This is a genomic window from Camelimonas fluminis, assembly GCF_014656355.1.
Taxonomy (GTDB): Bacteria; Pseudomonadota; Alphaproteobacteria; order Rhizobiales; family Beijerinckiaceae; genus Camelimonas; species Camelimonas fluminis.
Window position 1 is genome coordinate 420,933 of sequence record NZ_BNCG01000001.1, and the last position, 57,671, is coordinate 478,603.

The following is a 57,671-nucleotide window of genomic DNA, read 5'->3' on the forward strand; positions in this document are numbered from 1 at the left end:
TCTGGGGCGTGACAGGCAGCTCCCGCGCCAGCGCCAATTTGCAAATTGGCATTGCATGGAACCTTGCCTCCATGCCGCGCAACGCATCGTCCCTGGTGGTGGAAATGGCCATTGGCGGCATGAGCCGCAATGCGGCGCTGGTCCGGCCAGACGTGGCGATCATCACCAACATCGCGCCGGCGCATCTGGAATATCACGACAATGTCGATGAAATCGCCCGACGCAAGGCGCTGATTTTCGGCGGCATGGAGCAGGGCGGCGTGGCGGTTATTTTCACCGACATGCCGCAGTATGATATTTTCGCCAACGCGGCGCGGGCGGCGGGACTGCGTATTGTCGGTTACGGTCGCCACCCGGGCGCCGATATCCGCCTGCTCAACTATATCCCCACGGAGAAGCTGGTTGAACTGTCGGTGAGAGGGCGGCCGCTGCTGTTCAGAAATGGCGCGCCAGGCGAACATATGGCTCTCAACGCCGCTGGATGCATCGCGGTGCTGGACGCCCTTGGCGCGTCGGCCGAAGCAGCGGGGCCATTCTTCTCCCTGTTCAGACCGATGCGCGGACGCGGCGAAGTCACTGACGTGCCAGCGGGCGATGGCCTGGTCCGCGTGATAGACGAAGCCTACAACGCCAATCCCGCCTCCATGGCCGCCGCCCTGCAACTTGTGCGGGAAATCAGCCCGCCGGTCGCGGGCGGGCGGCGCGTGCTCGCCCTTGGCGACATGCTGGAGCTTGGGCCTGACAGCGCCGCCCTTCATGCGCGTCTGAAGCCGTACGTGGAGGCCTGCTCCGCCGATTTGATCATGTTATGCGGCGAGCAGATGGCCGCTCTGCGCGATGTCCTGGAAAACAAGGCGGAGATCGTCTGGGCGCCGACCGCACCTGAACTGCTGACAAGGGCTGGGGAGTTGCTTCGGAGCGGCGATGTGCTGCTGGTGAAGAGTTCGGCGGGCACAAAGCTCAGTGAGCTGGTGCGGGCGCTCAGGGAGCGTCGGATTTCCATCGGCGCGTGAGCGCCAGGGCGTCATCGGGATTGGCGACCATGCAGGAACGGAGGCGTTGGCATGGCCTGGCGCTGGAATGGCAGGCGCTGTTTCATCGCGCTTGTGGTCACATCGGCGGTCGCCGCGTCTGGCTCCATGTCCCTTGGGCGCGAAGCGACGCCCTCTTATCGGACCAGTGTGGAAGCGGGCTGCAGGGAGTTGCTCCCGGCGCGCTACGCCCTGCTGGATCGGGAACTGGTTCGCGGTGATCTGCGGATACGCTGGGCTTCGGCTGGCGTTCATGCGCTGGCCGACCAGCGAGATGGGGCGCGCAATGGCGTTCCCGATGTGATCGACGATCTGATGACGCAACTTGTCGCGGCGCGCGCGGTTTATGGGCGCGGGCTGGGACTGGCCGATCCCCTGGCGCAGAAGCGCTACCAGGCCGCGCGCGCGATCACGTTTTTCGTGATGGATCTGCCTCGCGGCAATGGTCTGGCGTTCGACGAGATAACGCGGCTGCCCGATGATAAAGGCGACGGCGCGCCATGCTCACTGGCGGCGGTTGTCAGCAACCGCCTCGATTTTTCTCACAATGTCACGGGAGCCCATGAACTGTTCCACCTGTTCCAGTACGGCTACGCCATGTTCAAGGCGCCCTGGCTGCTGGAGGGGATGGCGCGGTGGAGCGAAGGTTTTTTTGCAGGGGCGGCGCCACCCCGACTGGCTGGCGCCGCCCCGGCGAACTGCCAGGAAGCAACGCGATTGCGCTATGGCGCCAGCGCGTTCTGGACGGTGCGCTGGGAAACCGCGGGCGTAACCGCTTCCGTGCCTGAGGCGGCTGGCGGAGCCAGATACCGGAACGGTTTCAGGGTCATGGCCGTCAATGGCGATCGGGGCGGGGACAGGGTGCGCGCCGACCTGGAGACATTGGCGCGTCTCAGCCGCCGGACGGCGGCGGACATGGGGCTTCCCGAGCATGACTGGCCCGAAGCCTTACAGAAGTCGGACAGGTTCAATGGCGCAATCTGCGCCGCCTTGTGGTGAGTTGCAGCGGGAGGCGTCGCCGGGGCTCAGCGAAGCCATGCCAGGTCAGAAGTGGGCGCTGGATCAGCGGGAAGAGCGCTTCTGTCTCAATGGGGAAGGAGGGCCTTCCCCCTGTCACCGCTCCCGCATCGCTTCACGCGCCCGGTTAAGTGGTCGCAACAGATACTGCAGCACGGTCTTTTCTCCCGTGTGGATGTCGGCGGTGGCGATCATGCCGGGGAAGATGGGGAAACGCTTGCCGGCGCTATTGGTCAGGGCGTCGGTCTTGGTTTTGATGAACACCCGGTAGTAAAACTGGTCCGCGCGCACCTCGTCGCGGATGGTGTCCGGCGAGATGCTCGAAACCGCGCCCTCAAGGCCGCCATAAATGGCGTAGTCGTAGGCGGTGATCTTCACCACGGCGCGCTGCCCTTCGTGAATGAAGGCGATGTCGCGCGGCGAGATGCGCGCCTCGATCAGCAACTGGTCGTCCAGCGGCACGATCTCCATCAGCTTGCCATTGGGCGGGATGACGCCGCCGAGCGTCGTGACCTCGATGTTCTTGACCACGCCGCGCACCGGAGAACGGAAAACCAGCCGTGAAAGACTGTCCGTGCGCCCACGGATTTGCGATTGCAGCGCTTCAACGTCGGCATTGGCCCTGGCCAGCTCCTCGCGTGCGCGAACAATGTACTGGGACTGGAGGTCGGCGAGCTTCAGCTCCATGTCCACCATCTGGCGATTGAGCCGGATGACGTCGATGTGGCTGGCGGCGCCGACCTTCTGGAGATTCTCGCTGATCGCCAGTTCCTTGCGCACCAGGTTCATCGCGTGGCGGAGCCAGCGCGAGGACTCGTCCAGCGCCTTGCGACGGGCGTTGTAGAGCCGGGTTTCGGACTGAACCAGTTCTGGCCAGGCGTTCAGCTCCGCCGGGAAACCGAGATCGGTCAGGTTGACTTCGGCGGTGAGCCGGGCGGCGCTGGCCTGGGCCGCCCGCAGACGCGCGGCCGCTTCGCCGACATTGGCCTCGGTGCGGGTCGGGTCGAGTTGGGCGAGAATTTGCCCGGGCTTGACGACGTCATCCTGCCGTACGTTCAACGAGGCCAGAATGCCGCCTTCCAGCGACTGGATCACCTGTTCGCGCGATGACGGAGCCACCTTGCCCTGGCCAGACGCGACTTCATCCAGAACCGCCACGGACGCCCAGGCAAGGAACGCCGCCAGCAGACCCAAAACCACCCGGACTACCCGCGTGGCGCGCGTCAGCCTGAGGTCCGTCGCGTCATGTTCAGCATCAAGGCCGCCGACCACGGCCGTGGAATGGCTCGCTAGCCCGAGCGCACGGGTGATCATGCGTCTGCTCCCGCTTCAGCGCCGGCTGGCTGGCGCGCCGTGGCCGGCGTTTTCGGCGCCACGGGCTTCACGCCCGTGAGCCGCCGCAGCGCCGCTTCCTTGCCCTCGTCCAGGACGACGCGTCCGCTGTCGATGACAATGACCCGGTTGACCAGGTCCAGCGCGCGCATGCGGTGGGTTGCGATAATGACGGTGCGCCCTTCTGACCATGCGCCGAATTGCGCGATGAAGGCGCGTTCGGCAGTTTCGTCCAGGCTGGCTGTTGGCTCATCGAGAATGATGATCTGCGGGTTGCGCAGCAGGTTACGGCTGAGCAGCAACAACTGGCGCTGTCCCTGGGAAAAGCCGGCGCCGCCTTCTCCAACGGGATGATCGAGCCCCCTGGGCAGGCGTCGCACGAACGCGAGGGAGCCGGTCAGCTCCAGCACGCGCACCAGTTCGCTGTCGCTGGCCTCTGGCGCGCCCATCATCAGGTTTTCCCGCAGGGAGCCATGGAACAGGCGCGCGTCCTGCCCGACGTAGCTGACATCGCGCCTGACGTCGGCCGGATCGATATGCGACAGCGAAATGCCGTCGAGCGTGACTTCGCCGGCGGCCGCTTCGAGCTGACCGGCGAGGGCCTTGAGCAGGGTTGATTTGCCGGCGCCGTTCTTGCCAAGCACCGCGATGCGATCACCGGAGGCAATGGACAGCTTGCTGACGGACAGCGCGATGGGCGTTGTCTCGTCGCCATGGCGGAAGGCGACCTCACGCATGTCATAGGCGCCGGCGATGGCCGGCAGATGCACGCGTGCTTCTTCCGGAGCATGATCCACTGGCAGGCGCATGATCGCCTCAAGGCTGCCGGCGGCGACGCGCGCTTGCTGCAGGCGCGCCAGCACCTGGCTGAGGTGGGCCATCGGCGAAATCATGCGCGAGCCGAGCAGGGAGGCGGCGACCAGGCCGCCGGTGGTGATCTCACCAGCGATCACCATGGGCGCGCCCAGCACCACGACGCCAGCGTAGACCAGCATCTGCACCGTATGCACCCATGACGACATGCCGTTGGTCAGCGCCCGCAGCTTCAGCTGCGCCTCGGCGGTGACGGCGTTGTAGTGGTTCCACAGCCGCAGAAAGCGAGGTTCCGCCTGCAATGACTTGATGTCCTCGATGCCTTGCACGGCCTCAACCAGCATGGCGTTGCGCAGGGAGGCCTCGCGCATGGAGGTTTGCGCCAGCTTGCGCAAGCGTCCCTGCAGCAGCAGCCCTGGCGTCAGCATCAGCGCCAGTCCGATCAGCGGCGCCAGCGCCAGTTTGCCGCCGATGAAGCACATGACCGCCAGGAACATGAAGAAGAACGGCAGGTCGGCGATGGCCGACACGGTCGTCGACGTCATCAGCTCACGCACGTGCTCAAGATCGCGCAACTGGGCGATGAAGCTGCCGGTGGAGCGCGGCCGGGCCTGGTTGCGCACGTGCAGGGCGTGGCCGAACACCACGTCTGACAGGCGTCGGTCGGCGTCCTTGCCAAGCAGGTCGATGATCTCATGGCGGATGCGCCGCATGATGAAATCGAACAGCAGCGCCAGCACCACGCCGGAGAACAGCACGAACAGGGTCGACATCGACTCGGCCGGGATGACCCGGTCGTAAACCTGGCCGGAAAAGACGATGCCGGTCAGGCCCAGGGTGTTGGCGACGAGCGAGGCGATGAGCACATAACCATATGGCCGCCAGTCGCGAATCACCAGGCGGCGCAACCAGTGCGCCTCAAAGGGCCGGATGTAATCGTCAACCCGGGCGTCGCGAACGCGACGGGCCGGCCGCGCCATGGCGGCGCGCGCCGTCAGGGGCGCCAGTTCCCGGGCGGGGGTGAGAACCGGCAGGGAATCTTCGCCAGAAAAAATCACCTCTGCGACGCCGTCTGCGCCAATGCCGCTGATGACCCCGACACGGCCGTCGGTCAGCTCGATGATGAGCGGCAGGCGTTGGCTGTCAAAGATCTGCCGGCGCTCCGGCAGGACTTTCAGGCGCAGGCCCATGCTCCGCGCCAGGTTGGCGATGGCTTCGTCCTGGCTGGCGGCGCCCCGCCAGCGCGCCTCCAGCCGCGCCCGTTGCAGAGACGGCTCCAGGCCATAGTCGCGACAGACGCGGGCGAGCGCTTCGATCCATGCGTCGAGCAACGCCGTGGCGGGCGGCGGCGGGGCCGCATCTGGCTGGATGGCTTTGGTCATGGTTCAGCCTGCGAACCGAGGGCGAAGGCAGTGCGCGTCATGCCAGTGCTATAAAGGCATTCCACCTGCAACCGGCGCAGATCGTGCGTGATGTTCACGGCCTGGAAGCGGGCCGTGTACAGTTCCTGTTCGGCATTGAGCAGATCCAGCAGTGTCCGTGTGCCCAGATCGACGTATTGTTGCCGGTAAAGATCGCGTGTCTTGATCATCGCCGCGTCGCGCAGTTTCGCGGCCTTGTGCTGGGCGCCCAGGGCGCCGATGCGGCTGCGGGCCTGCGCCAGCCCCTGTCGCACCTGCAGGCGCACCGCCGCTCCGGCCGCCATCGCCGCGGTGAGGGCGTAGTCGGCGGCCCGGCGCCGCGCTTCGGTGGCGCCGCCTTCGTAAAGATTGCCGGAAACGCGCACGCCGGCGGTATAGTTGAAGCGGCGGGTGTTGGTGTTGTTGTTGTAGGACCAGGCTGGCTCGCGCTCGTAAAACGGGTCGTAATCGGCGCTGCCCGAGAGTGCGATCGTCGGAAACAGCTGGGCCTTGCTGTTATCGAGCTGGGCGATGGCCTGGCGCCGTTTCTCCTCGGCCTGGACGGCGGCGGGTATCCGGCCCCAGTCCAGTTCGCCGCTGGCGCAGGATTTGCCCAGCCATGCCGGAGCGCTGGCGGCGACCGAGCTGACAGACAGACTGGAGAGGAAAGAGACATTGCTCAGCCAGCGGCTGCGCTCGCCTTCCACTTCATAGCGGGTCGCTTCCGTCGCCAGGATGCGCGCTTCCGCCTGCTCCTTGTCCGACAGGGAACTGGCGCCCTCCTGGCTGCGCCGGCCGACCAGATCGCCGATAGCGCGCACGCCCGCCACCTGCTCCACGGCCACCGCGAACAGGGCCTGATAACGCTGGGCCTCTACGAAGGCGAGGGCGGCGTCGCGGGCGATGTTGTCGGTGGTCAGAGCGACCTGGGCGACGCTGGCCCGCGCACCGGCCGACGCGGCCTTCACCTCGGACGACACCTTGCCGAAATCATAGAGCATCTGTGAGGCTGAGATATTCAGCGCCGGGCGCCAGTTCTGGTTTCCGGTCGCGCTGGCGCCGCTGCCGGCGCCAGCCGAAATTTTGGGAAAATACCCGGACCGCGCCACGGCGATCTGCTCCTGCTGCTGACGCATCACGCCAGTCGCTTCGGCGATGGCGGGGTGATGTTTTGCCGCGCTGCGAACAACGGTTTCCATATCGGCGGCGCCTGCTGGCCGGGCGCGGGCTTTCTTCATCGCGGCTTCAGCCGGCAAGGGCGGGCCCAGCGCCAGGCAGGCGCTGGCGCCCAGGAGCGTCTGAAACAGCAGGGCCTGGCAAAGCGGAATTCCGCGCCGGGCAACCCGGCGCCGGGTGAAACGGAACGTCCGGCCGCCGACGACGCGTACAGCCAATTTCATTCAGGACTCCACATGGTCGACGGATCGCCATCGCCAGCGATGGTCAATCCGGAACGCGGCTCGATCTGCCGATGATCGCCAGGCGGCCAGGCCGCAGGTCGCACGACGCGGCGACGCTGGCGCATCCGCGGCCCGCAATGCCCAGACCGGCGTGACGCATGGCCTTTCTGGACATGCCTTGCGCCGCCCGGGCTCAACCGGAACCCGATGAGGCGGCGGCGCCGGGGGCGGATGACTGCGGCGCCGTCGCCCGCGAGGGGGCGGCGGCGCCATGCTTTGGTTGGGACAGGCTGAACAGTCTGGTCCGGCGATCGGGCGACACGCGCCGCCCGATCCTGGTTGGCAACGGGAGACGACCGCTCCCGGGACCCGCGCTACACGACCGGATGGTGGATCTGGTCGTCGTCCGGCGTTTCGGCGAGGTAGACCAACGGTTCCTCGACATCGACGCCGTCTTCGGCGTCTGTCGCGCCATCCGGCGTTTCGGCGAAATAGACCAGCGGCTCCGCGACATCGACGCTGCCTTCAGCCTCGGCCACGCCGTCCGGAGACTGCTCCGCAGCCGTCTCGCTCGCCGGCGCCTCGGGAATGTGGCGGAGGCCATCAAGCCCGATATCCCCGCCAGCCTCCGCCAGCGTCAGGTCCGGCATGTTGTCGTGACAGCCATTGGCGGCGTCCGCCTGGTGGTTTCCGTCTCCCAGTTCGACGGGAACCGTGTCAGGGGCGGCCGCAACCTGTGTGGCTGACGCATCAGACGCCTGGTCGCCGCCATCGTGAACGGGCTCCGGCTCCGCTGGGTTGGCTGAAGTTCCGGTCGCTTCCGGTTCAGCGCTTCTGGCCGTCCTTGCTCCGGCGGTCTCCTCCTGAGCTGGCGCGGCCATGCCAGCCGTTCGCCCGTCAAGCCCATGAACGTGCTCCCCGCCGTCGGCTGGCGCCTCGAAGCTGGCGATGGCGAGCGGCGTGTCTCCACCGCCATTGATCTTGACGGTGAGATGGGCTGCTGACTCCGCGCCGTCCGGCATGACGATCCTGTACTGGAACACGTCCGTGTAGCCGGCGGCCGTCTGCGGCAGGTTGGCGAGCGGCTGGTAGTGGTAGCCGCCATTGCTGTAGACGGTGAGGCTGCCGTAGGCGCCGGCAATGACCACGCCCGCGCTGGCGACGTCGACGAAGCCGCCGTGGTTATCTACCTGCAACTTCGCGGTGAGCGGCAGATCGCCGTCATTTTTGAACAGGTTGCCGTCAGCCGCCCTGGCAGAAGCCACCTCCCACTGGTTGGTGTGAGCGACATTGACGTCCGTGGCGATGGTTACGACGCCTGCCAGACCTGTGAGGCTGGTGTGCACGCGGTAGTTGCCAGGGCCCAGATCAAGGTCTGCGATGTTGATCGTTTTCACAGGACCAAGCAGGCCGACAACCATGTTGAAGCTGCCGTTGGAACTGACAGGCTGCCAGTTGCCGGGCGACATCTCCTTTTCAATCGTCACCGAGCCGTTTGCGGCGGCCGCCACCGTTACGGACACCACCACGGTTCCGGAGGCCGCCATGTCGCTGGTCAGGGTGAAGACGCCGCTGTTGACTGTTCGCGGCACACCCAGCAGGGCGGCGAGTGGGTCGCGATCAACGAAAAAGTCGTCGTTGACCGGATGTCGCCACGTAACCGCTGCGTCGCCCCTGTCATCGCTGGCCATGAAATCACGTACGGCTGGTTGTGACCAGTCGTTGTCATTCCACACCAGACCCTGTCCCTCACTGTTGATGCGGACATACAGATCGGCCGTGCTGTCCGTGTTCGCTGCAGCGTTGTGGAGCGTGTAGGTGAACGCGTCCACCTTGCCGACGCCGGCCGTGCTGGCGTTGGGCCTGTAAACGTACGAGCCATCCTGATGGATAACGAGCGTTCCGTATTGCCCGGCAATCTCCGTGCCCGCTGGCCCGCTTTGCACGTCCTGCGCGGCCCCTCCGTTCGCGCTGACCCTGGTCACCAGTTGACCGGGGAAGGCAGCGGATCCGTCATTCTCCATGACGTTTCCGTTGACCGGCGGCGCGTTGATGGCGCTGATCTCCCTGTAGTTCAGATCGACGCCGTCGACCGACAGCTTTCCGAGGAGGCTGATGCCCGCGACGTCCTTAACCGCCACAAAGGCGCGATATACGCCCTCTCCCAGCGACGCGCTGGCTTCTGCGCGATTGCCGAGCAGATTGAGGTTCAGGAATGTGCCGTCGCTCCCGCCATCAACAGAAGCCCATGAGCCGTCGGCCTGCTGTTTCTGGACGACGATGCTGGTCGAGCCCAGCACATCAAGGCCTATGACCTGCGAATAGACCAGCGACAGGTTCTGCTCATGCCCCTGGTCAATTGAGAAGTTGACGGCATTGACATTGAGAAGCCGCAAATCGATGCCGATCAGGCTGACAAGAGCGAGGTACGAAGCATCGCCATGATCGACGGCGGATGACGTTGGGACGAGCTCCACGTTCGCGGTCGCGTGGTCTTCGACAGCATCAGCGTCAGCATCTGCATCCGCGTCTGCGTCAGCATCTGCGTCTGCGTCAGCATCTGCGTCCGCATCTGCGTCAGCGTCCGCATCTGCATCGGCGTCGGCATCCGCATCTGCATCGGCGTCGGCATCCGCGTCAGCATCTGCGTCCGCATCTGCGTCAGCGTCAGCGTCAGCATCCGCGTCGGCATCTGCGTCAGCGTCCGCATCAGCATCAGCGTCTGCGTCAGCATCCGCGTCCGCATCTGCGTCTGCGTCCGCATCGGCGTCTGCGTCAGCATCAGCATCAGCGTCTGCGTCAGCATCCGCGTCAGCATCTGCGTCAGCGTCCGCATCGGCGTCGGCATCCGCGTCAGCATCTGCATCCGCGTCTGCGTCAGCATCAGCATCAGCATCTGCGTCCGCATCGGCGTCAGCGTCAGCGTCTGCGTCCGCATCAGCATCTGCGTCGGCATCTGCATCCGCGTCCGCGTCAGCATCTGCGTCGGCATCCGCATCCGCATCCGCGTCCGCGTCGGCATCCGCGTCAGCATCCGCGTCTGCGTCTGCGTCTGCATCAGCATCTGCGTCAGCGTCCGCATCTGCATCTGCATCTGCGTCGGCATCCGCGTCAGCATCTGCATCCGCGTCTGCGTCAGCGTCCGTATCGCCTATCGGTGTGGGTTGTGGCGATGGGCTGGGGACAAAACCGGCGCTGCCTGAGCCGCCGCCGCCGCCAGCGGCAAGAGCCAAGGCTCCGCCCGCTGCGGCAAGGCCGCCAAAAAGGGCGAGAGGGGATATGTTGTTGCTGTCGTTGTCGGCGGCTGCGTTTGCCGCGCCAACGCCGATGAGGCCAGCCGGAAGAACCGCGGCTGTTATCGCGCCAGTCTCATCGACAAAATACAGGTTGCTGCTGGCGTTTCCGTCCTTGTCAAAGAAATTCCGGATGCGAATGACAGCACCCGTCTTGAACCTGATAATGATATCGGCCCCCTCCCTGCTGTAGGAGGCGACATTGGCTGCGCTTGTGGGAACTGTAACAATACTTGCTTCTGTGAGCGTCGTGGACTCACTGTGCACGGATTGCGTAGCGCCGGTAGCTTTTGATTTGACAAAAAATTGCATAAAATACTCCAGGCGAACAAATTTTTGCTCGTCTGGGGGGAAGCCGGCGCGCGATCAAAAATGAATTTATTATTGTTTATCGGACGCAATCCTGCCCCAGGATGTCCCGCTAAACTGGATGCATGCGTCTCGTTTGCGCAACGGTCATGGCCATCACTTTTTTTTGAAACTTCCCAGTTGAATGAAACCGCATCGCGCGTTTTTTGCTAATTTTGTTGAAAAATAAGGCTTTTTAGTCGGTTAGTTGGACCAGATTTGCTCAAGACCGGGCTGTATTGGCAACCGCACAGGGCATTCACAGGTTTTGTCGTTACGCTATCGTGAGATGCAAATTGGTCCAACTTCGGGATAATTGACCGAGAAATCGCAGACATCATATGTTTGCAGGTTCATTTTGATGTAAAGTATAACTATTTTCAATAATAATTGCTTATGTCGACCAATGGGTCCCGGCGTGGGTTTCCTTGGAAATTGCGGACACATTGCGTCCGGATGAAGGGTGGCGGCCAATTGAAGCCAAGTAATGTCCGGCTGCTGTTCGCGCGTTTGCGGCGCCAGGTCGAGGAACGCGTTGGCGCTGCCGAAGGGGAAGTTCCGGCGTTTGTATTGTTCGCATCGTTGACGGACGGGGCGGCGCGCGCGCGGACTGTCACGGTGTCCGGCGCCGAGTTTGGGGCGTGCTGGCGCGACCTTGTGCAGGCAGCGGAGCGGGTGATGGGCGACGCCAGGATCAAGCCGGCGTGGTTGCGGGTAGACTGGGTCGAACGCGTGGAAAAAATGACCTGGAGTGCGCTGGAGACGCGTTTGCGCAAGGTCAAGCGCAATTATTACAGGTTCGGCATTTCTTTGGACAGCGCTTTTCATCATGCGTTTCTGGAGACCGAACTTAACGCCAACGCCATGCTGTATGGCGGGCCGGGCGCGCGCACGGCCGTGGTCAATGACAAGAACTTCCGGCGGTATGCGCGCATACGCCATGGGCTGGCGAATCTGGATCGCCGCCCTGAGGGCGAGGTGTGGCAGTTTTCGACGCGCGGCGTATTCCTTGCCCTCAACTCGCCGGCTGTCCATGAACTGCATGGAGCCGGCCGCGACGCCGGGCGTCGCGTCATCGCGCGTCTGGAAGCGTCGGATGTTCGCGCGCTCGTGGCGGCCGGGTCGGGTTATCTTGCCAGCCAGGTGGGGGAAACCGGGCGTTTTACCTACGGCTGGCACCCGTGTTTTGATCGCGAAATTCCGGCCTACAACGGCTTGCGCCATGCCAGCAGCCTGTACGCCATGATCGAAGCCTGGGGCGTGACGCGCGACGCCACGCTCGGCGCGGCCATTGAGCGGGCGCTGGCGTATCTGATGGCGGAACTGATCCGCGCCGATGGCGAGGGAGAGGGGGCGCGAGCGTTCCTTGTAGAAGAAAACGGCGAGATCAAGCTGGGCGGCAATGCGGTCGCCATTCTCGCGCTATGCAAATATTGTCAGGTCACCGGGCGCCAGGATCACCTGGAGCTGGCGCGGCGGCTGGCCGAGGGCGTGCTGTTCATGCAGGACGCCGCGACCGGACGGTTCCGCCACGTGTTCGCCTGGCCGGACATGCAACTGAAGGACGCCTTCCGCATCATTTATTACGATGGCGAGGCGGCTTTCGCACTGATGCGCATCTATGAATTGACGCGCGATGAACGGTTGCTGGACGCGGTGGAAAGCGCGTTTCGTTATTTCATCGAAGCCGGATACTGGAACACGCACGACCACTGGCTGGCGTATGCCGCGGATGCGCTGGCGCTGCACAGGCCGCGCCCGGAGTACTACGCGTTCGGCGTGCGCAATGTCGCCGGCTATCTTGATTTCGTCATCGACCGCATCACCACGTACCCCACCCTATTGGAACTGATGATGGCGGCCGAGCGCATGGTCAGCCGGATGCAGGCTGATCCGGCGCTGCGCGGCGGCCTGGCGGGGCTGGATCTGGACAAGTTCTATCATGCGCTGGAGGTCCGCGCCCACTACCTGCTCAACGGGCATTTCTGGCCCGAACTGGCGATGTTCTTCGCCAATCCACGGCGTATTTGTGGAAGTTTCTTCATCCGTCATCACGCTTTTCGCGTGCGGATCGATGATGTGGAGCACTATCTGTCGGGGCTTGTTGCATATCTTGCCTGGCGCGAGCGCCAGGCAGACGGGGAGAGACGCGATGCCTCCGTCGCCCTCGCCATGTGAAACGTCTGGGGGGTACAGGGCGGGGGCCGGCGCGACAGCGCGCTGGGGGCGGGCGTCAGCCGTTCCGGCGCAGCAACGTTCCTGCTGAATGGGCGCGTTGCTCCGGCTTGCTGGTTTGATGGGCCCGTTTTCGCAAGCCTGCTTTCATCTGGTGCAAAAGGGGCGCCCACCGGACAGCGCTAGCCAGAAATATCCAGCCGGTAGAAAGCCATGGCGGCGCCAGCGTAGAGGGCCTGCTTTTCTGTGGCGGACGCGCCCGCCGTAATGCGCTTGAAGGCGTTCCAGAGGGTGGGGTAACTGGCGCCCCAGCGGTCGACCGGGAAATTGCTTTCGAACATGCAGCGTTGCGGGCCGAAGGCCTCGATGCAGGTTTCGATCCACGGCCGCCATAACCCGGCAAGCTGTTGCGAGGACGGTTGCTTCCCCGGCCCCAGGTCCGCGAAGCCGGGGAAAGGCATGGCCAGACCGCCAAGCTTGACGTGAACATTGGGCAATGCGGCGATCTGGCGGATGCTGTCGCGCCAGATGGGGAAACGCTCGTCCCGTTTGCCAGCATGGTTGCCGACGCCCAATGGCGTGCCGGCATGGTTGAGCACGATGGCCGCGCCGGGGCAGGCCCGCGCCAGGTCCGCGATCTCTGGCAGTTGCGGCTCCAGAACCCAGGCGTCGAGCGACAGGCCGCGGGCGCCGAGACGGCGCACGGCGGCGCGCACGGCGCTGTCGCCGGCAAGACCGGCCGGCATGGCGGCGAGCGGGCCAAGCACGGTGGGATCTTCATCGTGGGCCATCATATGCCGGACGCCGCGAAAACGGCCGCCGCCGGCGGCGATGTGGGCGTCGAGGACGGCGTCCACGCCATCTCCGAGGCGCAGGTCAGCGAACCCGACCATCCCGGCGCAGGCGCGGACCGGTCCATAAAGACCGCTGGCCGACATGGCGGCGACGCCATTGATGAACTCGGTTTCGCCAACAGGGCGCAATGCTTCCGGCCCGCTGGCGCGGTAAAAGGCGCCGCACTGGACATGCACCGTGGCGATGATGTTATGGCCGGTGTTCAGGTCTGCCAGCAACTGGTCGAGCAGATACAGCGGCGTGAGCTGGATGGTTTTTTCAAAAGCGTGCAGGGGCGCGCGCATCTCTGCCACCCGCTGGCGGCGGTCCCACAGATGATGGTGGGGGTCGATGATTGGCAGGTCGGGTTCGAGGATGGGCCCGTTCATTCTGGCGTTTCTCCCATGCGACGACGCCATCCGGCATGCTCCGGCGACGCGACGCTGACGTCCAGCATAGGGTTTTCCATCTCCATCGGAAAACCATGCGCCCGGCGTCGGGGGGCTTCGCTTTCGTTCTCGACTGCCAGGCGCTTTACCCCGATTGGGTCGCAGCGCCGATGCCTCAATCTGGGCGCGCGCGCACGCAATCCGGCATTGCCGTTGGCCATGCCCCCGGCGTGCCCACCGTTTGTCCGGCGATGCATTGCTTCTCAATCTGGCGATCGGCCCTGGCCTGCCGGCGGCGCCGATCCGGCCCGACTCCGCTTCCGGCTCAGCTTTCCATGGCCAGCGCCCGGGCGTAGTGGCGCGGGGCAAGGCGGATGGTGAGCGCCGCGACGATGATGGCGCTCGCCGCATGCATCAGCCAGCCGGCGGCGTATCCGCCGGTAAGGTCATGCAGATTGGCGATGATCCACGGCGGCAGGGCCGCCAGCAGGAAGCCGCCGCCCTGCATCAGCGCCGACAGGGCGCCGGCCTGGAGCGGGTCCGGCAAATGATCAAGCGCCGTCACCATGGCCAGCGCAAACCAGCCGCCCAGACCCATGCCGACGATGATCGCCCATGCGGCGGGAGCCGCGGTTGGCCACAGGGCGAGGCCGGTGAACCCCGCGACCTGCAGGGCCAGCGTCAGCCAGAGCCAGGGGCGACGGTCGTCATGACCGCTGGCGAGAACGGGGAGCAGCAGGGCCGCCAGCGCCTGGCTGGCGGCCATCAGCGCCAGCAGGCCGCCGCTCGCGGCGCTGCCCCAGCCAAGTTCCTGCCAGGATGGCGACAGCCACGCCACCACCGACGAATAGCCGCCGTTGACCAGGCCAAAGCACGCCATCAGCAGCCAGACGCGCGGGCGTTTGATCAGACGCCAGGCCGGATTGGCTCGCGCTGACGGGCCTGTCCTGTCCGCCGGCAGGGTCGCCGCCGCCAAGGCCACAGCCGCCAAAGCCGGCAGGGCGAGGAAGGCGAGACCGGCGCGCCAGCTTCCTGTGAGCGACGCCGCCAGGGGTGAAAGTTGTGCGCCGAGCGCGCCGCCGCACATCAGCATGGATGAATAGAGGCCGGTGACGGCGCCAACCCGATCCGGAAACTGCTGTTTGATGACGCCGGGAAACACCGCCTGGACGACAGCGACGCCAAGCCCGATCAGCGCGGCGGTGGCGATCAGCAGCCAGCCTGGCCCGGGGACCAGACGCAGCAGGGAGCCAGCGCCAATGACCGCGAGAGAGACAATGACAGCCCGGCGGGCGCCGACGCCCGCCTGCAATCCTGGCCCCGCGAAGGCGACGAGGCCCATCAGCAGCATTGGCGCCAGGGTGAGCAGGGACATGCCTTGCAGGCTGAGGCCCGTGTCAGCCTGAATGGCCGGCGCCAGCGGGCCGACGCCGGTGATGAACGGACGCAGATTGAGCCCGACAATTGCCACGGCCGCGACCAGCAGCGCCCGGCTGGCGCCGGATTTTGCCCGGGAAAGGGGAGGCGTCGCGCCGTCGCCAGTATTCTCGCCCTGGAGCCGGGCGACTGTTTCAGTTGGGCGCGCGCTGGCCGTCGCGGGGTGTTTCACGCGTCAGATCCGGCGGCGGGAGGCTGGCGTTTTTTCCACGCCGCGTAAGGCTCCGGCTCCGAGCCTGGCGCCAACATCGGCTGGTGGCGGATGATCATGGACTGTTCGGCGTGCGGCAGGGACAACTCCGCCTGTAGCGCCGCCGTTGACAGGCCAAAGGAGGCGCCGTCGTCGTTGGAGAAGGCGTAGACCACTTCCCTCACGCCGGCGAGGCGCATCGCCGCCATGCACATGGGGCAAGGCTGGCCGCTGGCGTAGACCGCGCAGCCGGACAGGTCTGGCGAACCCAGTTTTTGGCTGGCCGCCCGCACGGCGAGTAATTCCGCGTGGGCGGTTGGATCGTGGCTTCGGGCGATCTCGTTGACGCCGGTGGCAAGGACGGCGCCGTCGCGCACGAGCACCGCGCCGAACGGACGTCCGCCGTTCGCGACGTTGGCGCGCGCCAGTTCAATGGCTTCGCACAGGAAGCGGCGGTCCCGCAGGTCCTTGTCGTCATTGATCATGGTTCTGTCCTGAATTATCTGGCGCCAGCCGCCGTGAGAATTTGCGCGATGGCGCGATAACCGCGCTGCCGGGCGTGGGCGAGGGGCGTGACCCCATCGTGATCGGCCAGATTGACATTGGCCCCCGCGTCCAGCAGCAAGCGGACGATCTGCTGATGCGCTGGCCCGCCGTCACTGAGGATGATGGCCTCCAGCAAGGCGGTCCAGCCCAGCCGGTTGATGTGGTCAACAGCAACGCCGGCCTCTGTCAGCAGGCGCACTGTCTCGACATGGCCGCGCTCCGCCGCCGGGATCAGGGCCGTGCCGCCGAAGCGGTTGACGCTCTTCAGGTCCGCGCCGTGCGCCAGGGCCAGCTTCAGGATCTCAAGCCGCCCCCGGGCTCCGGCATAGAGGTAGGGGCTGTCCTGGATGCTGTCCTTCGCGTTCACGTCGGCGCCAGCCGCGATGAGCGCTTCGGCGGCGGCGATGCTGTTGGCGTGCGTCGCGACCAGCAGGGACGTGGCGCCGGCCAGGTTGCGCCCGTCAACAGGCGCGCCGGCGGCCAGAAGTCTCCGGACAGCGGCGACATCGTTGTTTGCCGCGGCGTCGTGCAGGTCACTGACCATCCTGGCTACTCCCGGAGTCGTTGCTGGCGCGGCGCGGGGCGTGGTCGCGCCGGTGATCGCAACCAGCGCCAGACTGGCGCAGGCGATCGTCAGGGGCAGTTTCGACATGGAGCTCTCCCACGGCGCATCCTGGGCAATTCCCGATCTACGTGGATCGGGTATTGCGCCTGTTTCCCCTGTTTTGAGCGAATTCTGATCAACCAGACGATTCCGTCGGGTCGGAAAGCGCTTTGGCGATGGCCGCGCCGCCACGGATAGTGCCCGGAATATATGATATTTAAAAATTAAATGATTTAATCGATATTATTATATATTTGAATGATGAGCATGAGGATCGCCGCCATGCCCGATCCGCGCCTGCTGCGTGCGTTCGTCGCGATTGTTGACGCCGGGGGATTCACCCAGGCGGCCGCGCGCCTCAATGTCACCCAGTCCACCATCAGCCAGCAACTGGCCCGGCTGGAGGAGGCTGTCGGCCAGTCGTTGATTGATCGGGCGGCGCGGCCGGTCATGCCCAGTCCGGCCGGCGAGCGCCTGCTGGGACACGCGCGGCGCATCCTGGCCCTGCAGGAGGAAGCGCGAAGGCTTCTCGCCGATCCCGCAGGCGTCACCGCGATCCGCATCGGCATGGCCGAGGACATCGTCACGGCGCCGATGATGGCGCTGTTCGCGCGCTTCGCCGCCCGGCGTCGCGAAGTTCGCCTCGACGTCGCCTCTGGCCTGAGCCGGGATCTGGCCCGTCGCTATCGTGACGGTGAGTTCGATATCGTGGTGCTGAAGGAAGCGGAGCCGGGGCCCGGCAGTCGCGCCAGTTTTCCGGAGCCGCTGGCCTGGTTCGAAAGCGTCGATAGCGTCGGGGACTGGCCCGATCCGCTGCCGCTGGTGACATTTCCGGCCGGCGGACTGTATCGCGACGCCATGTTCGCGCGCGCCGAGCGGGAGGGGCTCGGCTGGTACGTCGCCTTCTCCGGCAGCAGTCTGCACAACGTGCTGGTGGCGGTGGAAGCGGGGCTTGGCGTCTCGCTCCTGCCCGTCAACGCGGCGCGGGGGCGGCGGTTGCGCCGCCATGCCGGCCTGGGGAGCGAGCCCGCCATGGTCACCACCGTCTACGTCGCGGAGCCGGTTGGTCCGGTTTCCGGGCTGGCGGACGGCATGATCGCCGTGCTGTCGGCGCGGGCGCATGCCGGAGGCGGCGACGGACCGCAGGACGGCCCGCCAGCCTGAAGGCCCGGCGCCGCGCGCGTCAGGGGTCAGTGCGTTGAAATCGGCTTGCCGATGGCGCGCCACACGGTCCCGTCGAACTCCTGCAACTGCATCTTGTTGTACATGCTGTAATTGTCAGGCGTGATGGTGAGGCTGACGTCGGGCAGCATCATCGGCGGGCGGTAGTCGCGCACCTGTTTGGCGGTGGCCATCAGGCGCTCCTGGGTGACGTCCTTGCCAGTTTTCTCGACGATGTTGCGGATCAGGTCGCCGATGACGTAGCCGAAGACGTTGCTGCCGTTGGTCTGGTCGCCGCGCGGATAGTATTTGTCCATCCAGGCCTTCCACGCCAGGGTTTCCGGATCATCTTTCCAGCGCGCGTCGGTCGGGTCCTTCAGCACCGCCGCCGTCACCACGCCCCTGGCGTTTTCCAGGCCAGCGTTCTTGAAGGTGGGGTTCACCGAGGCGGCGATGTAGCTGAGATAAATCTTCGGCTTCCAGCCCATGGCGCCCATCTTCTGCAGGGCCTGGCTGGTCTGCTTGGAGTAGGAGCCCATGATCAGCGTGTCGGCGCCGGAGGCCTTCAGCGCCAGGATCTTGGAGTCGACCGTCGGGTCAGTCAGTTCGTAGCTTTCCTTCGCCACGATCATTTTGTCGGCCTTGTCGCCAAGGCCGATCTGCACGCCCCGCAGATAATCCTTGCCGAAGTCGTCGTTCTGGTAGAACACGCCGATCCTGGCGTCCGGATTGGCCTGCAGGATCGCCTTCGCGTACAGCCTGGCCTCGCCGTAATAGGTGGGCAGGCCCGGCATGCTCAGCGGCGCGCTCTTCGGCTCCTGGAAGACATGCGAGCCGGACATGACGAACAGTTGCGGAATACCCTTCACGTGCAGGTATTTCTGGATGGCCATGCCGGTCGGGGTGCCGCTCTGGCCGAACAGGGCGAAGATATCGTCCTGCTCCACCAGCTTGCGGGTCTGTTCCACGGCTTTGGGCGGGCTGAGGGCGTCGTCGCGCAGCAACACCCTGATCTTGCGACCGTTCACGCCGCCTTCGTCGTTCACCTTGGCGAAATAGGCCTCGAAGGCATAGCCGAGAACGCCATAGGCTGAAGCCGGGCCGCTCAGGGGCTGCAGGGTTCCCAAACGGATTTCCGTATCCGAAACGCCCGGAACGCTGGCGGCGACGGCCGCGCCGCCGACGCCAATCGCCACCGACAGACCAATGACGCCCGCACAAAACCTGCGCGTGATTTTCATCGTGTTTCCTCACCTCGCGCCGGCTGCGATATGCGGTGTGCGCCGGCTTGCCCGGACGTTAGGCGCAGGCGCCGCCGGCCGTCAATTTGGGGATGCGTCGCAGCTGTGGGCGGTTTGAAAGGTCCGGGCGGCTGGGGGCTCTCCGGGCTGGCGAACCTGACGTTTGCGTGAATTTTCGGAACAAAATCCCCTGACGGCTGTTCCCCAGAAGTCATTCCCGAAGTCATTCCGGTATTTTTCCAACCTATTCTGCACTCTTGTGCAGTTTGGCGCCCGCATGCGCCGTTTTTCAGTCGGATGCGGGGAAATTCTCCGGAGTGAACGCACAACCATGGAGGCATATCGATGGGTAGGGGGATTTTGCTATGGCTGCTTGGCGTGCCGATCCCGATTATTCTGCTGCTCTGGTTGATTGGACGCTGACAATGTCAGTCAGGCGAAGCAGATGTGACGTCCTCCGGAGCAAGGCGCGCGGATCGCGCGTCAGATGCTTCGGGAATTGGGCGATTTTACTGAAACCTGGTTCAGCAGGGGCCGTCGCGGCCGCCACGGTGCATCCCGTTGCGGAGCGGCGCGTCCAGGGAGGCCGCCATGTCCCGTATCGATGAAATGTCCCGCGCCGATGACATTCTGATCGCAGCCGGCGCCGGGGCTCCGGAGCGGCCGATGAACTGGGCGGCGGCCTTTGCCGGCGCCGCCGTGGCCATCGCTGTCGCCATCATCCTGATGATGATCGCGGCGGGGCTTGGTCTTTCCGTCATCTCTCCGTGGAGCGGCGAAGGCGTTTCAGTCAAAAGCGCGCTGGTCACCGGCGGCATCGCGCTGATCGTGATCCAGTGGATCGCGTCCGCCGCCGGCGGTTACATCGCCGGCCGCATGCGCGCTGGCTGGGCGGGGCTGCGCAGCGATGAAACTTTCTTCCGCGATACCGTGCACGGTCTCGTCGCCTGGACGGTGGCGGCGCTGATCATGATGGGCGTCGCCGCTTCGTCTGCTTTTTCGGTCGCCGGAACCGGCGTCAGGGCTGCGGCTTCGGTTGCCGGAGCGGCGGTCACGACGGCCGGCGGCGTCGCCGACAGCGGCCTCGACTATTACGTCGACGGCATGCTGCGTCCAGGCCAGGCGGCCAATGTCCAGCCGATGCGCCCGGAAACGGTGAAGGAAGTCTCGCGGATCGTTGCCCGGGCCGCGGCGACCGGAAGCCTGCCGCAGGGCGACAGGACCTATATGGCCGGCGTGATCGCCAACGCCACAGGCGTGTCGCAGGCCGATGCGGAGGCGCGGATCAACAGCGCCATCCAGGGGCTGGAAAGCCTGAAGCAGGAGGCGAAGCAGCAAGCGGACGCGGCGCGCAAGGCAAGCGCCGCCACAGCCCTGGCCGCCGCTCTGGCCCTGTGCATCGGCGCATTCGTCGCCTGCGTGGCGGCGGTTCTGGGCGGCCGCGCCCGGGATGAATTCGCTTATGAGACGTAACGGCGGCTCATGTTCATCACGTCGCCACAACATAGCCGGCGCGCCCCTCGGGCGCGCCGCGTCGCCGGCGGCGCGCCTGGTAAGGTTCTGGTCGGGGAAGCGCCATATCTCGTTAATTTGAAACGGTTTCTCTGGAAAAATGGACGCTGCCTTTCCCCGGAACACTCTGGCCGGAACCATTCGGGCAGCCGTCTCATTGCTCCCCAGAAGCCGGATGCGCAACCTGGGGGCCCGCATGAGCGATGCGCTTGCCGCGGCGTTGACCGCGGATCTTGAAATTGTCCTGCGCCTGTTTTGCGGCATGCTCGCCGGCATCGTGGTGGGGTGGGAGCGCACCCTCAAACAGAGCTACGCCGGCATCCGTACGTTTGGGCTGGTCGGTCTCGGCACGGCGACAGCGGCAGCCATTTTCTCCGCCGCCACCGAAGGTGATGAGGCCAGTCGCGTGGTGCAGGGCATCCTGACCGGAGTCGGTTTTCTGGGCGCCGGGGTCATCACCATTGCCCGCACCACTGCGGAAATCAAAGCCGGGGAGAATGGCGGACCTGAGAAAAAAGACAGGGAAATGCACGCCAGGGGGCCGTCTGGCCTGACCACCGCGGCGGCTATCTGGGTGACGGCCGCCCTGGGCTGCGCGGCCGGGCTGGGTGACTTTCATCTTGCGATTATCGGCGCCGGCCTGGCGCTGGTGCTGCTCGTCGTCGATCATTCCATTGAGCGCCTGGCCGGGCGGCGGCGAAACTGAGGCCACTGGAACACGGGAATGGTCCGGCAGGCGGATTTGTCATCAGTTCCAGATGAACAAAACCGGGCTTCGCGGCGTTGTCCAATGTAGATACCCCAAAAGATGGAGCATATCCTATGGACTGGAATCGCGTTGAAGGAAACTGGAAGCAGGTCAAAGGCCAGATCAAGGAGCAGTGGGGAAAACTTACTGACGATGATCTGGATGTGATTGCCGGAAAGCGGGATCAGCTCGAAGGAAAGCTTCAGGAGCGTTATGGTTTGGCGAAAGACAAGGCGAAGGCCGATATCGACAGCTGGTATGATCGTCAGACCTGGTCGTGATCCGGGCGTCGCGCAGACAACCAGAAACCCGCCGCTATTCGCGGCGGGTTTCTGGTTTGTGAATGCGGGCGTGGCGGCCGCGCAAGCATTTCCGGTGAAACCTGTTTACAGAAAACGCTCAATGTCTTTGATCTGGCGCATTTTTTCCCGAAAAGTGGGCGTAAATTTGCCAGAAAGCGCTATTGTTGACGAATTTAATCTTTGTATCCACCGTCACATCATGCGTTGGGCAAAGGTAAAATTTATAAATTCCATCACAAAATCAACAAGTTGCTGATGTTTTTGTTTTCGGCCTGCGCTCCGCCGCCCGGCTTCGCGGGACGCGCATGTCACCGCTAGCGGCTGGCGGGCGCGACGCTTTGCTTTGCGCCGTCGCCATGCTTCCCGTCGTCGTTCTTGACAGCGTCGTTCTTGCCGGCGCCGCTCTTGCCAGCGTCGTTCTTGCTGACGTCGTTTTTGTCGTCCTGATTGATGTACACCGTCGCGGTCATGCCAGCGACGAGATTGACCCCTTCCGGCGCCGGGTCGAGCTTGATGCGCACCGGAATGCGCTGGGCGAGGCGCACCCAGCTGAAGGTGGGATTGATGTTGGCCAGCAGGCCCGACCCGATGGTGCGTTCGCGATCCTCGATGCCGGCGGCGATGCTCTCCACGCGACCATGCAGCGGCGCTGGCTGGCCCATCAGCCAGATCGTGACGCTGTCGCCGACGTGGACGCGATTGAGCTTGGTTTCCTCCAGGTAGGCTTCCACCCGCAGTGAATCCGTGTCGATCAGGGCGACCTTCGCCACGCCGGCGGCGAGATAGTCGCCGGGTCGGACTGTGAAGTTGGTGATTGTCCCGGTGACAGGCGCCCGCACTTCCGAGCGCTCCAGATTGAGCCGGGCGAGATCCCGGGCGGCGGTTGCCTGCTGCAGCGCCGCCGAGGCGCTGTCCAGCGCCAGCTGCGCCTGTTCGGTCTTTTGCTGGGACACCACGTCGCCCAACTTCTCGTAGCGTTTCAGCTCGCGCCCGGCCTGCTCCAGCGTCGCCTTGCTGCCGGCGAGGGCGGCCTCGGATTGCCGAAGGGCGATGGTGAAGCGGGCGGGATCGATGCGAAACAGCACGTCGCCGGCCTTCACCGGCTGGTTGTCCTGCACGAGCACCTCGCTCACCAGTCCGGAGACATCGGGAGCGACGCCGACGATGTCGGCGCGCACCTTGGCGTCGCGGGTCCAGGGATCGCTCATGTAATGGCCCCAGAGCGCCCGTCCGGCGAAAAAAGCCGCGACGCACATGAGCAGGGTGACGAGAATGCGCGCCAGGCCGCGCAAGGAGAAAGTCATGACAGCCACCACCGTGACAGATTGAAGACGCCCAGAAGCAGGACGACGTAAAGCGCGATGTCGAACAGGCCCCGGTGCCAGACCAGGGCGTAAAAGCCGGCCCAGGCCAGCGCCCGGCGAACGATCAGGCTGACAGCCAGCGTCGCCAGCATCAGCGCCAGCAGCGTCGGCACATAGACGCCGTAAATATCGATTTCCCCAGTCATGCGACGTCCACTTTCCGAGACGGTTCATTGTTCTGGCGCACATCGGCCGCCGCGGCGGAAATCGCGACGCCTCCCGCAACGGTCAGCGGCGGCGGCGGCGCCTCCGGGCACAGGATGCGGCGCAGGCCGACCAGCGCGTCGAGGGCGCGGCGCGACCCGGCGTCCTGATCGGTAAGGGCCCTGGCCATGGCCGCGTCGATGGCCGTGGCCAGACTTTCGGGCGCGGCGACCAGCCGGTCCTCAGCCTGGCGGGCGCGATACAACGCCGCCACTCCCTGCAGCACCGCGTCATAGGCGGCGATCCTGGCCGGGGATTGCTGGCGACGGGCCTTCTGCAGCTCGATGATGTTGAAGCCAACGCGCACCTCAGAGTAGCCGTCGACCCGGGCCAGTTCGCGGTCGCCCAGCGTCGCCAGGCGCGGCACCAGCTGGCCAAGCCGGTCGAGCATGCGGCCGGCGAGCCGTTGCGGATCGTCGCGCCGGTAGCCGGCGGCGGCGTCGGCGATATCGCGCCAGCCGGCCCGCACCAGCCGCCAGGCGGCGATCTCGGAGCCAAATGGCCGGGTGGCCACATACCAGACATAGGCGAACAGCAGACCGGCGACGGCGGCGACGCCCCCATTGATGAAGCTGGCGAAGTCGGCGTCATAGCGGTTTTGCATGGCGACGAACGAAGCCGTGTTGGTCGCCAGCATCAGCCCGAGCATGGTGTATTGCGGCCGCGACATCATCAGGCCAATCATCAGGAACGGCGGGGCGAACACCAGCGCCAGCATTTCGAAATCGTGGATCGCCGGCAGAATGGCGAACAGATAAACGGCGGCGACAAGCACGCTCACAGCCGTCCAGATGGTCATGAACCTGGCCTGGGGGGCAGGCTGGTCGAGCGCGCCGAAAAAGCAGCAGGAGACCGCTGTCATCATGACCGCGCCGCCGCCGGCGGACCAGCCGGTGGCGATCCAGAAAGCGCTGGCGAGCAGGGTGGCGACGACGCAGGTCGCAGCCGAAAACAGCATCATGCCGTAGTCATAGTGACGCACCGTGCGCACCACCTGGCGGTGACGGAAGCGCGGACGCCAGGGAGCCGCCGGGCCTTCGCTGGCGATATCCCGCATTAGGTCGAGGCAATCGCCCCACAGGGCGACGATTTCGCCCAGCCGGTCGAGGGCGCTGCCCTGGATCAGATCGCGCCAGTCTTGCGGCGCTTCGCGGCGCAGCGCGTGGATGTCGGCGAGAATGTCGTCGGCCATCGCCGGATCGCCGTTGCGGCCGCTGGCGAACCACGCTGTCGCCCGCGCCAGCAGCGCTGACAACTCCGCCGGCAGTCCGGACGTGGCTTTGGCTATGGCCGGGGCCGCCGTATCCGCTGGGGCGGGCGGATCGCCGGTCCGCAGGGCGTGCATGCGGTCGGCGAGCGACGACAGCAACGGCAGCATCATCATCAGCCGGCCGCGCAGTTCGCGGGCGCGGGGCGCAAGATCGCGGGCGGTGGGATCGAAGGCAAGCTGGGTGATCAGCATATCCAGCCCGCCGATGTCGGCCGCCAGCTTCTGCCGGCGCAGCGGCGTCATGGGCAGGGCGCCTTCGCCGCGCAGGATTTCGGTCGCCCATGAGGCGGCGTCGTCGATCCAGCTGGTGACCGAGCTGGCGAGCGTTCCGCGCATGCTGGTGGGAAACACCACCGCGCCAACGATGGTGGCGCAGGTGATGCCGAGGATGATCTCCTCGCTGCGCGCCACGGCCACGTCAAAGATGGTTTCCGGCGCGCTGACGGCGGGCAGGGCGATGATTGGCAGGCTGTAGCCGGCGAGCATGAAGATGTAGCTGCGCGGCGTCCGGATCATCAGCGAAATGTAGAGCAGCGTACCGGTCCACAGGGCGACGACCAGACTCAGCAGTTCCGGCGAGTCGATCAGCAGCGGCACGAAGAATACCGAGGCGCTGGCGCCGATCAGGGTGCCCAGCGCCCGGTAAAGCCCCTTCGAGGCCGTGGCGCCCGAAAGCGGGTTCGAGACAATATAAACCGCCGCCATCGCCCAGTAGGGACGCGACAGGTCAAACGCCAGCGCGATATACAGCGCCAGCATGGCCGCGAGAAAGGCCTTGCCGGAGAACAGCCACTCGCGAAGGGTGGGCAGGTCAGCCGTCACGGGCGGCTCCGCTCTGGCTGGCGGCCGCGGCTTCGATGGCCTTGAGCACGCGCATGGTCGCCTCCAGATCGCTGGCCGGCATGCCGTCCAGCGTGGCGGCGCGGGCGCCATTGAGCGCCTTTTCAATCTTGCCGACAAGTTGCTCGCCATCCGCCGTCAGCCAGATGGCGTTGGCGCGGCGGTCCTCCGGGTGGGCGCGACGTTCAATGAGGCCGGCGTCGGCAAGCTGGTCAAGCAGACGAACCAGCGAGGCGCCTTCGATGCCGATGCGCGCGGCGAGGGTGATCTGGCGGACGCCGCCGCCAAGCCGGCTGACCCAGATCAGCGGCATGGCCAGGGCTTCCGACAGGCCCAGCGACTTCAGTTCCGCTTCGGCAATGCGCCGCCATTGCCGCCCGCTCTGGAGCAGTTGCGATGTCAGCGCCCGTCGCAGGGTGTCGTCACGGTTCATGCCAATCAGTTAGTAGGCAAATTATCAGCAGGCAAACCAATACAGCCATGCGAATAATGCATACATATGACAGTTGTGTGTAGCGCGCCATGCGCACGACGTGACAGTTGGTTGGTCAGAACAGGCAAGCCCTGGGGCAGTTGGTGGCCGGTCCTGCGGTCATGAGCCGGCGAGAGCCCCCGGGCGCGGATGATGCAGCGCTGCCCTGGCATTCGCTGGATGGCTCACGGCGGCCATGCCTGACCAGCGTACAAACAACGTTGTTACAAAACAGGTCGGGCGCCGCTCGCCGCAGGAGAAGCGTGAATGCCCGCGACTGGCGCGGGCATGAGGTTTGCAGGACGGCGTAGGGGAAACGTGGTCGGGATCGTGGGCCTGCGCGGCGGTCGTCCATGACGTTGGTGGGGCGCGCCTTTATTCCGGCGCGCCTGGGGCAATCTTCGCCAGCGACACCAGCAGGCGCTCGCGCAGATCGCGCAACTCGGCGTAGCGCTCGAAATGCGGGGTATTGTCGAGCAGGGCGCGGGTCACATCGCCAGGATCGTTGTTGAACTGCACCAGGATGGCGCGGTTGTTGGCCCGGATTTTCTCCTGGACCTCAATGGTCTCCTGGTCGATGTCCCTGAGTTCCGCCCGGAGCGCCTCTTCATCGATCATGATCTGCCTCCCTGCCGCCGCCGTCATCCTGCTGGCCATGCGCGGCGGCGACGCATGCTTCAGCGAAGGGAAACATTCCCCCTCCGGTCCGGCCTCAGAGCGGCGGGCGCCGCTTGTGCCAGTTCGTGTGACTCTGGAACGCATGCCCCGCGTTGACCAGCCGGGCTTCATCAAAATGTCGGCCAACCAGCTGGAAACCGATGCATCCGCCATTGGCTGCGGCGCCAGCGGGCAGGGTAATGGTTGGGCTGCCGGTCATGTCGAACGGGCAGTTGAAGCGCAGGACCCCCTGAAGAACGGAGGGATCGCTGGTGATGCTGGCCATTTTCGCCAACGTCGGCGCGGCGAAACCGAGCGCCGGCATGGCGATCAGGTCGACATCCTGGAACAGGGCGCGGACCTGTCCGCGAAACGCCTCCCGCCGCAGCACGATTTTCTGGTAATCCATGGCGGAGAGCTTCTGCCCCAGCTCGATAAAGCTGGCGAGGCCCGGGCCGTAAGCCTCCTTGTGAGCCGGATACAACTTTTCATGGGCGACGGCTGTTTCGACGCCGCACAGGGGCGTCCAGTCGTCAATCACCTGCGTGGGATCAGGAAAGTTGATTTCCCGGATCTCCGCTCCAAGCCGGGCCAGCGTCCGCAGCGCTTCATCAAAGGCCGCGCCGGTTTCTTCATCGACGCCCTTGCTGACAAGGCGGCTGTCGACGCCGATGATCACGCCGCGCACATCGTCGCGCAGATCCGCGAGATAATCCGGCACGGGCTCGGGCGCGGCGGTCGGATCTTTCGGGTCCGCGCCCGCGATAGCCCCGAGCATGGCCCCGCAGTCGACGGCGCTGCGCGCCATCGGGCCGATGTGATCAAGCGTCGCCGCCAGTTCGAAGGCGCCGTAGCGACTGACGCGGCCCCAGGTCGGCTTGAGCCCGGTGACGCCGTTGCAGGTGGAGGGCAGCCGGATGGAGCCGCCCGTATCGGTGCCGATGGAGCCGTAGCAGAGGCCGGCGGCGGTCGCCACGCCGGAGCCGCTGGAGGAAACGCCGGTCCAGAGATCTGGATTCCATGGGTTCACCGGCGGATCGATATCGGGATGATGCAGGCCGAGCGCGCCTTCGGTCTGCTGCAGCTTGCCCAGGATCACCGCGCCGGCGGCGCGCAGACGCGCCACGACCGCGCCGTCCTCCGCCGGCCGGTTCTCCCGCAGCAACGGCATGCCGTGGGCGGTTGGCGTGTCCTTCATCCAGCACAGGTCCTTCACCGCCACCGGAACGCCGTGCAGCGGGCCGCGCGACCTGCCTTCCGCAAGCTCCTGTTCGGCAACCTGCGCCTCGGCCAGCGCCGTCTCCGCCGTGATCGTGGAAAAACTCTTCAACGCGCCGTCAAGGCGGTTGATGCGATCCAGCGCCGCCCTGGCGACTTCCACCGGCGAAAGTCGCCGGGCCCGGATGCTTTCGCCAAGCTCGACCAGCCCCAGATATTGCGGATCGTCGCCAGCCATCGTCTCTCCCCGTCAGTCGGACTCAATTTTCAGGACGCGAGCCTGACATACCGCCGCGATGCGAACAAACCCGGGATGTTCACAGAGACGCGGTCAGGGCCGGGGCTTTCCCTGAACAGGGGCGTGCGGCAAAAGAAGAGACGTCAATCACAATGAAAACCGATGGGTGGAGACACGGTCATGGCAGGACAATTTGGGGCGCAATCCACAACAGATGAGGTGCTTGCGGGCGTTGATCTGACGGGAAAACGCTTCCTCGTCACTGGCGTATCAGCCGGTTTAGGCGTGGAAACCGCCCGGGCGCTGGCGGCGCGCGGCGCCGACGTGGTGGGGGCGGCGCGCGATCTGGCCAAAGCGGAGCGCGCGACCGCGGAGGTGCGCGCGGCTGCCGCGGCGGGGGGCGGCGGCCTGGAGCTGACCGAACTGGATCTGGCTTCGCTGGCCAGCGTTCGCGCCTGCGCCGACCGGCTGCTGGCGGATGGCCGGCCGTTTGATGTGGTGATCGCCAACGCCGGCGTGATGACCACGCCCTTCGGCCACACCGCGGACGGTTTCGAAACCCAGTTCGGCACCAACCATCTGGGCCATTTCGTGTTCGTCAATCGCATCGCCCCGCTGATCCGCGATGGCGGGCGCTTCGTCAGCCTCTCGTCATCGGCGCACCGCCTGTCGGACGTTGATCTGGACGACCCCAACTTTGCCCGGACCACGTATGACCGTTGGGGCGCCTATGGCCGCTCGAAAACCGCCAACGCCCTGTTCGCGGTGGAGTTCGATCGTCGCCACCGTGATCGCGGCGTCCGCGCCTGCTCGCTGATGCCTGGCATGATCCAGACCGAGCTGGGCCGGCATATGCGGGACGAGGACCGCGAGGCCCTGAGGGCGCGGGCCAGCGCCGCCAGCGAGGCGGGCGGTCCGCCGCCGGTCTACAAGACGGTTCCGCAAGGGGCGGCGACCTCTGTCTGGGCGGCTGTTGTCGCCAGCGCGGACCAGGTTGGCGGGCGCTACTGCGAAAATTGCCAGGTGGCCGATGTCGTTGACGACAGCCGCCGCCGGGATGGCGCCCGCTCCTGGGCGCTGGATCCCGAAAGCGCCAGGCGGTTGTGGGTCAAAAGCGAGGAAATGACCGGCGAACGTTTCTGAGGTCAGGCGCCTCCTGTCGGATGGCGGCGACAGGCCGTCGGCGGCCAGTCTGAAATGGACGCCGACGGTATCCGGGCGGTCGAGGTCTGGCTGACGCCATGCGCCCGCCCCGGCAGACAGGGGCGGGCGCACTTCCGGGCGCGATGCGATCGGACGCAACTCCGCGGGAACCGTGAAGGAGTGGCCTGCGTGTTCGCGATGGAATGCTGGTTTGGGCTCTGGCGAACGTGATCGTCCGGAAACCCGCCGTCGCTGTCACGGTGACCGGTGGGGCAGGCGACGGGGCGGTCCAACTCGTCAGGCGCCCCAATCGGCCAGAGCCGGGTCGGAAACATTTCCCGCCGGGCGACTCCAGGACGTAACGAGGCGCCGGAAACGCAAATGGCCGTGCTCATCCTGATGTTCAGACTGAACCGGCTCGGCATTCACAGCTGGAAAAGGGAGGCGGGTCAGTGATTGACCCAACGCGGGATTGCTTTAGCCGCCGCGATAGGGGGCTCTGGCTAACCCCTTGATATAATGGTCGGAGTGAGAGGATTTGAACCTCCGACCCCCTCGTCCCGAACGAGGTGCGCTACCAGGCTGCGCTACACTCCGACTTGTTGGCGTCGCCGCCAACGTGGGTGCCTTATAGCGACGCTGGCGGGTCCCTGCAAGCGGGGCCTGACAGGTTTTCGACAGCGGTGCGCCTGCCATCGGCTAGCGATTAAAAACATTGATATTTTGCCAGGCCGCGGCGTCAGCGGGCTGGGGATATCTGTCGTTTGCATGACGTTTGGGCGGCCGGCTGGCCTGGCTGTGAATGGCGGTTGTCGTCCAGGCCGCCGGCCACAGACGATGCGGGAGGGGGCATCCAGCCGGTGATATCCAGATGGGCGTGTGCGCTGCCGCACCAACAGCCGCGCCAGTAATTGGCACTGTCCCGAACGTTGGGGCGGCGCTGTCGTAACGTGTTGATGACGTTAAGAAACAGTTAACCGCTTTGACGGAACTAATACCCGCCAGGGTCGGAACAGGAAACGGGTTGCGGCGTTGAGCCATATCCGTGGTGAGTAGCGCTGCTGCGCCTCTCTGGACCAGCGCCGGACGCTGTTTGCGGGATGTACGTGGAGGTTGAACCGTGTCAGCAACGGTTTTGGGCAGTCTGATTGTTGTCGCCGCAAGCACAGGTGTTATCGCCCTGCTGATTTTCCTGCTCCCGGTTCCACGCGTGGCGCGAACCGGCATGTGCGCGCTGGCGGTGATGTGCGGTCTGGTCTGGGGAGTTGATCAGGTGCGCATGGCTTCGGTTGCCGATCCGTCGCAACTGGCGATGATGCGGCTTGCTCCTGACGCGCGCCTCTGATCGCTGGCGGTTGGCCGCCTGACGCACGCTATTCGCCGCTGCCGCGTGTTCGCTGCTCATGAAACCGCCTGCCTGGGGGTTGTGAACGGCGGTCCGTTGCGGCGCCGTCACAGAGGGCGGGCGTTATGCACAGACGCCCGAATTTGCCGGCGGTCACCGATTGCCACGATAGCGACCCCAGCTTATGTTCCGCGCGAGTTGGGGCGTAGCCAAGTGGTAAGGCAGCGGTTTTTGGTACCGCCATTCCCAGGTTCGAATCCTGGCGCCCCAGCCAGTGAATCTTCTTCATATATAATTGGGTTAAGTCAGCCCCTTATGCAGGGCGCTTTTGGTGCTGGCAGCACTGGAAGTAGCGTCGCTGGTGGCGCTGACAGCGTCGCGTCTGGCCTCTGACAGCAAAGCAAAGACAGAGGGAGATTTTTTGAGCAGGGATGGCCCCTGCCGGCTGCGTTAGTGCGCCGGTAGGCTGATCTTGGCCTGAAAGGGCCGCGCACCTGTCCTCCAGTTCCCTGACGATATCCTGCAGGCGCCTGTGGAGCAGGGCAGGCGGTCGATGCGGGGGCTGCTGATGATCTCCCGCAAGCGCTCAGGGCCTTCACCGCAACCCGCCACTGGTGACTGAGCTTTTTGCGTCGGATTGCGAAGATGAAGATGTGGACGCATCCGCGACCTGCAAAGCGCAGGGGCCGCCCGGGTTTCACCAGAACTCAATCAGCCAGGCTTGTCCGGCTCGGCGTCAGTCCCGCGTTTCAAGCTGTTTTGTGAGCCACCAGGAGCCGCCTTCGCCAATGGCGAGGGCGATGAGCCCGCCGGCGAGGAGCAGGGGCAGGTGGGGGCCGAGGATCTCCCGGAAGGCGAAAAGCCCGATGAATACGGTTGTCAGCGCCAGCGCGCCTGCCAGGGACAGCAACTTCAGGGCCAGCATCGCGGCTATCATTTTCATCGTGGCTCCACGCTGTTTGACGGAGCGCGGGGTAATTTCGAAGCGCGCCGCATACGCAGCGGGCGGCGCGCGCGTTGCCCCGCCTTCCCCAATCAGCCGGGAAGAGCGCGATTGTAATTCCAAACCGGCGAATTGTCAGTCAACAGTCTGGCGGAGGGCTGGTTTGCCTCCATAAGCGGGCGCCCTTTTTCCCGCCGGTCGCCGCTCGGCGACCCGCTGGATCATGCGATCAGATCCGTTGTGATGCGGCGGGTTTCATAGGGCAGTGCCTTGGTTCATCCTGTCAAGGGCGCGCGACCGGAACGTTATGGCCAGGCGGGCGTTGCTGAAACAAGGAGGAGCTTTGGCCATGAACACCATCCGAATTCTCATTGTCGCTTCAATGACGACGCTGGCGTCGTCTGGCATGGCGATGCTGAGTTCGCCTGCCGTCGCACAATGGACCGGACCTTCCGACACGAAACAGGCGATGCAGCCGCCTTACGCCAAAACCACGGTTTCAGCGATCAAGGCCAAACCGGTGGATGACCAGAAGGTGACGCTGGAGGGAACAATCGTTCGCAAGACCGGTGACGAGCGATATCAGTTCAAGGACGAGACCGGCGAGATTTCGGTCGAGATTGATGACAAACATTTTCCCAGGGAGCCGGTTGGAGCCGCCACCAGGATCAGGATTGAGGGCGAGGTCGACACACATCTGATGAAAGATCCGGATATCGACGCTGAGCGGGTCACTGTCCTGAAATAGCGCGCGCCGCGTCGGCGGCAACTTGCTGCAGTGGCAGCGAACTGTCTGTAAACCGGAGCATCCCGCCCGTTCGCCCGCCAGGTCGGACGGGCGTTTCGCGTGGCCGGCATGAGGATCGACCCAAGGATCGACCCACGTTCTCGCTGCTACGAAAAACAGCGTTGGGCGGCCAGGTGGCTACACTTTTTGGGTCAATGCGTTTACGTGACCCATGTATCGGGGGTGAATCTGGCCGGCGCCGCGCGCGCTGGCCTGGGGGGCGCCTCCGGAAAGATTTCCCCTCGCTGGGGAGCCTTGGGCGTGGGGTCAGTTTCCCGCGCCCGAAGACGCGGGAGATGAGATATGGCCGGACAGGTCAGGGAACCGGACGCGCTGGATGGTGAAGCGGGCCGCGACGCCTTGCGCAACTTCCTTGAGGGGTATTTCGGCGAAAGGCCCGAGCGCTTCGAGGTCGACAAGATTTCCGGTGGCCAGTCCAATCCGACTTATTTCATCGATTTCGGCGACCGTCGCATGGTGCTGCGCAAGCAGCCGCCAGGCAAGCTGCTGCCGGGCGCCCACGCCATCGATCGCGAATTCCGCGCTCTGGAGGCGCTCAACCCGGTTGACGTGCCGACCCCGCGCGCCGTGTTGCACTACAGGGAGCGGGACGTGCTCGGCACGCCGTTCTATCTCATGGACCGCCTTGACGGCCGGGTCTTCCATGATTGCGCCCTGCCAGGCATCGCGCCTGAAGAACGGCGCGCCATCTATCTTGGTCTGGCGGAGGCCATGGCGAAGCTGCACGCCGTGCAGCCGGAAAAGATCGGGCTGGGCGATTTCGGCAAGCCGGGCAACTATTTCCAGCGTCAGATTGCCCGCTGGACGCGCGCCTACAACGAAAGCCCCAGCGAGCGCATTCCCGCCCTCGACAGGCTGGTGGAGTGGCTGCCCGCCAACATGCCGGAAGACGACGGCCGCGTCGCCATCGCCCATGGCGACTTCCGCCTCGGCAACATGCTCTACCACCCCACCGAACCGCGGGTGACCGGCATCCTCGACTGGGAGTTGTCGACCCTTGGCCATCCGCTGGCGGATCTGGCCTTCGCCTGCATCCCATGGCGCACCACGCCGGATCAGTACGGCGGCATTAGCGGCCTTGATCATGCGGCGCTGGGCATCCCGACCGAGGCCGAGTTCATCGCCCATTATTATGAGCACGCCGTGCCGACGGCGAAGCTGCTGCCGTTCCATGTGGCGTTCGCGCTGTTCCGCTTTTCGGTGATTTTCCTCGGCATCAACGACCGGGTGCGCGCCGGCAACGCCGCTGGCGACGACGCGGCGAAGCTGGAGCCGCTGGCGCGCGAAATGGCGGACCGCGCCGTGGAAGCCATCGGCTGAGGCGGCGGGCGAGGGCGCTTTTCGGCCCGGCGGCATCGCCCGGTCGATCAGAATTCGCCAGGCACAGGACGCCGCCCGGGCGTCCGCTTCGGCGCGGAGCGCTTCATCCGCCTGTCAGCAACCGTTCGAAGTCGACGCGGCTGATCAGCCGCGCCGCCGTATCGGCGGTGGTCCAGGCGATGAGCAGCAGCACCGCCATGATCAGGCAGGAGCGAAGGCGATGTCGCGCGTTCCGGGGACGATCCCATGGGTCGTCTGGTGAGCGCGTGATCGCATTGGCTGTCAGGGTGCGGCGGCTGACGTATGGCGGTTGGCCGCCCTGGGAGGCGCCGCATGGCGTATGGACGCTTCTCCCGCGTTTTCGCCGCCAGAACAGCAGCGTGACATAGAGTTGCGCCCGCCAGCGCGCGCCGCCCGCGGCGGCGACGAGCGTGAAGGCGCCCGGTTTTTCCGGCGGCGGACGAAGATCCTGATCCATGCTGTCTGCCTGTTTCTGGCCAGACAGATTACCGGGTATTGGACAGGGTCCCCTGTCCGGATGGAAGTCAGGCGCTCTCGATTGCTGCGCCGATGTGCGCGACGAGCCATCCGGCGGCCGCAGGTTGGACGCCGTTGCTCGATGGTCATTCGCCTCCGGTGTAAATGTTGCGGAAGGTTGATGTTGCGCCGCCCGCGCCCCCGGATGAGGAACGGCGAAAACATCCGTGATCGGGAGTTTCCAATCAGCCGCTTTGGACCGTCGGGACGGCGGGAACGCGGGCGCTGTCCGATAACGCCGGAAACAGGAGCTTCCCATGTCCGATATTGCCGAGGCCAGGGCGATGGCCCGTCGCCTGCGCGCGGCGCTTGCCGCGCGCGATATGGCGGTGCTTCACGCCTTCGCGCTGGAGCTGGCCGCCGGTCAGCCTGCATTCCCCGACTGGAGCGCCGCATCGGCTGCGCCTTCTCGTGAGGGCGAGGCGCCCGCCGGGGAGCCGGCGTCCGTCGCCCGGGCGGAGGGCGCTGTCCGCTTCCTGCAAACCATCCCGATCCTGCGGATTTTCGATGAAGCCAGGGCGCGGGAGTTTTATTGCGGGTTCCTGGGGTTTTCCGTCCAGTTTGAGCACCGCTTCGCGCCCGATCTGCCTCTGTATATGGAGGTGGCGCGTAGCGGCGTGCGGTTGCATCTCTCGGAGCATCACGGTGACGCCAGCCCCGGTTCGACCCTGTTCGTCCCCATGCAGGGCGTGCGGGAACTTCATCGCGAACTGTTGGCCAGACATTACAACTACAACCGGCCGGGCCTGGAGACGTTGCCCTGGGGCGAGCAGGTGGAGGTGCATGACCCGTTCGGCAACCGCATCCGGTTCTGCAAGCAGAGCCAGGACGCGGGCGGGTAGGGCGTTTTCAGCGCAAAGGCCGCCGCCTTGCTGGAGATGGTCGCGCTCCTGTTTCCACCGCCACACTCATGGTGACGGGCGTCCGCGCCTTTGGGCAGGTCAGCGTGGTCCTGTTGCGGGCGCGGCGCGTTCGTGGGTGGCCGGACCAGGGCCGGCCACGCGGGCGTGAGGACTGGCAGGGGGGCGGCGTGCCGCCCGTCCCGCCGCCGGCTCAGGCCGGCTCGCCGTCGGCTTTCGGGAAATCCGTGTAGCCGTGGCTATCGCCGCCATAAAAGGTCGGGCGGTCGTAGGGAGCCAGCGGCGCGCCGGTCCGCAGGCGTTCTGGCAGGTCGGGGTTTGAGGTGAAATAGCGGCCGAAGGCGATGATGTCGGCGTGGCCGGCGGCGATGGTTTCTTCCGCCATGTCGCCGGTGTAGTTGCCGGCCGAGATCAGCACGCCCGGCCACAGCGGCCGGAACAGCTCGGCCGCCGACGGCACGCCCTTGTGGTCGACTTCACGCTGGCCGGCGCCGCTGGCGCGCGGCTCGATCAGATGCAGGTAGGCCAGGCCCATGGGCGCCAGTTGCTCCACCACGTGGCTGTACAGCGGCATCGGATCGTCCTCGCCGGAGCCGTTGGCCACGCCAAATGGCGACAGGCGCACGGCGACGCGCCCAGCGCCGCAGGCGGCGACCAGCTGCCGGGTCACTTCCAGCAGCAGGCGGGCGCGGTTGGCGATATTGCCGCCCCAGTGATCGTCGCGCAGGTTGCTGCGGCTCTGCAGGAACTGTTCAAGCAGATAGCCGTTGGCGCCGTGAATCTCGACGCCGTCGAAGCCAGCTTCGAGGGCGTTGAGGCCGGCCTGGCGGTAGACGCCGATCAGTTCGTGGATTTCCGCGTCGGTGAGGGCGCGGGGCGTCGGCATCGGCTCCGGCGTTCCGCTGGCGGTCATCACCTTGATGTCGGCGGCGACGGCCGAAGGGGCGACGGGCAGGGCGCCCCCTGGCTGATAGGACGGGTGCGACACCCGACCCATGTGCCACAATTGCAGGAAGATCTGGCCGCCACGGGCGTGAACCGCCTCCGTGATGGCTTTCCACCCGGCAATCTGCTCAGGCGTATGAATGCCCGGCGTATGAAGCGCGCCGCGCCCGGTGGGATGAATCTGGGAGGCTTCGGCGATAATCAGCCCGCCTTCGCTGGCGCGCTGGCCATAATAGACGGCGTTGAGCGACCACGGCGCTTCGCCTGGGCCGGCGCGCATGCGGGTGAGAGGGGCCATGGCCACCCGGTGGGACAGAGCGAGTGCGCCGGCGCGCAACGGCGAGAACAGGCGCGGCCGGCGCGTGGCGGCGTCGGTCTGCGCGTCAGTGGTCTGCGCGTCAATGGTCCCGGGGGCGGTTTGCCTGATGGTCTGCATCGACAAGTTGTATTTCCTCCTGCATCCGTCATGCTGGCGCGGTTGGGCCAGAGAACGGAAGGCCGCGCCTTGTTGTTGTGGCGCATGCTCCTGTGCAAAGTGATAACCGCTTTGGCGGGAAACGCCATGGAGCGATCCGGCATATGGAGCGATCCGGCATATGGGGCGGCAGCGGTCTGACCGGACCCGGTTGCGGCTGCGCGCCGGGCTCTATCTGATACACAGCCGCATGCGCGCGGCCATTTGGCGGGGATAGCGGTGAACAATGGGTGAAGCGAAGGTTGAGGCGGATCCAGGAGCCAGTCGCGTCCTGCGCATATTGGTCGACGCTGACGCCTGTCCGGTCAAGGAGGAGATCTACCGGGTCGCCGCCCGACATGGCGCGCCTTGCCTCGTGGTCGCCAACAGCTTTATCCGCACGCCGCGCGACCAGCAGGTCGAGTTTGTCCGCGTCGGCGACGGCTTCGACGCCGCCGATGACTGGATCGCCGCCCGTTCCGGCCCTGGCGCGGTAGTGGTGACCGCCGACGTGCCGCTGGCCAGCCGCTGCGTCGCCGCCGGCGCCGTGGCGCTGGGGCCAGATGGTCGGGGCTTTACGGAAAACTCCGTTGGCATGGCGCTGGCCATGCGCAATCTGATGCAGGATTTGCGCGAGGCAGGCGCTGTCACCGGCGGTCCGCGACCGTTTTCGCCCCGCGATCGGTCGGCGTTCCTCTCGGCGCTGGATCTGGCAATCGTGCGCCTGAAGCGGGCGGGTTTTGCGCCCTAGGGCGATGTCCGGCGTTGGCCGCCGCCGCCCCGTGGAAGCGGGCAACCCGGGGCGCTCGCCCGGAAAACGCTCCGGGGTCTATCCGTTCATGTTGGACAGGGGTTGCCCTGTATTTTTGCATTCGGGCGTTTTCTTCATGCGAAGCGGCGTCCGCTTCGCTGGAAAATGCTCTGAAAACCCCAATTATACCGCGCATTCGGCGCCATGTTGACCGGCGCCTGTTCTGGCCGGCGACCCGCTGTGACCCAGGTTGTGCACATCACCGGAACCTGAAGCGTTCCCGTCTGTTTTCGCCACATGCGCGCCCCGATCCGTGACCACATCTCCACTCCGCCGCGATGAACCGGTCGCCTGGTTTGGCGGCGGAGTTTCCGTCCCGTGGACAGAAATGCGCCGGCGCGCCGGCGCGGTCTATTGTCAGCGCATCCGTGTCACGGAACACTGGGGCGAATCGTCTGCGGAATGGCTGTTGCATGCCTGGTTGTGAAGATGCTGACGCATCCGCGACCGGCAAGGCCCACATCAGCGCGACGCATGTCCTTGCAGGAATGCCTTGCGCCGCCCGGGCTTCATCAAGGCCAATGAGTCAGGCCCATGGGGTTTGGGCGTCAAACAGAACTGGAGAGCAGGGCGTGAGCACATACCGTCTCGACAGATTGTTCCGGCCCGCCTCTGTCGGCGTGGTCGGCGTCAGCCGCAGGGCGGGCTCACTGGGCAGGGTGTTGCTCAACAACCTGCTGGCCGGGGGCTTCGAGGGCAAGGTTTACGCCATCAATCCAGCCTTCGCGTCCGTCGATAACCGCATCGATCTGCCGGGCGTCACATTCGCCGCCAGCCTTGAGGAGCTGCGTGAGACGCCGCCGGATCTGGTGGTGATCGTCTCTCCGTCCCTCACCATCGTCGAGAACGTGGCGGCGGCGGGGCGCATCGGCTGTTCGGCGGCCATTCTGGTGCCGCCGTCCCATGGCGTCAGCGCGCCGGAAATCCTCGCCGCCGTGCGGGCTGAAGCGCGCAAGCATGGCTTGCGACTGATCGGCCCCGGCGGCGTCGGAGTGATTTCGCCGCGCGTCCGGCTCAACGCTTCGCTTGGCGCCCGCATGCCCGGGGCCGGCGACATGGCGCTGATCTCCCAGTCCGGCGCCATCGCCAATGGTCTGGTGGAGTGGGGACGCCAGCACCAGATCGGCTTTTCCGGGGTCATTTCCATCGGCGAGCAGGCTGACGTTGATGTGGCCGACTGCCTGGACTATTTCGCCGTGGACGACCGCACCCGCGCCATCCTCGTCTATGTGGAGGACATCGCCGCCGCGCCCAAGTTCATGTCCGCCGCCCGGGCGGCGGCGCGGGGCAAGCCGGTGGTGGTGCTGCGACCGGGGCGTCACGAACGGCGCCCGCCGAGCGCCGACATGACCAGCGTCGCCGCTTTGGCGACGCGGGATGCGGTCTATGACGCCGCCTTCCGTCGCGCCGGCCTGCTGCGGGTGTTCGATCTTGACGAGATGTTTTCGGCGGCTGAAACGCTTGGCCGCCAGCGGCCGTTCCATGGCCGCCGTCTCGCCATCATGGTCAACGACCGGGGCGTTGGCATGGTGGCGGTGGACCGGCTGCTGGATTTGCAGGGGGCGCTGGCGGAGCTGACGCCGGAAACCCGCGCCAGGCTGGACACGCTGATGCCGGAGCGGGCGCCGGTCAGCAATCCGGTGGACACCACTGGCTATACAGATCCCGAATCTCTCGATGTGCTGGCGCGGACGCTGCTGCTCGACAAGACAGCCGACGCCCTGCTCGTCATCAACATTCCCAGCGCCCTGGCCGACTCCAACGAAGGCGCCCGCGCCCTGGTGGAGGCGGTGAAGACCCACCGCAAGGGGCGTGCGCTGCACAAGCCGGTGCTGGCTGTGTGGGTGTCGTCGGACGCCGAGGCGGGCCGGATCTTCGATGAAGCCGGCATCCCGCACTTCACGACCGAGGCCGAGGCGCTGGCGGGCTACATGCACCTGGTGCGCTACAGGGCGGCGCTTGATCTCCTGATGGAGACGCCCGACGCCCTGCCGCACGATTTCGCGCCTGACGTCGCGACGGCGCGGACCCTGATCGCCGACGCCATCGCCGCTGGGCGTGACTGGTTGAACCCGGTTGAGATCCAGCAATTGTTGCGCGCCTATGAGATACCGGTTGTGCCCGCGACCTTTGTGGCCAACGCGGAGGATGTGGTCGCCGCAGCGCGACCGTTGCTGGCGCAGGGCGATCAGGTCGTGGTGAAAATCGTCTCGCCCGAGGTGCCGCACCGCACGCGCATTGGCGGCGTGCGCCTGGACCTGCGCAGCGAGGCGGCGGTGCAGGCGGCGGTTGACGAACTGCTGGAGATCGCCAGAGGGCGTCAGCTCAGCGGCTTTGTGGTGCAGCCGATGGTCGACGAGCGTGACTCGCGCGCCCTGATCGCGGGCATCACCGATGATCCGCAATTTGGACCAGTCATGGTGTTCGGGCGCGGCGGCTCGGCCGTGTCGGTTATCAATGACATCGCGCTGGCGTTGCCGCCGCTCGATCTCAAGCTGGCGGAAGTGATGATCGCCCGCACCCGCGTTTCCCTGCGTCTCAAGGGGTATCGCGACACCGAGCCGGCGGATGAGCACGCCATCCGGCTCACGCTGGTGAAGCTGTCCCAGATCGCGGTGGACCTGCCGGAAGTGCGCGAACTGGAAATCAACCCGCTGCTGTCCGACAGCCAGGGCGTGGCGGCGCTCAACGCCAGGGTGCGGGTGGCGCCTGCCCCGGCCGGCGAGCGGCATGGCTCCGGGCATCCGCGCCTTTCCGTGCGGCCCTACCCCCGCGCGTGGGAGCGCACGATCACCGGCCGCAGCGGACGGGCCTACTTCGTGCGACCGGTGCGATCCGAAGACGAGCAGATGTTCATCGACTTCATGAGCCAGGCTTCGGAGGACGATCTGCGCCTGCGCTTCTTCGCGCCGGTGCGCGATTTCAATCACGCCTTCGTCGCCCGGCTGGTGCAGGTGGACTACGCCCGCGCCATTGCCTTCGTGGCTATTGAGGCGGCGACAGGCCGGATGGTGGGGGTGGTGCGTTTGCACGCCGACTCCAACCACGAGAAGGGCGAATACGCCATCATGGTCCGCTCGGAGCTCAAGGGCACCGGGTTGGGCATGGAGCTGATGCGCCTGATCATCGAATGGGCGCGCGCCGACGGCATCCGCATCGTTGAAGGTCAGGTGCTGCGTGACAACCAGGCGATGCTCGGCGTCTGTCGCAAGCTCGGGTTTTCGATCCGCGCCGACCGCGACGATCCGTCCGTCATGATCGCCACATTGCCGCTGGAGCGGGCGGCGGACGCCTGAGCGGGACACACTGCTGGAGCAAAATTCGCTGACGCCGGAGCGGCGTTTTGCTCCGATTACAAGTCAGGGGGCGATTTGCCTGATCCATTGGACCGGCTTGCGGTTCTATGGATCAGGATCGCACTCTCTCAAGTTGATTTGATGCGCTTTCCAGCGAGGCGGTCCTGCCTGCGCCGGAAAGCGCCGCCAGGGCGACGCGCGGTCTGACCGGGCTCCGCGCCGGGATGCATGACCACTTCAGGAGGAAAACCCCATGACCGATCGCACGGCGGCCGGAGCCGGAGAAACATCCCCCGCGGCGCCCGGGAATGGCTCTCCCCTGGGGTGGCGGCTCCCCGCCAGGGCCGATCTGGGGCTGCGCAGCATCGCGGCGGGGCCGCTCAGCGCCGGTCTGCTGCCGAACGGCGCGCTCTATGATCTGGTTCATGAAGCGCCACAGGGCCGCATCATGATCAACCAGGTCGCCGGTTCCGGCGTCGCATGGGGGATCGGGCGGATTGTGCTGCGCGCCGGCGATCGGGCGCCGGTGGATCTGCTGGGGCCGGGCTTCGACGGGGCTTTCGCGGCGGAAGGCGACCGCGCCGTCTGGGAGGGGCAGGTTGCGGGCGGCGCCAGCGGCGCGGCCCTGACCTGGCGCGTGACGCTGAAGCTGCACGCGGACGCCCTGTGGACCTGGCGCATCGACCTGGGCAACACGGCGGGTGAGGCGCAGGACGTCGACGTGATCCTGATCCAGGATCTGGGGCTCGGCGACCGCGGTTTCCTCATGAACAATGAAGCCTATGCCTCGCAATATATCGACCATACGGTGATCGACGACGCGGCGCGCGGCCCGGTGGTCCTGAGCCGGCAGGCGCTGGATCAGGGCGGGCGCCGGCCGTGGGTCGCCCATGGCGGCCTGCAGCGCGTGGCCGGCTTCGCCACCGACGCCGCCGATATTTTCGGGCCGGCGTTCCGGGGCGCCGGCGCGCTGGCGGGGGGCGATCTGCCGTCGCGCCGGTTGCAGCGGGAGGTCGCCTGCATTGGCCTGCAATCCGGCCGTCTCGGCATTGCGCCAGGGGCGAGCCAAAGCGTGGAATTCTTCGGGCTGTTCCGGCCGGACCATCCGCAGGCCTCCGGAGCGGACGACCTGGCCATGGTCAATGCGGCGCTGGAGAAGCTGAAGCCGGTCGCCGATGCGGCCGCGGTGCTGAAGCCTGCGCCTGTGCGTCGCTCAATCCTCCAGGCGGCGCCGGCGCTGACGGGCAAGCGGCTTGACGCGGCCGCCATCGAGGCCTTGCACCCGCAGCGCCTGTCGGAAGAGGTCATCGACGGCGCCATCGCCTCGTTCTTCGTCGCCGAGGGCGCGTATAACCGGCACGTGGCGTTGCGCGACAAGGAGCTGACCATGCAGCGCCGGCATGGGGCGCTGATCCGCAGCGGAACCGGCGTGCTGCCAGCCGACGACATTTTTTGCGCCACCTGCTGGATGCACGGTGTGTTCGGCGCTCAGCTGACCCTCGGCAACACCTCGTTCCACAAGCTGTTTTCCGTCTCCCGCGACCCGTTCAACATCACGCGCGGCAGCGGCCTGCGCATTCTGGTCGACCAGGGCGAAGGCTGGCGACTGCTCACCACGCCGTCGCTGTTCGAGAATGGCCCCAATGATTGCCGCTGGATTTACGCGGTTGAGACAGGCGGCAAGGCGGGTCGCATCGTCGTGCAGGCTTTCGCCAGCGTGCAGGAGCCGGCGCTGCGCTGGCGGGTGAAGATCGACGGTCCACCCGCCCGTCTGCTCATCGCCGGGCATTGCGTCATGGGCGAGCGTGAACTTGGCCAGAGCGCCGCCGTAGTGGTCGACGCGCCGGCCGGCCGGGCCATGCTGCGGCCAGACCCTGCCTCGCTGTGGGGCCAGCATTATCCGGAAAGCGTCTATGTCTGGCAGGCTGAACAGCCGGAACTGACGCGGCGCATTGGCGGCTCCGAACTGCTGTTCGCTGACGGGGAGGTTGCGTCGGCGGATGGCGCGGCGTCGGAACCATGGCTGGTCATCGAGACGGAGCCGACCAACAGCTTTGCTTTCGCCATCACCGGCAGTCTCAGCGACGCCGCGGCCGCGCTGAAGCTGGCCGATGAGGCCGCCGGCTGGGACGCACTGGCCGAGGCCCAGGCGGTGCGCGCGCACTGGGGACGGTTGACCCGTGGTCTTGGCGTCGCCGGCGGCGGGCGGGCCGAAGGGCTGTCCCTTGCGCTGCCGTGGCTGGTGCAGAACGCCATCATTCACGTCTCCGTTCCGCATGGGCTGGAGCAATACACCGGCGGCGCCTGGGGCACGCGCGACGTTTGCCAGGGGCCGATCGAAATGCTGCTGGCGCTGGGCCATGACGCGGCGGCCCGGCGGATCATGCTGGCGGTGTTCGCCGAGCAGTACGCCGGGCGGGGCGACTGGTCGCAATGGTTCATGCTGCCGCCCTATTCGTTTATCCGCGACCGCTCCAGCCATGGCGACGTCATCATCTGGCCGCTGAAGATGGTTTGCGATTACATCGAAGCCACCGGCGACGTGGCCTGCCTCGAGGCGCAGGTTTCCTGGCGCAACTATGACGACGCCACCGCGTCGGCGCCCACGGACAGCCTGTCGACCCATATCGACGTGCTGCTGCAAACCGTGCGGAGCCAGTATCTGCCGGGCGCGCATCTGATCCGGCTGGGCGAGGGCGACTGGAACGACTCGCTGCAACCGGCCGACGCCAGCCTGAAAGAGCGGATGGTCAGCGCCTGGACGGTGGCGCTGCTGTTCCAGCAGCTGAACCGCTACGCCGCCATTCTGGAGCGCATCGGTCAGGCCGGCCGGGCGGCGCCGCTGCGCGCCGACGCGGCGGCGATGCAGGCGGAGGTCAACGCCCTGCTGATCCGCGACGGCGTCATCGCCGGTTACGGACTGTTTCCCGAAGAGGGCGACGGCGCCCTGCCGGAACTGCTGCTGCACCCTTCCGACAGCCGCACCGGCGTGCGCTATTCCATGCTGCCGATGGTGCGGGCCATCGCCGGCGGCATGTTCACGCCGGAGCAGGCGGCGCGACATCTGGATATCATCCGCGATCATCTGGCCGATCCGGACGGCGTGCGCCTGATGGACCGGCCGCTGCCGTATCACGGCGGCGTCGAGACCATTTTCCGCCGGGCGGAATCCGCAGCTTATTTCGGGCGCGAGATCGGCCTGATGTACACCCATAGCCACCTGCAATACGCCCAGGCGCTGGCCGCCCGGCTGGAGCAGGCGCGCGACGACCAGAGTCGCGCCGCCTTGCAGGAGGCGCTGCTGGCGGCGTTGGCGCAGGTCAATCCGGTGGATGCGGGCGCGGTGGTCGGCAACGCCAGCCCGCGCCAGCGCAACGCCTATTTCAGCAGCAGCGACGCCGCCTTCGACAACCGGGCCGGGGCTGACGCGGAATGGGGCCGGGTGCGGGCGGGAACCATCGCCGTTGACGGCGGCTGGCGGGTCTATTCCAGCGGTCCTGGCCTGTTCACCAATCTGGTGGTGCGCGATCTGCTGGGCCTGCGGCGGGATTTCGGCGCCTGGCGCGGCCGCGCCGCCGCTCCACCCGCGCTGGTCGCCACGCTGGAGCGCGATCCGGAAGGCTGGGAGCCCGTGCTGGCGTGAGGGCTCCCGCCGTGGGGCCGGGCTTGACCGTTGAACCGGAAGGTGGGGCGCGGGTGTCCGCAACAAGCGGGCGTCCATGCGAATTCCGGCTCTGCGGCTTCGCCCCTGATCAGGCGGGGGCTGCGAAAGCCTTCAGGTCTGCAGCGCGCGCGCGAAGCCGAGCAGGGCGAGGCCGTTTTTGATCTCCGGGCAGCTCATGAACAGCTCCCAGAGAAGGCCGCTGCGGTGGTTCTCGATCATGCAGATGATCGGTCCCTGGTCGATGGCGATGTGGGTCGGCGAGGCCCAGTTGCGCGCGTCGCTGAATGACGAGACGAAGCCGAGATTGGTCCAGATGCGGTCGCCCTTTTCCTCGTAGAAGCAGCGCAGCGCCGCCAGCGACTCGTCGGGCGTGTAGGGCATGGAGCTGATGGCGGCGGTGGGGGAGATGACGCCCATGTCCTCCGTCGGCGACAGGGCCCGGTAGCCGGCGTCGGTTTCGGTGGCGGTGAGACCCCAGCAATTGGGGCCATAGCCGGCGAAGCCGAGCGGATTGCGCATGCACCAGGCCCGGTTGATCTGGGTGTGGCGGACGTTCTGCATCCAGTAGTCAGCGTACTGGTCAGAGAGACCGCGCGGGTCCAGGCCCATGAAGGTGTAATGGGCGAAGAACAGCGGCCCGCCCCAGTCCGGCCCCAGCGGCAGCTCCAGGCCTTCGTAGGTCCGGCGGTTATCGAACACCCGGGCTTCGGCGTAACCGCGATGATAGACACGCGGCGGGGCCGGATAGCGCGGCGCCGAGGCGGCGAGGATGTAGGTGATCAGACATTCGTTCCAGCCCCGGATCTCATGATCCAGCACCCAGCCGTGATTGGGGCTCCAGTGCCAGAACAGCACCGCCTGGTTGTCCTGGGTAAACCAGTTCCATTCGGTTTCGCCCCACAGAATGTCGGCCCAGTGACGAATTTCCGCCTCCACCGCGTCGTCGCGGTGGAAATACTGGCGCACGCACAGCAGTCCCATCATCAGGTAGGACGTCTCGACCGTGTCGGCGCCGTCGTCCTTGCGGCTGAAGGGAATGGTGGCGCCGGTGGCGCCGTTGATCCAGTGCGCGAAGGCGCCGTGGTAGGTTGGCGCGTTGATCAGGAAGCGGACGATTTTCAGCACCCGCTCAGCCGCTTCGGCCCGGGTGACGAAGCCGCGCTCAACGCCGACCAGAATGGCCATCAGACCGAAGCCGCTGCCGCCCACCGCCGCCGTGTCGGGCCGGCTATGGTAGAAATCGGTGCGCTCATAGGCGAGGCCGCTGACCGGATGGGCGAAATCCCAAAAATAACGGAAAGTGTTGCGCTGCGTTTCGTCGAGCAGGTCGTTGTCGCTCAGACCGCGCCGCACCGGCGCCATGTGGAAAAGCCCATTGGCCATTTACGCGCTCTCCTGCCTGTTCCTGCCGATTGCCTGCAAAATGCGCTTTCCGGGGCGCGCGACGTCCGCTGGGCCGGAAAGCGCGCCAGGGCATTTTCGGGAAAAGTGGAATCCATCTGTCGTTAAGAAATTGCCCCAGCTCAAAAAGTAGGAGCAGACGGCCGGTTCATTTTGACCGGGTTTTTCGCGGTTCGCCGGAATGGACTGCAGGGCTCCCGGCGCAAGCCGGCTCCTCGCGCTCCCGCCGCTCCAGCCGCACGATCCTGGTGAACATGTCCGGGTTTTCGACTTCCGGCCCCGTATAGATCAGCCCGACGTCCGACAGTTCCTCCCTGAACATGTCGAGGATCGTCTTGCGGGACGCCGGGTCCAGCTGATGCAGCGCTTCATCCATGATGATCCAGCGCGGGTGCTGCAGAACCGCGCGCACCAGGGCGACGCGCTGCTGCTCGTCCACCGGCAATTCACGATCCCATGTGCCGGTCCTGTCGAGCTGGTTCTGCAGTTTGCCAAGGCCAACCCGATCCAGCGCCGTGATGATGTCGTTGTCAGCCACCTTGCCGCTGCAGGCGTAAAGAATGGATTCGCGCAACGGGCCGACCGGCAGGAACGGCGAGCGGGGCAGGAAGACGATTTCCCGACGCGGCGGCGTGATGATGTCGCCGGAGCCGCGCGTCCAGAGGCCGGCGATCGCCCTGAACATGGTGCTCTTGCCGACGCCGGTCTCGCCGGTGATCAGCAACCGCTCGCCGGGGTGGACCGTCACGTCCTCGCTCATTCTGGCGACGTGATTGTTACAGTGCAGCTCCACATGGCGCAGCGACAGCTCTTCGGCGGCGCCGGTTTCCCGGTGAATGCGCGGGCGGCTGTCCGCTGGCAGGTGATCCAGCGCGATCAACGCCTGACGGAAGGAAACCACGCGGATCAGCGTGGCCTGCCAGTCGGCGATGACGGCGAAATTGTCGACAAACCAGCGTAGCGCCTGCTGCACCTGGTTGAAGGCGCCCACAGCCATCATCAGCGCGCCGAAGCTGAGCTTGCCGCTGAAATAGGCCGGCGCGGCGACGATGATCGGCGCGACCAGGGCGAACCAGCCGTAACCGGAGGTGATCCAGGTGAGCCGCGTCAACGCCGACACCAGATTGCGCATGGCCGCCAGCACGTTGTTGAGCGGCTGCTCCAGCGTGCTGCGTTCGTGCGCCTCGCCGCCCTCCAGGGTCATGGCGTCGACGTGCTGGTTGGTGCGCACCATGGCGACGCGCAGGTCAGCCTCGCGGGCGTAGCGCTCGCTATTGTAGGCGATGAGCTTTCGGCCGAAGATCCAGCTCAGCCACGAGGCCGCGCCGGAGTAGAACAGCGCCGCCCAGACCATGTAGCCTGGGATGAAGAACTCCTGCCCATCCCATGTGAACACCACCGAGCGCGACAGCATCCACAGCACGCCGACGAAGCTGAGCAGCAGCAGGGTGGACTGAAACAGGCCAATGGCGAGCTGGGCCGACAGTTCCGTGAGGTGGCGCACGTCCTCGGCCATGCGCTGGTCGGGGTTGACGCCGATATCGCCGGCGCGGCTGATGCGATAGGCCCGCCCTGGCTTCAGCCACTGGTCGAGCAGATCGCGCGTCGCCTGCTTGCGCAACACCAGCTTCAGCATTTCCTGAAGCCATGTCTGCGCCACCACTAGGCACAAAAGGATGCCGGCGATGAAGGCGAACTGGGTGAGCTGGTTCAGGAACGCGGTGAAGTTACGGGCGGACAGCGCGTCATAGAACGGCTGGTTCCAGGCGTTGAGCCTGATCTGCATGTAAGCGACGCCGCTGACCACGACGACGACGCCAAGGATGAGCAGGCCAAGCTGGTTGCGCTCGGGCGACACCAGGGCCGAGCGCAACAGCAGCATCACATCCGCGATCAGAACGCGCGTGCTGTCTTCTGGCCGCCCCGTTTCCGCTCCAGCGTGCGCGGCTTTCTCCGTCCCGTTGTGCGGGACGCCCGCCGCTCCATTGTGCGGGATTCCTGGGTCGGCGGCTTTCTCGCTGGCCTTCGCCATCCATTGCTCCCACGCCGCCAGGGCATGTCCGGTTCGTCAGGAACCAGGGCGCGGTTTCCTGACTGGGACGCAAACGCGCCCGGATTTTGACAGCAGGGAGCCGGATATCGCGTTTTGGGCGGGATCGCTTCCCGTTTTCACCCAAAACCAGCCTGCCCCAAAGACCTGCTTCAGGAACCTGCTTCGGGAACCTGTCTCAAGAACCTGCCTCAAGGCGGCTGATTCGCCCACAGGATACCCTGCGTCCGTTAACCCGCCCATTGCGGCGTAAAGCCGGCCGCCTGTCCTTTCTGTACAACTGCCGGGGAGCGATCCGGTTGCGTCGCCATTGCCTGGCCGACGGGGGGCGGGCATGCTGTCGCCGATCAGGTTGCAACGGAATCCCGGCCAGCGGGGCGCCGCTCGATACGGGAGCCGTCATGTCGCACCGCCCCGCCAGCCCTTTGGCCGGTCTCACGCCGCAGGACATTCTGGCGCGCATGACCCTGGACGAGAAAATCGGCCAGTTGCACATGGTCAGCGCCGATGCGGTGATCACCGGCCCCTCCGGGCCGCCGGACGGCCTGCGTGATCTGGATCAGGGACGCATCGGTTCGGTGCTCAACGTCTGGGGCGATGAGGCGGCGGGCCTGCAGCGCATCGCCGTGGAGCAGAGCCGGCTCGGCCTGCCCCTGCTGTTCTGTCTCGACGTGGTGCATGGGTTTCGCACGGTGTTTCCCATTCCACTGGGCGAGGCGGCGAGTTTCAGCGACGAGATCTGGCGAGACACCGCGGAGGCCGCGGCGCGCGAGGCGGCGGAAGCCGGCGTGTCGCTAACCTTCGCGCCCATGGCCGACGTATCGCGCGATCCGCGCTGGGGCCGCATCTGTGAAGGCGGCGGCGAAGACCCGCTGGTCAACGCCCGCATGGCGCGAGCGAAAATCGCCGGCTTTCAGGGCGATGATCTGCGCGATGAGGCGCGGCTCGCCGCCACGGTCAAGCATTTCGCCGCTTATGGCGCCGGCGTCGGCGGGCGCGAATACGATTCCGCCGATGTGTCGGATTACGCCATGGCGGCGGATTATCTGCCGCCGTTCCGCGCCGCCGTTGAGGCGGGCGTTGCGGCGCTGATGCCGGCGTTCCTGGATATCGCCGGCGTGCCCATGACCGCCAACCGCGCCTTGCTGACCAATGTGCTGCGCGAGGCCTGGGGGTTCGGCGGCGTCACCATCACCGATTACAACGCTGTCGCCGAACTGATCGCGCACGGCGCGGCGGACAGCGGCCTTGCGGCGGCGGCGCTGGCCTTCAACGCCGGCAATGACGTGGACATGGTCTCCGGGCTTTACCATCGCCACCTCGCAGAGGCGGCGGCGCAGGGGCTGGTGACGTTGGCCGATATCGACGCGGCGGCGCTGCGCGTGTTGCGGCTGAAGCAGGCGCTGGGGCTGTTCGAGAATCCTTATCGCGCCTGCCCGCCAGCGACGCCGGCGCAGATCGCGGCGCGGCGCGGCGCGGCGCGACGGGCGGCGCGGGAATCCCTGACCCTGCTGCGCGATCCGCAGGGCGCGCTGCCATTGCCCCGCCAGCTGGACCGTATCGCGGTGATCGGCGCGCTGGCTGGGGCCGCCGCCGACATGCGCGGCGCCTGGGCCGAAACCGGCGATGTCAGCGCCATTGTCACCATCGCTGACGGCGTGCGGGCGGCGTGGCCGCAGGCCGGCGTCAGCGTCTGCGGCGATGATCCGGCGGAGGCCGCCGCCGCCGCCCGCGCCGCTGGCGTCGCCATCCTGTGTCTTGGCGAAACGGCGGCGATGAGCGGCGAGGCGGCGGCGCGGGCCAATCCGGCGTTGCCAGATGGCCAGCAGGCGTTGCTTGAGGCGGTGCTGGCCACCGGCGCCCGGGTCATCGTGCTGCTGTCCTGCGGCCGGCCGCTGGCGGCGCCGCAGCTGTTCGCGGCGGATTGCGCCGTTCTGGTGATCTGGGGCCCGGGCAGCGAAGCGGGGCATGCCATCGCCGACGTGCTCAGCGGAGCCGCCAGTCCCTCCGGCCGTTTGCCGGTGAGCTGGCCGCGCGCCGTTGGGCAGATACCCGTGTTCTATGGCCGCCGCGCCACCGGTCGTCCGCACGAGGCCGGCAACCGCTATTCCAACGGTTACGCCGATCTGCCGCTGGCGCCGCAATTCCCCTTCGGCCATGGCCTTGGCTATGCGACATTTGTCTGGAGCGATCTGCAGGTCAGCGCCGCCAATCCCCCCGACCGTACGTCGGCGCTGACCATTAGCCTTGAGGTGCGCCGCGAAGCCGGCGGCTCGCCGGAGGGCGGGGACTGCGCCGCGATCGAGACGGTGTTTCTGTTCGCCAGCGTGCGGGTTCCGGGGCGGACGCGGCCATTGCTGCTGCTGCGCGATTTCACCCGCATCGCCTTGCGGCCAGGCGAGACGCGACGGATTTCGTTCAGCGCCAGCCCCGACTGGCTGGCGCAGGAGGGGCTGATCCCCGCGCCAGAGGTCGTGTCCTTCCTTGAGATCATCGTCGCGGCGTCGGCGGAGCCAGAGGCGGATCCGGCCCGTTGCCTACGCCGGGTCCTGACAGGGCCATGCGGGGACTGACAGCGCAGGGCGGGCCCTGACATAGCAATGATGGAGCGAACCATGGGCGGGCAGGCGGCCGAACTTCTCACCGACTGGCTCGAACGTCAGCAGCAGCGCGCGGCGGAACGCCTGTTCAGCGCCATTTCCGCTACCCATCTGGTCAAGCAGCGCGAAGGCTTTGGCCAGATCATCACGCCGGCGCCCGGTTCGGTGCTGGCCTCGCCGGTCGACGCGAACTGGGACCCGGAGCCGGACTATTTCTTTCACTGGCTGCGCGATGGCGCGCTGGCCATGGAGGCGGTGCGGCTGTTGCGGGCGGCGCCGCAGTTCAGCCGGCTGGCCGAATGGGAGCTGGAGCAATATGTCGGTTTCAGCCTGCGCCTCGCCGAACTGGATGGCGCGGCGCGGCTGGCCGAGGCGCCGCTGGAGCGAGGCGTCGCCCTGCAATTCCGCCAGTACCTTCGTGACGGCGATGAATTGCTCGGCATACGCGGCGACGTCGTGCGCGGCGACGTGCGCTTCAATCCGGATGGAACCCTCGACATCACCCGTTGGTCACGGCCGCAGTACGACGGGGTCGCCCTGCGCGCGCTCGGGTTGTTGCGCTGTGTCGAGCGCCGCCAGTTCGCCGAATGGGCGGAGCTGATTGCTGACGATCTCGACTGCGTCGCGCGCAACGCCGATCGCCCCTGCGTTGATTTATGGGAGGAGGAAGAGGGCTTTCACTGCCACACCATGCTGGCGCAATACGCCGCCTTGCGCGCCGGGGCGGCGTGGGTCGAGGCGGAGCCGGCCGGGGCGGGGGAGGCACGGCGCGCCCCGCTTGAGGGGCGGGCGCGTTTGTGGGCCGCGGCCGCGGAGCGCCTGTGGCCACAGCTGATGGCCCTGCGCCGCGATGATGGCGACGGCTGGGTGGCCAGCCGCATGGCGCCGCCCGGCGGCGCGGAGCCGTCGGCGGGCAAGCTGCTCGACGCGTCCGTGATCCTTGGGGTTGTCCACGCGGACCTTAAGGATGGTCCGTTCAGCGTCAGCGACCCGTTCGTTCATGGAACCTTGTTGCGGCTGGAGGCCTACTACGCCGCTGCTTTTCCGCTCAACCGGCGGTTGGGCGCGGATTGCGCCCCGCACCTCGGCCGCAATCCGGGCGACGTCTATTTTGACGGCGGGGCCTGGCCGCTGATTACGCTTGCGGCGGCTGAACTGCGCTTCCGGCTGGCCGCCGCCATTGCGGCCGGCCGGACGCCGGCTGAGCAGATCGCTCCGGCGCTGTGGTTTGGCGACGCCGTGCAGCAGGAGCCCTGCGCCGCGGCGCGTCTGCTGTTGCGGGCGGGCGACATGGGGCTGGCGGCGGTGCGGGCGGTGACGCCCCCCGATGGAGCCATGGCCGAGCAGGCTGATCGCGACACCGGCGCGCCGCGCTCCGCCCGCGATCTCACCTGGAGCTACGCCGCCTTCCTGACGGCGCTGGACGCGCGCGGCCAGGCCCTGGCCATGATGGGGCCGCGCGGCGACGTCGATTGAAACACGATAGAACGGCTTGGATTGAAGCGTCTGGCTTGAGACGTCGTGGCAACAGATGATTCATGATTTCAAGGCATGATTCTCTGACGCCGCAAATACTCAACTTCGCTTTGACGCGCGCCGGACTGTCTGGCTGACGGCTAAAAACCGAATCGCTTCCAGGCGATGCGCCGGATTGCTGAGGCGCGGCTCCAGGCGGATCCGGCGTCGGCATCGGCGCTGTTGAAGTTCTGGTGGAGATTCAGGAGCGAGGAAGGGCGCGAGTCATTTCATGGCGTTGCGCCAGCAAGCTGACGGGTCGATTCAGGCGCGCGATCGTCCGGTTGCAGCGCAGGGGCCGTCTTGCTGTCAAAGGGATTCCGCAGGCTGGCGCAAGGCCCTGTTATCTGAATCATTTTGCCGGAATGGCTATTCCCGCCGCCGGCTGACGTTTTGATTCTGTTTTTGCCGGCAAGCGCCTGGGAAAAGACCCGATTTGCTGCCTGGGCGCCTGGGGGCGGCCGACGACGCGTTGCGGCTCCCCGGGCCGCTCAGTCCGCTGCGGAAGGCGAGCCAGGCCGCCAGATCGTCGCCAGTTCATCAGGCGTTGGGCGGACGATTCCGGAAATTCCCGTATCGGGTTGAAATGTAGATTTTATTCCATCTCTGGGGCGGCGGCGGCGTGAGTGGCTGGCGACTATCGCGGCGGCTGCCCGCTGTTGGATCATGTCCCCGCGAGAGGCTGGCGTTCACGATCCTGCATCTGAAACAGGCGGTCGCGCCGCGTCGGGGCCCTCTGGTGGATGGCCCAAGCCGTGGGCAAACGCCGCCCAGCAAAAAGGGGCCCGCAGGCCCCTGATGCGCGCGGACCTACGTCCGCTCAGTGTTGACTGCCCCGGGAGCAACCCGGGGCTGGCGCCTCAACCCTTGGCGCGCTCCACATACGAACCGTCGGCGGTCATGACGACGATCTTCGTGCCGGTTTCGATGTGCGGCGGCACGGTGGTGCGGGCGCCGTTGGAGAGGATGGCCGGCTTGTAGGACGACGACGCCGTCTGGCCCTTGGTGGTCGGTTCGGTCTCGACCACTTCCAGCACCACGCGCTGCGGCAGGGTGATGGCGACGGCGTTGCCGTCGAACATCGACAGCTGCACGATCATGCCTTCGATCAGGTAGATGGCCTGGTCGCCGATGACGTCGGACGGCACTTCCACCTGGTCGTAGTTTTCCTGGTTCATGAAAATGTAGCGATCGCCTTCCTGGTAGAGGTAGCTGTGATCGCGATCCTCAACGAAGGCGCGCTCCACCTGCTCGGTGGTCTTGTAGCGCTGGCTGGTCTTCACGCCGTCGGAAATCCGGCGCATGTCGATCTGCGTCGTCGGCGTGCCCTTGCCGGGGAAGAAACTCTCGGCGGAAATAACCGTATAGAGCTGACCCTCAACCTCAAGGACGTTGCCCTTGCGGACGGAACTGGCGATGACCCTCACGTGTGACCTCGTATGACATTGTCGCCATGCAGCCGCGAGCGCGGCCATGACGTCTGAAGACTGGCGGACGCATGGGTCTGGCGATGCGGCCCCAGACGGCGTCTGGCGGGCGTCGCCGCCCGGGCATGCGCCCTGCGGACCTGGTTGCGAAAAACTCCGTGTCGACGCGGCCCGGGCCTGATGACGGCCTGACGGCGGCCGGGACAGAAGCGCGCCGGTGATGTAAACACCAGGCGAAACCTGCCTCCGGAGCACGGGCAACACAGGGTTATCGATGCGAATGAAAAGCCTGTACATTGTTTTGCGCCGGATGGCGAGACGCCGGAGCGCGGCGCCAGGACGCCGGAGCGCGGCGCCATGAGCGGCGAAGCTGTCTGGCGGTTGCCTGGGCGACACGCCGCGCGCCGCGCGCGCCTGCTGGCGCGTGGCCGCATCATATCCGCCATGCGGCGTTATTTTGATGATCAGGGTTTCATTGAGGTCGACCCGAACGCGCTGCAGGTTTCGCCCGGCAACGAGACGCATCTGCACGGCTTCCAGGTCAGCGACGGCGCCGGCGGCCCGCAGCCGCCGTTGTATCTGCACACCTCGCCCGAATTCGCCATGAAGAAGCTGCTGTCGGCGGGGGAGGAGCAGATCTATGCCTTCGCCCATGTGTTCAGGGCCCGCGAGATCAGCCCGTTGCATCACCCCGAATTCACCATGGTGGAGTGGTATCGCGCCGGCGAACCGCCAGCGGCGCTGATGACCGACTGCGCCCGCCTGCTGACCATTGCCGCCGCCACGGCCCGCGCCGCTGGTTGCGGGCCGGATGACGGCGTCTGGCGGTTTCGCGGTCGCAACGCCGACCCGACGCTGCCGCCGGAACGCCTGACCCTGGTGGAGGCCTTTGGCCGCCACGCCGGGCTTGATCTGGCGGCTTTCCTTCCCGCCGCCGGCGTCACGGCGGACGCGGCGTTGACCCAGGATTTCCGCGCCGCTGCGGAGGCCATTGGCGTGCGGACGGTGGCGGACGACGCCTGGTCGGACGTGTTCTCCCGCGTGTTGTCGGAGCGCGTCGAACCGCGCCTGGGGCAGGGGCGGGCGACGCTGCTGTGCGACTATCCGGCCAGCGAGGCGGCGCTGGCGCGGCGTCGGGTCAATGATCCACGTTTCGCTGAGCGCTTCGAGCTGTACGCATGCGGCGTCGAACTGGCCAACGGTTTTGGCGAACTCACCGACGCGGACGAGCAGCGCCGCCGCTTCGCGACTGACATGGACGAGAAGGCGCGCGTCTATGGCGAGCGCTATCCGCTCGATGAGGATTTCCTGGCGGCGCTGCCGCATATGCCAGAGGCGAGCGGCGTCGCCCTGGGGCTCGACCGGCTGGCGATGCTGGCGACGGGCGCTGAACGCGTCGATGACGTGATCTGGACGCCGGTGGCCCAGGACCCATAAGGATGCGCAAGAATCTGACCCGCAGTCTGACCCGCGTGGATGAACTGGTCGCGGCCGGCCTGGCCGACGGCGGAACGCGCGAGGAGCTGGAGACCGTGGCGGCGCGTTATGCGGTGGCGGTGACGCCGGCCATGGCGGACCTCATTCCCCCGCATGCGCCTGATGACCCCATGGCGCTGCAGTTTGTTCCCCGCGCCGAAGAGCTGACCATCCTGGCCGGGGAGCGGGCCGATCCGATCGGCGATGACGTTCACAGCCCGACGCCTGGCCTGGTGCATCGCTACAGGGACCGGGCGCTGCTCAAGCTGGCTTCGGTCTGCCCCGTCTACTGCCGGTTCTGCTTCCGCCGCGAAATGGTGGGGCCGGGCGGCGAGGCCATGCTGACGCCCGGGGAGCTTGACGCAGCCTTCGCCTATATCGCGGGTCACCCGGAGATCTGGGAAATCGTGATCAGCGGCGGCGACCCATTGATCCTCAGCCCGCGACGGCTGGCAGGGGTGATGCGGCGGCTGGCGGCCATCGACCACGTGCGCGTCGTGCGCTTTCATTCGCGGGTGCCGCTGGTGGCGCCGGAGCGGATCACATCTGAACTGGTCGAGACCCTGCGCGGGGCTGGCAAGGCGGCGTGGGTGGTGCTGCATGTCAATCACGCCCGTGAGTTCACGCCAGCGGGGCGGGCGGCGCTGGCTCTGCTGGCGGACGGCGGCGTGCCGCTGCTGTCGCAGAGCGTGCTGTTGCGCGGCGTCAACGACAATGCGGCGGCGCTGGAAGCCCTGCTGCGCGCCTGTGTCGAGAACCGGATCAAGCCATACTACCTGCATCAGGGCGATCTGGTCCCCGGCGCCAGTCATTTGCGCACGACCATTGCCGAAGGCCAGGCGTTGATGCGAGATTTGCGCGGTCGCCTCTCCGGGGTCGCCCAGCCAACCTATGTGCTGGATATTCCGGGCGGCTTCGGCAAGTCGCCGATTGGGCCGAACTACATCTGCGACGATCCGGACCGTGCCGGCGGCGCGCTGGTGGCCGATCCTTCCGGGCAGATCCATCGTTATCCGCCTGACGGCGCGGGCGAAGACTGATTGTCTGGAGCGCTTTGCGGTCAGGCGGAGCCGTGGATCGATCAGCATTCGTTCAAACAGGAAACACCGGCGCGTTCGCATTGATATGGCGGCGCGCCGTGGCGTCGCCGGGCGACATATCCCAGAGTGAGATGGCCCCGGGTGAATATGGCCCAGGCTGACATAACCCCGGGCGACATGGCAGGGCGGCGGGCCAGCCTCTGGCGTCGCGCCGCGCCCTCCGGCATATCTGGATCAGATCAAACGCGATAACGCGCTTCAGGAGGAAACATGGCCCGCATTCCCTATTTCGACCGCGCCGAAGCCGACGCGGACGTTGAGAAGATCTACGCCAAATTGCCGGAGCTGAACCTGTTCCGGATGATGGGCCACTCCGGCCGGCTGATGGGGCAATTCGTCAAGTTCGGCAACCAGTTGCTGATCCATTCCGATCTCGATCCGGTGCTGCGCGAGATCGCCATCGTGCGGGTCGGCGTGCTGAGCAAGGCCTCCTATGAGGTTTACCAGCACGAAGCCATCTGCCGCAGCTACGGCATGTCGGAAGAGAAGATCCGGGCCATCCATGAAGGGCCGGACGCGGCGGCGTTCAACGAGCTTGAAAAGCAGGTGATGCGTCTGACAGACGACATCGTTCACAACGTCCGCGCCTCCGACGCGACCTTCAATCCGGTGCTTGAGAAGCTGGGGCCGAAGCACACCCAGCACCTAGTGTTCTCCATTGGCTTCTACATGATGGTCAGCCGCTTCCTGGAAAATTTCGACGTCGATATCGAAGACGATGGTCGTCCTGCCGGTCTGGATCTGCCGGGCATGGAGAAGCGCTGACGAGGGGCGCAGCCCCAGGCCGCCTCTGGCCCTGGCTATCGTTCGTCACGGCTGCTGTCGCCACTGACCGTCGCCACTGACCGCCGTCACCGTTCGTCATGGCCGGACCTGTTCCGGCCATCCACGGGGCGCGGCTGTTGCGGCGCGTCATCCCCGCCGAAGGGGCAAAGGCGTGAATGCCCGCGCCGTGCTTCTGGAACAGGCGTGCGGTTCGGACGCCTTTTCAGCCTGCGGCGTTTCAGGCTCCCTGCCGTGCCCCTCTGCGGTTTGACTTTGACTGGCGGGAGGCGTATCTGGCCCGCCATGTCATGCACGATCGCATGGGGCCTCCCGCGCTCCGCCGCCAGCTTCTCGCGCTATTATACGCCGTTCCCATAACGGCGGCTGCATGACCATGTTCAACCGCTGCGACGCCGGCGGTTGATCCATTGCTTTCCAGCTTTCCGGCGCGCAGCCCTGCACAAGGGCTTTGTTATGTTCGCGCCAGACCGTCTTGCTCCCGACCAGACATCCGTCAATTCCATGGCCTCCGTCCGCTTGTGCTCCAGCCGCTCCTGCGGCCCGCGAAATATGCCGGCGGATTTCCAGCAGATTGGCCTCATCGGCTTCGGCGCCTTTGGCCGCCTGATCGCGCGTCATGCGCCAGCGGGCGTGCGCCTGCTTGCCTATGACGCGGCGTCTGACGCTGGCGAGTTGTCGCCGCCGGCGTCCTGCCGGCTGTCCCGGGTCAGCCTGGCGGAGGCCGCGTCATGTCCGCTGGTGGTGCTGGCCGCGCCGGTGACGGCGACGGCGGCGATCTGCCGGCAAATCGCCCCATGGCTGCGCCCTGGAACGCTCGTTGTCGACGTGGGTTCGGTGAAGGTGCAGCCGGTGGCGGACATGATCGCCAATCTGCCGGCGGATGTGGAGATCGCCGGGCTGCATCCGCTGTTCGGGCCGCAAAGCGCCGCGGACGGGCTGGCCGGACTGCGGCTGGTGGTGTGCCCGACGCGGGGGCGCAAGGCGTTTCGCCTGGCGGCGCTGCTGAAGGCCGGTTTTGGCCTGGAGACGCAATTCGCCACCCCGGAAGACCACGATCGCGAGATGGCCATGGTGCAGGGCGTCACCCATATGGTGGCGCGGCTGGTGGCGTCGCTCGATGAGCGTCCGACGCGCATGGCCACCCGCAGCTACGC

At 66.2% G+C, this 57,671-nt stretch carries 44 protein-coding genes, 2 tRNA genes and 1 pseudogene (2 of these 47 cut by a window edge); 24 read left to right on the top strand and 23 right to left on the bottom strand.

Translation table 11 applies throughout. The annotated features are described in order from the left end of the window. Positions 1 to 1,013 carry the 3' portion of a UDP-N-acetylmuramoyl-tripeptide--D-alanyl-D-alanine ligase gene (locus IE243_RS01770; protein WP_191317607.1) on the top strand. Its footprint begins 439 nt before the window's first position, so only the last 1,013 of its 1,452 coding nucleotides appear in the window; its start codon lies beyond the left edge, outside the window; the stop codon is at positions 1,011 to 1,013. A gap of 51 nt (positions 1,014 to 1,064) precedes the next feature. Next, the gene (locus tag IE243_RS01775) at positions 1,065 to 2,030 is read left to right on the top strand and encodes a hypothetical protein (RefSeq protein WP_191317608.1); all 966 of its coding nucleotides are present in this window, start codon (positions 1,065 to 1,067) and stop codon (positions 2,028 to 2,030) included. A 114-nt stretch (positions 2,031 to 2,144) separates the two neighbouring features. On the opposite strand, the gene IE243_RS01780 is transcribed toward IE243_RS01775, so the two are convergent. The 4 genes from IE243_RS01780 to IE243_RS01795 all read right to left on the bottom strand — a co-directional run bounded on the left by IE243_RS01780 (position 2,145) and on the right by IE243_RS01795 (position 9,470). Beyond that, positions 2,145 to 3,362, bottom strand: coding sequence for an HlyD family type I secretion periplasmic adaptor subunit (locus tag IE243_RS01780; RefSeq protein WP_191317609.1), 1,218 nt, complete (start codon positions 3,360 to 3,362; stop codon positions 2,145 to 2,147). Continuing rightward, on the bottom strand, positions 3,359 to 5,575 hold the full coding sequence (locus tag IE243_RS01785; protein WP_191317610.1) for a type I secretion system permease/ATPase: 2,217 nt from the start codon (positions 5,573 to 5,575) through the stop codon (positions 3,359 to 3,361). The genes IE243_RS01780 and IE243_RS01785 overlap by 4 nt, the downstream gene beginning before the upstream one ends. Beyond that, positions 5,572 to 6,993, bottom strand: a complete 1,422-nt coding sequence (locus IE243_RS01790) for a TolC family protein (RefSeq protein ID WP_191317611.1) — start codon at positions 6,991 to 6,993, stop codon at positions 5,572 to 5,574. The genes IE243_RS01785 and IE243_RS01790 overlap by 4 nt, the downstream gene beginning before the upstream one ends. Before the next feature lie 374 nt (positions 6,994 to 7,367). Continuing rightward, positions 7,368 to 9,470 (bottom strand): BapA/Bap/LapF family large adhesin, encoded by a 2,103-nt coding sequence (locus tag IE243_RS01795; protein WP_244642614.1) that lies wholly within the window; start codon positions 9,468 to 9,470, stop codon positions 7,368 to 7,370. 12 nt (positions 9,471 to 9,482) lie between these two features. Between IE243_RS01795 and IE243_RS23375 the strand changes: the two genes are divergently transcribed. Next, a complete protein-coding gene (locus tag IE243_RS23375; protein ID WP_244642617.1) occupies positions 9,483 to 10,196 on the top strand; it encodes a hypothetical protein in 714 nt (237 codons plus the stop codon). A gap of 144 nt (positions 10,197 to 10,340) precedes the next feature. Here the strand turns inward: IE243_RS23375 and IE243_RS23895 are convergent. Beyond that, a pseudogene (locus IE243_RS23895) lies at positions 10,341 to 10,598 on the bottom strand (BapA/Bap/LapF family prefix-like domain-containing protein); the annotation flags it as partial. Positions 10,599 to 11,108: 510 nt separating this feature from the next. Here IE243_RS23895 and IE243_RS01800 point away from each other — a divergent pair. Then, positions 11,109 to 12,812: a glycoside hydrolase family protein gene (locus tag IE243_RS01800; RefSeq protein WP_191317613.1), complete on the top strand. Its 1,704-nt coding sequence runs from the start codon at positions 11,109 to 11,111 to the stop codon at positions 12,810 to 12,812. 179 nt (positions 12,813 to 12,991) lie between these two features. Here the strand turns inward: IE243_RS01800 and IE243_RS01805 are convergent, their stop codons facing one another. The 4 genes from IE243_RS01805 to IE243_RS01820 all read right to left on the bottom strand — a co-directional run bounded on the left by IE243_RS01805 (position 12,992) and on the right by IE243_RS01820 (position 16,749). After that, positions 12,992 to 14,032, bottom strand: coding sequence for an amidohydrolase family protein (locus tag IE243_RS01805; RefSeq protein ID WP_191317614.1), 1,041 nt, complete (start codon positions 14,030 to 14,032; stop codon positions 12,992 to 12,994). A gap of 325 nt (positions 14,033 to 14,357) precedes the next feature. Beyond that, positions 14,358 to 15,641 carry a cyanate transporter gene (locus IE243_RS01810; protein WP_244642620.1) on the bottom strand — a complete coding sequence of 428 codons (1,284 nt, stop codon included), beginning with the start codon at positions 15,639 to 15,641 and terminating at the stop codon, positions 14,358 to 14,360. Next, positions 15,638 to 16,144, bottom strand: a complete 507-nt coding sequence (locus IE243_RS01815; protein ID WP_191317615.1) for a nucleoside deaminase — start codon at positions 16,142 to 16,144, stop codon at positions 15,638 to 15,640. Before IE243_RS01815 ends, IE243_RS01810 begins: the two co-directional genes overlap by 4 nt. A gap of 14 nt (positions 16,145 to 16,158) precedes the next feature. Next, on the bottom strand, positions 16,159 to 16,749 hold the full coding sequence (locus tag IE243_RS01820; protein ID WP_244642724.1) for an ankyrin repeat domain-containing protein: 591 nt from the start codon (positions 16,747 to 16,749) through the stop codon (positions 16,159 to 16,161). A gap of 342 nt (positions 16,750 to 17,091) precedes the next feature. Here IE243_RS01820 and IE243_RS01825 point away from each other — a divergent pair, with 342 nt between their 5' ends. Next, positions 17,092 to 17,973: a LysR family transcriptional regulator gene (locus tag IE243_RS01825; RefSeq protein ID WP_191317617.1), complete on the top strand. Its 882-nt coding sequence runs from the start codon at positions 17,092 to 17,094 to the stop codon at positions 17,971 to 17,973. Positions 17,974 to 17,999: 26 nt separating this feature from the next. On the opposite strand, the gene IE243_RS01830 is transcribed toward IE243_RS01825, so the two are convergent. Then, positions 18,000 to 19,211 (bottom strand): ABC transporter substrate-binding protein, encoded by a 1,212-nt coding sequence (locus tag IE243_RS01830; RefSeq protein ID WP_191317618.1) that lies wholly within the window; start codon positions 19,209 to 19,211, stop codon positions 18,000 to 18,002. A 591-nt stretch (positions 19,212 to 19,802) separates the two neighbouring features. On the opposite strand from IE243_RS01830, the gene IE243_RS01835 reads away from it, so the two are divergent. From IE243_RS01835 to IE243_RS01850, 4 genes are all read left to right on the top strand, one after another. After that, positions 19,803 to 20,684, top strand: a complete 882-nt coding sequence (locus IE243_RS01835; protein ID WP_191317619.1) for a hypothetical protein — start codon at positions 19,803 to 19,805, stop codon at positions 20,682 to 20,684. Between the two features lie 235 nt (positions 20,685 to 20,919). Beyond that, positions 20,920 to 21,429: an MgtC/SapB family protein gene (locus IE243_RS01840; protein ID WP_210319779.1), complete on the top strand. Its 510-nt coding sequence runs from the start codon at positions 20,920 to 20,922 to the stop codon at positions 21,427 to 21,429. Between the two features lie 116 nt (positions 21,430 to 21,545). Then, positions 21,546 to 21,752, top strand: a complete 207-nt coding sequence (locus IE243_RS01845) for a CsbD family protein (RefSeq protein WP_191317620.1) — start codon at positions 21,546 to 21,548, stop codon at positions 21,750 to 21,752. Further along, the gene (locus tag IE243_RS01850; RefSeq protein WP_191317621.1) at positions 21,730 to 22,029 is read left to right on the top strand and encodes a hypothetical protein; all 300 of its coding nucleotides are present in this window, start codon (positions 21,730 to 21,732) and stop codon (positions 22,027 to 22,029) included. The genes IE243_RS01845 and IE243_RS01850 overlap by 23 nt, the downstream gene beginning before the upstream one ends. A 58-nt stretch (positions 22,030 to 22,087) precedes the next feature. Here the strand turns inward: IE243_RS01850 and IE243_RS01855 are convergent, their stop codons facing one another. The 6 genes from IE243_RS01855 to IE243_RS01880 all read right to left on the bottom strand — a co-directional run bounded on the left by IE243_RS01855 (position 22,088) and on the right by IE243_RS01880 (position 28,036). Continuing rightward, positions 22,088 to 23,077: an efflux RND transporter periplasmic adaptor subunit gene (locus IE243_RS01855; protein WP_191317622.1), complete on the bottom strand. Its 990-nt coding sequence runs from the start codon at positions 23,075 to 23,077 to the stop codon at positions 22,088 to 22,090. Continuing rightward, positions 23,074 to 23,283, bottom strand: coding sequence for a DUF1656 domain-containing protein (locus IE243_RS01860; RefSeq protein WP_191317623.1), 210 nt, complete (start codon positions 23,281 to 23,283; stop codon positions 23,074 to 23,076). Before IE243_RS01860 ends, IE243_RS01855 begins: the two co-directional genes overlap by 4 nt. Beyond that, positions 23,280 to 25,433, bottom strand: a complete 2,154-nt coding sequence (locus tag IE243_RS01865) for an FUSC family protein (RefSeq protein WP_191317946.1) — start codon at positions 25,431 to 25,433, stop codon at positions 23,280 to 23,282. Before IE243_RS01865 ends, IE243_RS01860 begins: the two co-directional genes overlap by 4 nt. After that, positions 25,423 to 25,884 (bottom strand): MarR family winged helix-turn-helix transcriptional regulator, encoded by a 462-nt coding sequence (locus tag IE243_RS01870; RefSeq protein ID WP_191317624.1) that lies wholly within the window; start codon positions 25,882 to 25,884, stop codon positions 25,423 to 25,425. The genes IE243_RS01865 and IE243_RS01870 overlap by 11 nt, the downstream gene beginning before the upstream one ends. Before the next feature lie 414 nt (positions 25,885 to 26,298). Next, entirely contained in the window at positions 26,299 to 26,541 is a 243-nt protein-coding gene (locus IE243_RS01875; protein ID WP_191317625.1) for a hypothetical protein, read from the bottom strand. A 94-nt stretch (positions 26,542 to 26,635) separates the two neighbouring features. Further along, positions 26,636 to 28,036: an amidase gene (locus tag IE243_RS01880; RefSeq protein ID WP_191317626.1), complete on the bottom strand. Its 1,401-nt coding sequence runs from the start codon at positions 28,034 to 28,036 to the stop codon at positions 26,636 to 26,638. Positions 28,037 to 28,216: 180 nt separating this feature from the next. Here IE243_RS01880 and IE243_RS01885 point away from each other — a divergent pair, with 180 nt between their 5' ends. Then, positions 28,217 to 29,179, top strand: coding sequence for an SDR family NAD(P)-dependent oxidoreductase (locus IE243_RS01885; RefSeq protein ID WP_191317627.1), 963 nt, complete (start codon positions 28,217 to 28,219; stop codon positions 29,177 to 29,179). 520 nt (positions 29,180 to 29,699) lie between these two features. Here IE243_RS01885 and IE243_RS01890 read toward each other — a convergent pair. Beyond that, positions 29,700 to 29,776: transfer RNA gene (locus tag IE243_RS01890), tRNA-Pro, on the bottom strand. 523 nt (positions 29,777 to 30,299) lie between these two features. Between IE243_RS01890 and IE243_RS01895 the strand changes: the two genes are divergently transcribed. Together IE243_RS01895 and IE243_RS01900 are read left to right on the top strand one after the other, a co-directional pair. After that, complete coding sequence (locus IE243_RS01895; RefSeq protein ID WP_191317628.1) at positions 30,300 to 30,524, top strand: hypothetical protein; 225 nt, start codon at positions 30,300 to 30,302, stop codon at positions 30,522 to 30,524. Positions 30,525 to 30,723: 199 nt separating this feature from the next. Further along, positions 30,724 to 30,798: transfer RNA gene (locus IE243_RS01900), tRNA-Gln, on the top strand. Between the two features lie 462 nt (positions 30,799 to 31,260). Here the strand turns inward: IE243_RS01900 and IE243_RS01905 are convergent. Continuing rightward, positions 31,261 to 31,467 (bottom strand): hypothetical protein, encoded by a 207-nt coding sequence (locus IE243_RS01905; RefSeq protein ID WP_191317629.1) that lies wholly within the window; start codon positions 31,465 to 31,467, stop codon positions 31,261 to 31,263. Positions 31,468 to 31,816: 349 nt separating this feature from the next. Here IE243_RS01905 and IE243_RS01910 point away from each other — a divergent pair, with 349 nt between their 5' ends. Together IE243_RS01910 and IE243_RS01915 are read left to right on the top strand one after the other, a co-directional pair. Then, entirely contained in the window at positions 31,817 to 32,215 is a 399-nt protein-coding gene (locus tag IE243_RS01910; RefSeq protein ID WP_210319780.1) for a YgiW/YdeI family stress tolerance OB fold protein, read from the top strand. 342 nt (positions 32,216 to 32,557) lie between these two features. Further along, entirely contained in the window at positions 32,558 to 33,595 is a 1,038-nt protein-coding gene (locus tag IE243_RS01915) for a phosphotransferase family protein (RefSeq protein ID WP_191317630.1), read from the top strand. A gap of 103 nt (positions 33,596 to 33,698) precedes the next feature. Here the strand turns inward: IE243_RS01915 and IE243_RS01920 are convergent, their stop codons facing one another. Further along, positions 33,699 to 34,073 carry a hypothetical protein gene (locus tag IE243_RS01920; protein WP_191317631.1) on the bottom strand — a complete coding sequence of 125 codons (375 nt, stop codon included), beginning with the start codon at positions 34,071 to 34,073 and terminating at the stop codon, positions 33,699 to 33,701. A 316-nt stretch (positions 34,074 to 34,389) separates the two neighbouring features. Here IE243_RS01920 and IE243_RS01925 point away from each other — a divergent pair, with 316 nt between their 5' ends. After that, entirely contained in the window at positions 34,390 to 34,974 is a 585-nt protein-coding gene (locus tag IE243_RS01925; RefSeq protein WP_191317632.1) for a glyoxalase superfamily protein, read from the top strand. Between the two features lie 211 nt (positions 34,975 to 35,185). Here the strand turns inward: IE243_RS01925 and IE243_RS01930 are convergent, their stop codons facing one another. After that, complete coding sequence (locus IE243_RS01930; protein ID WP_244642622.1) at positions 35,186 to 36,379, bottom strand: alkene reductase; 1,194 nt, start codon at positions 36,377 to 36,379, stop codon at positions 35,186 to 35,188. 259 nt (positions 36,380 to 36,638) lie between these two features. On the opposite strand from IE243_RS01930, the gene IE243_RS01935 reads away from it, so the two are divergent. The 3 genes from IE243_RS01935 to IE243_RS01945 all read left to right on the top strand — a co-directional run bounded on the left by IE243_RS01935 (position 36,639) and on the right by IE243_RS01945 (position 44,141). Further along, complete coding sequence (locus tag IE243_RS01935; protein WP_191317633.1) at positions 36,639 to 37,142, top strand: YaiI/YqxD family protein; 504 nt, start codon at positions 36,639 to 36,641, stop codon at positions 37,140 to 37,142. 632 nt (positions 37,143 to 37,774) lie between these two features. Next, the gene (locus IE243_RS01940; RefSeq protein ID WP_191317634.1) at positions 37,775 to 40,498 is read left to right on the top strand and encodes a bifunctional acetate--CoA ligase family protein/GNAT family N-acetyltransferase; all 2,724 of its coding nucleotides are present in this window, start codon (positions 37,775 to 37,777) and stop codon (positions 40,496 to 40,498) included. Between the two features lie 253 nt (positions 40,499 to 40,751). Then, positions 40,752 to 44,141, top strand: a complete 3,390-nt coding sequence (locus IE243_RS01945; RefSeq protein WP_191317635.1) for a cellobiose phosphorylase — start codon at positions 40,752 to 40,754, stop codon at positions 44,139 to 44,141. A gap of 132 nt (positions 44,142 to 44,273) precedes the next feature. On the opposite strand, the gene IE243_RS01950 is transcribed toward IE243_RS01945, so the two are convergent. Both IE243_RS01950 and IE243_RS01955 read right to left on the bottom strand, forming a co-directional pair. Then, a complete protein-coding gene (locus tag IE243_RS01950; protein WP_210319781.1) occupies positions 44,274 to 45,545 on the bottom strand; it encodes a glucoamylase family protein in 1,272 nt (423 codons plus the stop codon). Between the two features lie 166 nt (positions 45,546 to 45,711). Further along, positions 45,712 to 47,595, bottom strand: coding sequence for an ABC transporter ATP-binding protein/permease (locus tag IE243_RS01955; RefSeq protein ID WP_191317636.1), 1,884 nt, complete (start codon positions 47,593 to 47,595; stop codon positions 45,712 to 45,714). Between the two features lie 419 nt (positions 47,596 to 48,014). Between IE243_RS01955 and IE243_RS01960 the strand changes: the two genes are divergently transcribed. Next, positions 48,015 to 50,186 carry a glycoside hydrolase family 3 N-terminal domain-containing protein gene (locus IE243_RS01960; protein WP_244642624.1) on the top strand — a complete coding sequence of 724 codons (2,172 nt, stop codon included), beginning with the start codon at positions 48,015 to 48,017 and terminating at the stop codon, positions 50,184 to 50,186. A gap of 42 nt (positions 50,187 to 50,228) precedes the next feature. Next, positions 50,229 to 51,689, top strand: a complete 1,461-nt coding sequence (locus IE243_RS01965; protein ID WP_191317637.1) for a glycoside hydrolase family 15 protein — start codon at positions 50,229 to 50,231, stop codon at positions 51,687 to 51,689. Between the two features lie 899 nt (positions 51,690 to 52,588). Here IE243_RS01965 and efp read toward each other — a convergent pair. Next, a complete protein-coding gene (gene efp / locus IE243_RS01970; protein ID WP_191317638.1) occupies positions 52,589 to 53,155 on the bottom strand; it encodes an elongation factor P in 567 nt (188 codons plus the stop codon). 357 nt (positions 53,156 to 53,512) lie between these two features. Here efp and epmA point away from each other — a divergent pair, with 357 nt between their 5' ends. From epmA to IE243_RS01990, 4 genes are all read left to right on the top strand, one after another. Beyond that, a complete protein-coding gene (gene epmA, locus IE243_RS01975; RefSeq protein WP_191317639.1) occupies positions 53,513 to 54,592 on the top strand; it encodes an EF-P lysine aminoacylase EpmA in 1,080 nt (359 codons plus the stop codon). Positions 54,593 to 54,594: 2 nt separating this feature from the next. After that, complete coding sequence (locus IE243_RS01980) at positions 54,595 to 55,671, top strand: lysine-2,3-aminomutase-like protein (RefSeq protein ID WP_191317640.1); 1,077 nt, start codon at positions 54,595 to 54,597, stop codon at positions 55,669 to 55,671. 270 nt (positions 55,672 to 55,941) lie between these two features. Next, entirely contained in the window at positions 55,942 to 56,496 is a 555-nt protein-coding gene (locus tag IE243_RS01985; RefSeq protein WP_191317641.1) for a carboxymuconolactone decarboxylase family protein, read from the top strand. 570 nt (positions 56,497 to 57,066) lie between these two features. Further along, on the top strand, positions 57,067 to 57,671 hold the 5' portion of the coding sequence (locus IE243_RS01990) for a prephenate dehydrogenase (RefSeq protein WP_191317642.1). Its footprint extends 196 nt past the window's final position; only the first 605 of its 801 coding nucleotides appear in the window; its start codon is at positions 57,067 to 57,069; its stop codon lies off the right edge, out of view.

Coding starts and splice junctions, on each gene's coding strand:
- IE243_RS01870 (WP_191317624.1), bottom strand. CDS start 25,884: ATGAACCGTGACGACACCCTGCGACGGGCGCTGACATCGCAACTGCTC.
- IE243_RS01925 (WP_191317632.1), top strand. CDS start 34,390: ATGTCCGATATTGCCGAGGCCAGGGCGATGGCCCGTCGCCTGCGCGCG.
- IE243_RS01855 (WP_191317622.1), bottom strand. CDS start 23,077: ATGACTTTCTCCTTGCGCGGCCTGGCGCGCATTCTCGTCACCCTGCTC.
- IE243_RS01965 (WP_191317637.1), top strand. CDS start 50,229: ATGGGCGGGCAGGCGGCCGAACTTCTCACCGACTGGCTCGAACGTCAG.
- IE243_RS01825 (WP_191317617.1), top strand. CDS start 17,092: ATGCCCGATCCGCGCCTGCTGCGTGCGTTCGTCGCGATTGTTGACGCC.
- IE243_RS01835 (WP_191317619.1), top strand. CDS start 19,803: ATGTCCCGTATCGATGAAATGTCCCGCGCCGATGACATTCTGATCGCA.
- IE243_RS01845 (WP_191317620.1), top strand. CDS start 21,546: ATGGACTGGAATCGCGTTGAAGGAAACTGGAAGCAGGTCAAAGGCCAG.
- IE243_RS01910 (WP_210319780.1), top strand. CDS start 31,817: ATGAACACCATCCGAATTCTCATTGTCGCTTCAATGACGACGCTGGCG.
- IE243_RS01790 (WP_191317611.1), bottom strand. CDS start 6,993: ATGAAATTGGCTGTACGCGTCGTCGGCGGCCGGACGTTCCGTTTCACC.
- IE243_RS01840 (WP_210319779.1), top strand. CDS start 20,920: ATGAGCGATGCGCTTGCCGCGGCGTTGACCGCGGATCTTGAAATTGTC.
- IE243_RS01860 (WP_191317623.1), bottom strand. CDS start 23,283: ATGACTGGGGAAATCGATATTTACGGCGTCTATGTGCCGACGCTGCTG.
- IE243_RS01885 (WP_191317627.1), top strand. CDS start 28,217: ATGGCAGGACAATTTGGGGCGCAATCCACAACAGATGAGGTGCTTGCG.
- IE243_RS01960 (WP_244642624.1), top strand. CDS start 48,015: ATGTCGCACCGCCCCGCCAGCCCTTTGGCCGGTCTCACGCCGCAGGAC.
- IE243_RS01950 (WP_210319781.1), bottom strand. CDS start 45,545: ATGGCCAATGGGCTTTTCCACATGGCGCCGGTGCGGCGCGGTCTGAGC.
- IE243_RS01780 (WP_191317609.1), bottom strand. CDS start 3,362: ATGATCACCCGTGCGCTCGGGCTAGCGAGCCATTCCACGGCCGTGGTC.
- IE243_RS01920 (WP_191317631.1), bottom strand. CDS start 34,073: ATGGATCAGGATCTTCGTCCGCCGCCGGAAAAACCGGGCGCCTTCACG.
- IE243_RS01985 (WP_191317641.1), top strand. CDS start 55,942: ATGGCCCGCATTCCCTATTTCGACCGCGCCGAAGCCGACGCGGACGTT.
- epmA (WP_191317639.1), top strand. CDS start 53,513: ATGAGCGGCGAAGCTGTCTGGCGGTTGCCTGGGCGACACGCCGCGCGC.
- IE243_RS01805 (WP_191317614.1), bottom strand. CDS start 14,032: ATGAACGGGCCCATCCTCGAACCCGACCTGCCAATCATCGACCCCCAC.
- IE243_RS01955 (WP_191317636.1), bottom strand. CDS start 47,595: ATGGCGAAGGCCAGCGAGAAAGCCGCCGACCCAGGAATCCCGCACAAT.
- IE243_RS01905 (WP_191317629.1), bottom strand. CDS start 31,467: ATGAAAATGATAGCCGCGATGCTGGCCCTGAAGTTGCTGTCCCTGGCA.
- IE243_RS01830 (WP_191317618.1), bottom strand. CDS start 19,211: ATGAAAATCACGCGCAGGTTTTGTGCGGGCGTCATTGGTCTGTCGGTG.
- IE243_RS01775 (WP_191317608.1), top strand. CDS start 1,065: ATGGCCTGGCGCTGGAATGGCAGGCGCTGTTTCATCGCGCTTGTGGTC.
- IE243_RS01935 (WP_191317633.1), top strand. CDS start 36,639: ATGGGTGAAGCGAAGGTTGAGGCGGATCCAGGAGCCAGTCGCGTCCTG.
- IE243_RS01850 (WP_191317621.1), top strand. CDS start 21,730: ATGATCGTCAGACCTGGTCGTGATCCGGGCGTCGCGCAGACAACCAGA.
- IE243_RS01945 (WP_191317635.1), top strand. CDS start 40,752: ATGACCGATCGCACGGCGGCCGGAGCCGGAGAAACATCCCCCGCGGCG.
- IE243_RS01915 (WP_191317630.1), top strand. CDS start 32,558: ATGGCCGGACAGGTCAGGGAACCGGACGCGCTGGATGGTGAAGCGGGC.
- IE243_RS01820 (WP_244642724.1), bottom strand. CDS start 16,749: ATGGTCAGTGACCTGCACGACGCCGCGGCAAACAACGATGTCGCCGCT.
- IE243_RS01880 (WP_191317626.1), bottom strand. CDS start 28,036: ATGGCTGGCGACGATCCGCAATATCTGGGGCTGGTCGAGCTTGGCGAA.
- IE243_RS01815 (WP_191317615.1), bottom strand. CDS start 16,144: ATGATCAATGACGACAAGGACCTGCGGGACCGCCGCTTCCTGTGCGAA.
- IE243_RS01875 (WP_191317625.1), bottom strand. CDS start 26,541: ATGATCGATGAAGAGGCGCTCCGGGCGGAACTCAGGGACATCGACCAG.
- IE243_RS01785 (WP_191317610.1), bottom strand. CDS start 5,575: ATGACCAAAGCCATCCAGCCAGATGCGGCCCCGCCGCCGCCCGCCACG.
- IE243_RS01980 (WP_191317640.1), top strand. CDS start 54,595: ATGCGCAAGAATCTGACCCGCAGTCTGACCCGCGTGGATGAACTGGTC.